Raw genomic sequence first — 57125 nt, 5'->3', positions numbered from 1 at the left:
CCGACGCGGTCGCGACGGCCGATCGAGCGGCGAAGACCCGCGCATGATCGGCACGGTCGAACCGATGCGCGTCGAGGACGCGGACCGGTGCGCGGAGCTCGAGGCCGTGCTGTTCCCCACCGACGGGCCCTGGCCCGCATCGGCCTTCGTCGAGGAACTGCGCGGCCCGCACGTGCGGTACTTCGTCGTGCGAGAGGACGACGGTCGGGCCGTCGGGTACGCCGGGATCGCGTTGCTGGGCAAGGGCGAGGACACCGAGTCCGAGGTCCACACCATCGGCGTCGATCCCGCCGCGCAGCGTCGCGGTATCGGCAGGGCACTGCTCGACGCGTTGCTGCACGACGCGGACCTGCACGGCGGTCCGGTGTTCCTCGAGGTGCGCACCGACAACGAGCCGGCCATCGAGTTGTACCGCCGGGCGGGCTTCGACATCGTCGGGACGCGCCGCCGCTACTACCAGCCCAGCGGTGCGGACGCGTACACCATGACCAGGCCCGCCCCGACTACGAGAGGTGGTCACCCGTGATCGTCATGGGGATCGAGAGTTCGTGCGACGAGACCGGTGTCGGCATCGTCCGCTACACCGGAGACGCGTCGGGCACCGGCACGTGCGAGGTGCTCGCCGACGAGGTCGCGTCCAGTGTCGACGAGCACGCCCGCTTCGGTGGTGTCGTCCCCGAGATCGCATCGCGCGCACACCTCGAGGCCATCGTGCCCACGATGCGACGAGCGTTGGCGCAGGCGGGTATTCGTCGCCCGGACGCCGTCGCCGTCACCATCGGACCGGGCCTCGCCGGAGCGCTCCTCGTCGGTGTCGCGGCGGCGAAGGCCTACGCGGCGGCGTGGAACGTGCCGTTCTACGCGGTCAACCATCTCGGTGGTCACGTTGCGGTGGACACCCTCGAGCACGGCCCGATGCCGGAGTGTGTCGCGCTGCTGGTCTCGGGCGGACACACGCATCTGCTCGAGGTGTCCTCCCTGGCCGAACCGATCGTCGAACTGGGCAGCACCGTCGACGATGCGGCGGGAGAGGCCTTCGACAAGGTCGCCCGGCTCCTCGGACTCGGGTATCCCGGCGGTCCCGTGCTCGACGCGCTCGCCGCAGAGGGTGATCCGCGCGCCGTCGCGTTTCCTCGCGGCATGACCGGACCACGCGACTCCCGCTACGACTTCTCGTTCTCCGGCCTCAAGACCGCGGTGGCTCGCCACGTCGAGTCGGCGCAGCGCGCCGGCCGTCCGATCGTGGTGGCCGACGTGGCCGCGTCGTTCCAGGAGGCCGTCGCCGATGTCCTGACGATGAAGGCGCTGCGCGCTGTGACCGACCGGGGGGTCGGCACCCTCGTCCTGGGCGGCGGTGCCACTGCGAACTCGCGTATCCGATCGCTCGCCGAGGAGCGGTGCGCCGCGGCCGGGGTGACGTTGCGCGTGCCCACTCCGCGTCGATGCACCGACAACGGCGTCATGATCGCCACGCTCGGGGCGCACATCGCTGCATCCGGAGCCGAGCCGTCACCACTGACGGCGGCGACCGATCCGGGCCTGCCCGTCTCGGTCAGCCAGGTCGTCTGACGGCCCGTCAGGCGGGCGGTGCAGTCGACGGTGTGACCGCCGGAGCGGACGTGGTCGGTACGGGAACGAGGCCCTCGGGGAGCACGGACTCCGGCACCACGGCACCGGGCGCGGGCGACACCGGTGTCGATCCGGACTCGGGCGTGCTCTCCGGCGTCGTCACCGGCGGGGTCGGCAGCACACTGGTCAGGTCCGTCCACCACGGCGGGATTCCGGGAACGTCCGGCAGGACGATGACCGGAAGATCGGGAGCCGGGCGGAGTGTCGGGGTGGTGGATGTCGGCGGCGCCACGGTCGTCGTCGCCGTGGCCGACGGTGACGACGAGCGAGTCGGGTAGGGACGCACCTCGGGGGTGTAGGTGTAGTCGGTCGTCGGCCACGGTTCCGCGGCCGTGGGCTCCGGCGCGTCGTCCTCCCAGCCACCGGTCAGAGCGGGCGGCGCCGCCTCGGGTGCCGACGCGCTGGTGGCCGTCTCCTCCGTGGTCGAGTTCGGGAGTTCCGAGGTGGCCACCGTGGTGACGGCCGGCTCGCTCGACGGGGTCAGGGCCTGGACGCCGTACGCGAGCACGACGGCCATGGCCGCGCACGCCGCGGCGAGCAGCCCGACCGTTCGCAGGCCCCCGGCGATCGAGGTGGGCGGCCGGGTGGACGCGGGCAGCACCGAGTGGCCGAGGTCGCGGGCCAGCAGGGCTGCGCCCTTGGCCACGGCGGCATCGGGTTCGGGCGTCGGCACCGCGGGCACGTCGGCGGCGTGGGTGATGGTCTCGACCACGGCGGGCACGTGGGCGCCGCCGCCGACCACGGCGGCCGCCTCGGGGCGTGCGGTCGGGCCGGCCTCGTCGAGCACCTCGAGAACCAGCTCGCGCAGCGCAGCCAACGGTGCGGCGATGGCGACGACCATCTCGGCGCGAGTCACGGTGAGCGTCTCGGCTCCGGGCAGATCCACGGTGACGGACTCGTGGAAGGACAGTTGCTCCTTGGCCGTGCGCAGACGTGCCGCGACCACCGGGCGATCCGAGGTGGTGACCGCGGGCAGCCTCTCGGCGGTCAGGGCGAGGAGGTGCGCGTCGAGGACGGCTCCGCTGACCTCGTCGGTGCGCCGGACCGCGCGCACGGTGCCGTCGACCTGATCGATCACCGTCGTGGTGGTGCCCGAGGCGCCGACGTCGACGAGCAGGACGTGGCCGTACCGCGCCACCTCGCCGGTGTGCCGGAGCCAGCACAGCAGAGCGTCGGTGTCGGTCACCAGATGGTCGTCCGTCACGTGATGACGACGGGTCGCCGACAGAATGGACCGCGACCCGAGGCCGCCGCGATGCGCCACGGCGATACGTCCGCCCGACGTGGCGGGGCGGGTGTCGTCGTCGACGAGGTGGTGGGACGCGAGATCGAGCGAGGTGGCGACCAGGTCACCGATGTCGGAGCGGGCGCCCTCGGCGGTCACGGTGCGGTAGTCGAAGGTCTCGGTGCCGTCGGGAGCGGTGGTGAGGACGGCGCAGCACACCACCTCGGATCCTGCCGAGACCCCGATGGTGGGTTCGGGGACCACACTCTCCTGCTGTGTGTCCGACACGTGCATGCACCTCCTCGGGCGGTCGTTCCTACGCTGCCGTTATACGAATGTTACCGAACTCCGCCGGAAATAGTGCACATCCCGCGCTGGTTCCGGCCGCGGAGGGACACCGAACCCCTTCCTGACCAGTGCAATGACGAGACGTCACGAAAGTGAGAAAGGGGCGCGTCACCGTGTCTGCGAGCGTCGAGATCGGCATCACCACCTTCGCCGAGACCTACCCGGAGGAAGGAGTCCAGGAGGTGCGCGGCCACGGTCGACGACTGCGCGAGGTGGTCGAGGAGGCCCAGCTCGCCGACGAGGTGGGACTGGACGTGTACGGCGTCGGTGAGCATCACCACGAGGACTTCGCCGCGTCCGCGCCCGCCGTCGTGCTCGCGGCGATCGCGGCGGGACCGAGCGCATCCGTCTGACGCATCAGCGTCGGCACGCTGCCCCACGAGACGGTGCTGCGCTCCATCGAACTTCTGGGCCGCGAGGTCGCGCCTCTGGTCCGCGAGGCGATGGCGTCCTCGACGCGACACGAGAATGTGCACTCGTGAAGGTTGAGTGCTGGCACTCGCGTGTATAGAGTGCTAGTCGACGACAGGTTCAGTGACCCGGCACCCGCGACGACGGGCCACCGCAATCGTGCGTCGTGAACCAGAGCAGTACCCAGCAGGACGAACACCAGCACAATCCGTGCCGGGGACCAGCCCCGGACCGACAATCGTGAAAGTGGAGGGCTCATCGTGGCAGGCGTGAACATCAAGCCGCTCGAGGACAAGATCCTCGTCCAGGCCGTCGAGGCCGAGACGACGACCGCCTCCGGCCTGGTCATCCCCGACACCGCCAAGGAGAAGCCCCAGGAGGGCACCGTGGTGGCCGTGGGTGAAGGCCGAGTGACCGACAAGGGAAATCGCATCCCTGTCGACGTCAAAGAGGGTGACACCGTCATCTACAGCAAGTACGGCGGCACCGAGATCAAGTACGCCGGCGAGGAGTACCTGATCCTGTCCGCACGCGACGTGCTGGCAGTCATCTCCAAGTAAGCCCCACGCCCTCCGCCCCGGTGTCCTTGTCTCGAGGACCCGGGGCGGAATGCGTCACGCCGTACTGATGAGGAGTTGGTAGGCCACATGTCCAAGCAAATCGAATTCAACGAGGTCGCACGACGCAGCCTCGAGAGGGGCGTCGACAAGCTCGCCGACGCCGTCAAGGTCACCCTCGGGCCCCGCGGCCGGCACGTGGTGCTGGCCAAAGCCTTCGGTGGTCCCACCGTCACCAACGACGGCGTGTCCATCGCCCGTGAGATCGACCTCGAGGATCCCTTCGAGAACCTCGGCGCACAGCTCGTCAAGAGCGTCGCCACCAAGACCAACGACGTCGCCGGTGACGGTACGACGACGGCGACGGTACTGGCACAGGCCCTGGTCAAGCAGGGGCTCAAGAACGTCGCCGCCGGTGCCAACCCCATCGCGCTCGGCGCCGGCATCACCAAGGCCGTCGAGCACGTGTCCGAGGCACTGCTCGCCGCCGCGGTTCCCGTGCAGGGCGAGAAGTCCATCGCGCAGGTCGCCACCGTGTCGTCCCGCGACGAGGTCATCGGCCAGATGGTCGGCGAGGCGCTCACCCGCGTCGGCGCCGACGGTGTCGTGACGGTCGAGGAGTCGAGCTCGCTCGTCTCCGAACTCGTCATCACCGAGGGCGTGCAGTTCGGCAAGGGCTACCTCTCGCCGTACTTCGTCACCGATCCGGACAGTCAGGAAGCGGTGTTCGAGGACGCGCAGATCCTGCTGTACCGCGAGAAGATCTCGTCCCTTCCCGATTTCCTGCCGCTCCTGGAGAAGATCGCGGAGTCGGGCAAACCGGTTCTCATCATCGCCGAGGACATCGAAGGCGAGGCACTGTCCACGCTCGTCGTGAACTCGATCCGCAAGACGGTCAAGGCCGTCGCGGTGAAGGCGCCGTTCTTCGGAGACCGCCGCAAGGCGTTCCTCGAGGACCTCGCCATCGTCACCGGTGCCACCGTCATCAATTCCGACATCGGCCTCAGCCTCAAGGATGCGGGCCTCGACCTGCTCGGCAGCGCACGCCGCGTCGTCGTCACCAAGGACGAGACCACCATCGTCGAGGGTGCGGGCACCGCGGAGGCCATCGCCGACCGCGTCGGACAGCTCCGTCGCGAGATCGAGGCGACCGAGTCCGACTGGGATCGCGAGAAGCTCGAGGAGCGTCTGGCGAAGCTGGCCGGCGGAGTCGCGGTCATCAAGGTCGGTGCCGCCACCGAGACCGACCTCAAGGAGCGCAAGTTCCGCGTGGAGGACGCCGTCAACGCCGCCAAGGCAGCTGTCGAGGAAGGCATCGTCTCCGGTGGAGGCGCCGCGCTCGTGCACGCCAGCCGCGGCCTGAAGGACCACCTCGGTCTGACGGGCGACGAGGCCATCGGCGTCGAGGCAGTGCGCCTCGCGCTGCGGGCCCCGATGTACTGGATCGCGAGCAACGCCGGTATCGACGGTTCCGTCGTCGTCGGCAAGCTCGTCGACGCGGACGACGGCACCGGCTTCAACGCCGCCACGCTGACGTACGGCGACCTGGTCGCCGACGGCGTCATCGACCCGGTCAAGGTCACTCGGTCGGCCGTGGTGAACGCCGCGTCCGTCGCGAAGATGATCCTCACGACCGAGTCGACCGTCGTCGACAAGCCCGAGGTCGTCGAGGACGAGGGCGGCCACGGTCACGGCCACAACCACTGACCACCCTCTCGACGAGCGAGGCCCCATCGGACACTGTCCGGTGGGGCCTCGCTCGTTCGTGGGGTCAGGAGGCCAGACGGCGACGGTTGCGCCGCGCGAAGACCTCTCGCTCGGTCTCGGACATGCCGCCCCAGATGCCGTACGGCTCGCTCACGGCGAGCGCGTGGCTCCGGCACTGGGCGAGGACGGGGCACGCGCGGCACATCTCCTTGGCCTTCATCTCGCGTTGCGCTCGCGCTCGTCCTCGTTCACCATCGGGATGGAAGAACATCGACGAGTCCTCGCCGCGGCACGATCCGTGCATCTGCCAATCCCAGATATCGGCATTGGGTCCGGGAAGGTGATTGGGCTGGGGCATTGTGTACTCCTAGGACTCTCACGCACGGTCGTGAATTCTTCTGGTGCAGTTCACGATCTGTCGCAACCGTAGAGCCGGGCGAGTTTCACCGTCAACAGTCTCGATCGTGGTGATCTGCATACTCCGAGCAGGCATTAATTAACTCGGACGACACTTTTCTCTGGTGTCGAGCCGGTAGGGGAGTCCTCGTAATGTCCCTGTCACATCGTCGACAAGACACCGACACACTGTGCCCGGAAATGTCGTGACATTTCGTGTGTAAATTCCTGGATAACGCCCGAAGACTATTCTGTTTCCCGTGCAGTCCTCGTGTCCTCCCGTGCCCGGTCCGGACTCCCTGACACGGTTGTCGGAGGCCGTCGACGCCGGGGCCCGCGGGTGGTACGCCGCCTCGCTCACCCGGGCCCGGTCGCTGCGGCGCGACGCCGATCCGGCCGTGCGGTCCCTGAGCGCGAGCCTCGAGGGGTCGCTGCTGCGCCAACTCGGCCGCCACACCGACGCCGCGGTGCGTGACGGCGCGGCGCTCGTCGACAGCGGCTTCTCCCGTGGGACAGGTCCGCGCCGGGCGATCGACGTCGACGCCGCCGTGGACGCCCTCGTCGGTCTCGCCGCCGATGCCATCGGTCCCCGCCGCCTCGCGCGGGCCGACGTCCTCCTCGCCCGGGCGGAGTCGGTGCTCGCCACCCGGCCGGGCCACCAGCGAGTGTCACTCCGCGTGAAGTGGGTCCGGGCGGAGGTGGCGATGGCGTCGGGTGACGCGCGGCGCGCCCTCGACGCGGCGGAGGCATCCGTTCGGGCGGCACGGGAGTTCCGGTCGCCGCGGCACCTCGTCAAGTCCCGTGTGGTGCACGCCGCGGCCCTGCTGGTGGGGGGTGATCACGCGGGCGCCGCGACGGCAGCGCGCGCGGTGCGCGACGACGCCGTCGCCGCCGACCTGCTCCCGCTCGCGTGGGCCTCCGCCTGCCTGTCCGAAGCGTGCGGTGACCGCGACGCCGGCGCTGTCCGACGAGGGTTCGAGGTTGCGATCCGGTCACGCGGTGGGCAATTCTCGTGACCGAACCGTACGGTTCGGTCGAGCCGCGTCGGGCGGCGACTATCCTTGAGAGGTTCCGCACCGGGCCGTCGGGGACCGGGAGGAAGCGCGCTCGATTCCGGAGCGGGCCCGATGTGAGGTGGGAAACACTCTGACGATGATTGCCACGGGTGAGGGGCTGGACTCGGCCGTCGCCGCGGCTGCTCGCGGCGACCGAAGGGCTCTCTCCGTCGTCCTCGAAACCATCAGGCCGATCGTGGTCCGGTACTGCCGGGCGCGCGTCGGTGCAGGTGAGAGGGGTCAGCTGTCTGCTGACGACGTCGCCCAGGAGGTGTGCCTCGCGGTCATGACAGCGCTGCCGCGCTACGAGGACCAGGGCCGCCCCTTCATGGCGTTCGTGTACGGGATCGCATCGCACAAGGTCGCGGACGCCCATCGCAGCTCGTCGCGTAACAAATCCGAACCGATGGCCGATGTACCGGATGTCATGTCCATCGAGGACGGCCCCGAGCAACGGGCGCTGGATTCGGAGGCAGGACGCCGCATGAACGAACTGCTGTCGACGCTGTCGGAGAAGCACCGCGAGATCCTGGTGCTCCGGTTGGTGGTCGGGTTGTCGGCAGAGGAGACGGCCGCCGCCGTGGGTAGTACCGCAGGCGCCGTTCGTGTGGCGCAGCACCGGGCAATAGCGAAGCTGAAGAACGAAGTAGTGGGAGCAGGTGACAAGTATGGCTAGGGACTCGTGGCGCGGCAGCGCTGGAGATTCTCGGCTCGGCGCCTCCGGACACGGAGCCACCGGCCGCCCCGACGCCTCCGGCGCAGGTGGCGTCGATCCCCGAGCCGTCGACGACTTCGAGTCGTCCGGCCCCGTCGACATCATGGCCGTGCGCCGTGACGACGCGCTCATCGATGCGATCGCGAGCGACGGTCCCGTCGCGACCGTCGACTCCGACGAGTATCGCCTGGCCAGTCTGCTGGCCGAATGGCGTTCCGACATCCTCGCCGACCCGCTCCCCGAGAGTCCCGATCTCGATCAGGTCGCCGCGGCGATAGATCTCGCGCTGGCCGAGGACGCGCTGCACCGTCAGCGCACGCGGAGCCGGATGCGTTTCCTGCGCCCCGTCGCCGGTGCCGCGGCCGCCGTCGCGTTCCTCGCGGGTGGTGTCACGGCGTTCTCGTACAGCGCGATGCCGGGCGATCCCCTGTGGAAGGTGAAGGAGGTCGTCTTCACCCAGCAGGCCGATTCGACGGTCGCGCAGGTCGACACCACGTCGGCGCTGCAGGAGGTCGAGGATCTGCTCGCTCGTGGTGACGCGGAGACGGCCAAGACTCGTCTGGCCGAGGCCGCACAGCGCACGGAGAGCATCCGCGACGAGGACGAGCGTGCCCAGCTGCAGATGTGGTGGACGCGCCTGTCGGACGAGTTGGCGAAGCTGACAGCGCCGGCCGCCGTTCCGCCGCCGGCGTTGCCGACCACGCCGGTCACCACGGTGCCGACCGTGCCGCAGGACATCATCCCGGAGATACCCGTCGATCCGAGCCTGCAGCTCCCGCAGGTCCCGCTCCCGACGGAGATCCCGCAGCTGCCGACCGACATCCAGCTGCCGTTCCCGCTGCCGACGGACCTGCCGTTCTTCCCGCAGGCGCCCACCACCACGGTCACCGTCCCGCCGGAGATCCTGCGGGCACCGATGCCCGTGCCGTCGACGACGGCGGCGGTCACCCCGGACACGTCCGTGGTGCCCAACTGACCTCGAGTCACCGACCACGTGCACGACGAAGGCCCGCAGACACTGTCTGCGGGCCTTCGTCGTGAAGTGGTGTCGCGCGCCGACGCCCTAGGAGTCGTACCCGTCGCCCTGGAGCGCGTCGTTCATGGACGCGTCCGCGTATCCGCGGCAGTAGTCCCACGTGACGTACGCGTCGGGAATCGGGTCGTACGCGGGCTCGTGGGGACGCACCGTGCCGTCGACGAGAAGCTGCAGCAGGTTCGCGCGCAGCATGTCCCAGTCGTGGTAGTGGTCCTGCTGGCAGTCCTCGCAGCACACGACGAGGCCTCGCACGCCGCGGTGGGCGAGCAGTGCCTCGTAAACGGCGAGATCCGCGAGATCCTCCTCGACCGCCAGGCGTTCCTGGGGATCGAGGGGCTGTCCGGGCTCGATGGCGTCGAGGGCGGCCGAGGGGTCGGCTGGATCGCCGGCGAAGGGATCCGGCGGCAGACCTGGAGGCAGTTGATCGCGCACACGTCCACGGTACGCAGCAAGTGCCGGTCTGCGCCAGCGCTACACGGCTCCGCGGGGGTCCGGCGGCCTCCGGCGCACGGGGTGACCTGCGCCGGGCGGGGGACCGATACGATGTACCGCGAGCGGACGAGGGAAGTCCCCGGCTCGCACATCGATCGACCGCAGCTCAGGAGGGCCCGATCCGTATGAGTACCCCCGACAGGCCCGTGACCGCCGCAGAGGACTCGACCGCCCGCGTCGAGGCGACCCGTGTCCGCACCGGTGGCGACGACCCGAACAAGGTTGCCATGCTGGGCCTCACCTTCGACGACGTTCTCCTCATACCCGCCGCATCGGATCTCATTCCGAGCAAGGTGGACACGTCCAGCCAGCTCACCCGCGAGATCCGGCTGCGCGTCCCCCTGGTGTCCAGCGCCATGGACACCGTCACCGAGGCACGCATGGCCATCGCCATGGCCCGCGCCGGCGGTATGGGCGTCCTGCATCGCAACCTGTCCGCGGCCGATCAGGCGGCGCAGGTCGAGGTGGTCAAGCGGTCCGAGGCCGGCATGGTCACGGATCCGGTGACGTGCTCGCCGTCGGACACGCTCGCCGAGGTCGACGCGCTGTGCGCCAAGTTCCGCATCTCCGGCCTGCCCGTCACCGACGAGCGCGGCGAACTGGTCGGCATCATCACCAACCGCGACATGCGGTTCGAGGTCGACCAGAACCGCACCGTCGCGGAGGTCATGACCAAGGCTCCGCTGGTCACCGCGCGCGAGGGTGTCACGGCCGACGCCGCGCTGGGCCTGCTGCGTCGTCACAAGATCGAGAAGCTGCCCATCGTCGACGGACACGGCCGGCTCACCGGTCTGATCACCGTCAAGGACTTCGTCAAGACCGAGCAGCATCCCTACGCCACCAAGGACCGCGACGGTCGCCTGCTGGTCGGTGCCGCCGTCGGCGTCGGCGACGACTCCTGGTCCCGCGCGATGCTTCTCGCGGAGGCAGGGTGCGACGTGCTCGTCGTCGACACGGCGCACGGTCACAACTCCCAGGTCCTCGAGATGGTCAGCAAGATCAAGGCCGAGGTGGGCGAGCGTGTCCAGGTCGTCGGCGGCAACATTGCCACCCGCTCGGGAGCGCGCGCCCTGGTCGAGGCGGGTGCGGACGCCGTGAAGGTGGGCGTGGGTCCCGGTTCCATCTGCACCACCCGCGTCGTCGCCGGCGTCGGTGCCCCGCAGATCACGGCCATCCTCGAGGCGGTCGCGGTGTGCAAGGCCGCCGGTGTGCCCGTCATCGCCGACGGCGGACTGCAGTTCTCGGGTGACATCGCCAAAGCTCTCGCCGCCGGCGCCTCCACCGCGATGCTCGGATCCTTGCTCGCGGGCACCGCCGAGTCGCCCGGTGAGCTGATCCTGGTGGGCGGCAAGCAGTTCAAGAGCTACCGCGGCATGGGTTCGCTGGGCGCCATGCAGGGACGCGGCGCGACGAAGTCCTTCTCCAAGGACCGCTACTTCCAGGACGACGTGCTGGCCGAGGACAAGCTGGTGCCCGAGGGCATCGAGGGGCGCGTGCCGTTCCGAGGCCCGCTGTCCCAGGTCATCCATCAGCTCACGGGCGGACTGCGGGCCGCGATGGGCTACACGGGGTCGAACTCGGTGGAGGAGCTGCAGGAGGCGCAGTTCGTGCAGATCACCTCTGCCGGACTCAAGGAGAGCCACCCGCACGACATCACGATGACCGTCGAGGCACCGAACTACACTGCCCGCTGACTCGATTCCGGCCGGAGTCGAGCGCCTCCCGACCCACGAGGTCCGGGAGGCTTACGAGAGAGGACGCGCGTGCGCGACCTGGTGGAAATTGGCATGGGCCGCACGGCTCGACGGACGTACGAGCTCGAGGACGTGGACATCGTCCCGTCCCGGCGTACCCGGTCGTCGAAGGAGGTGTCGACGGCATGGCAACTGGACGCCTACCGCTTCGACATCCCGATCGTCGCGCACCCGACCGACGCGTTGGTGTCTCCGTCGTTCGCGATCGAGCTGGGCAAGCGCGGTGGCCTCGGCGTCATCAACGGTGAGGGCCTGTGGAGCCGCCACGCCGACGTGGAGTCGGTGATCGATCAGCTCGTCGAGCTCGCGGAATCGGACGTCGACGCGGACGCGCCGGTGAAGATGCTGCAGAAGCTTCACGCCGCACCCCTGCAGCCGGATCTGCTGGCCGCCGCCGTCGCGCAGGTGCGGGAGGCCGGTGTCACGGTCGCCGTGCGGGTCAGTCCCCAGAACGCACGGTCGCTGACTCCGGCACTGGTGGCCGCGGGCATCGACCTGTTGGTCGTGCAGGGCACGATCATCTCCGCGGAGCACGTGGGGCACCCGAGCGAGGAACCGCTCAACATGAAGACGTTCATCGCCGAGCTCGACGTTCCCGTCGTGGCCGGCGGCGTGAGCGACCACCGCACCGCCCTGCACCTGATGCGGACCGGCGCCGCGGGTGTCATCGTCGGCTACGGATCCACCGAGGGTGCCACGACCACGGGCGAGGTCCTCGGTATCGGTGTCCCGATGGCCACCGCGATCGCCGACGCCGCCGCCGCCCGTCGTGACTACCTGGACGAGACCGGCGGCCGGTACGTGCACGTGCTCGCCGACGGCGGGATCTCGACATCGGGTCATCTCGCGAAGGCCATCGCCTGCGGTGCGGACGCCGCCGTGCTCGGCGCACCGCTCGCCCTGGCCGACGAGGCTCCCGGCCGCGGCTGGTACTGGCCGTCGGCAGCGGCGCACCCGTCGATGCCGCGCGGTGCGTTCCTGCCCGTGTCGTTCGGCGAGGACCGTCCGTCGCTGGACCGCGTCCTGTCCGGTCCGTCGACGGACCCGTTCGGTTCGCTGGACCTGGTCGGCGGCCTGCGACGGTCGATGGCCAAGTCGGGCTACTCCGATCTCAAGGAGTTCCAGAAGGTGGGCCTCAACATCCGCGGATAGTCGCGACCAGTTCCTGTCACCCGGATTCACACGTACGGTATCGTGGTGCCGATCACGTCCGGGTCTATCAGGAGGTCTCGATGAGCGACGCAACCACGACGAGCACCACCCCGCACTACGACGTCCTCGTCGTGGGGTCCGGCTTCGGTGGCAGTGTCACGGCGCTGCGGCTCGTCGAGAAGGGGTACTCGGTCGGCGTTCTCGAGGCCGGGCGTCGGTTCGAGGACGACGACTTCGCGGCGACCAGCTGGGACCTGAAGAAGTTCCTCTGGGCGCCGAAGCTGGGCTGTTTCGGCATCCAGCGCGTCCACCTGCTGCGTGACTGCCTCATCCTGGCCGGCGCCGGTGTCGGCGGCGGGTCGCTGAACTACGCCAACACGCTCTACCAGCCGCCGCGGACGTTCTTCCAGGACCAGCAGTGGTCGCACATCACCGACTGGCACTCCGAGCTGACGCCGTTCTACGAGCAGGCGCAGAAGATGCTCGGTGTCGTGCAGAACCCGCACATGACCCCGGCGGACCACGTCATGAAGTCCGTCGCGGACGACATGGGCGTCGGCCACACCTTCATCCAGACGCCCGTCGGCGTGTTCTTCGGCGACGAGCCCGGCAAGACGGTGCCCGATCCGTACTTCGGCGGCATGGGCCCGGACCGCACCGGCTGCATCGAGTGCGGCGAGTGCATGACGGGCTGCCGCCACAACGCCAAGAACACGCTGCTCAAGAACTACCTCGGCCTCGCGGAGAAGGCCGGCGCGGACATCGTGCCGATGACCACCGTCACCGACCTGACGCCGCGACCGGACGGTTCGTGGGTCGTGTCAACCGAGCGGACCGGCGCGCGCCTGCGCAAGGGCCGTGCCACCTACACCGCGGGGCACGTCGTCCTCGCCGCCGGCACGTGGGGCACCCAGCAGCTCATGCACAAGTTCCGCGACACGGGTTCGCTGCCGAACCTCTCGCCCACGGTCGGGCGCCTGACGCGCACCAACTCGGAGTCCATCGTCGGCGCGGGCAAGCTGACCTACGACCCGTCGATCGACCTCACCCGCGGTGTCGCAATCACGTCGTCGTTCCACCCCAGTGCGGACACGCACATCGAACCGTGCCGCTACGGCAAGGGCTCCAACGCGATGGGCCTGCTGCAGACGCTCATGACGGACGGCGGCGGCCGCACCCCGCGGTGGCTCAAGTTCCTCGCCGAGGTGGTCAAGAACCCCGTCCGGTTCCTGCGCATGATGAACACGCGGCACTGGAGCGAGCGCACCATCATCGCGCTGGTGATGCAGAACCTCGACAACTCCATCACCACCTTCACCAAGCGTGGTCCGTTCGGGCGTCGTCACGTCAGCAGCCGGCAGGGACACGGCGAGCCGAACCCCACGTGGATCCCGATGGGCAACGAGGCCACCCGGCGCATCGCGAAGAAGATCGACGGGATCGCCGGCGGGACGTGGGGAGAAGTCTTCAACATCCCGCTCACCGCCCACTTCCTCGGCGGCTGCGTCATCTCCGAGGACGTCGAGAACGGCGTCATCGACCCGTACCACCGCGTGCACAACTACCCGACGCTGAGCATCGTCGACGGCTCGTCGGTGTCCGCCAACCTGGGCGTCAATCCCTCGTTGACCATCAGCGCGCAGGCCGAGCGGGCCGCGTCGCTGTGGCCGAACAAGGGGGAGAAGGACCTTCGGCCCGCGCAGGGTCTGCCGTACGAGCGCATCGAACCCATCGCACCCCGCAGCCCGGTGGTTCCCGCGCACGCACCGGCGGCGCTCGTGCTGCCCATCGTCGAGATCCGGACGCCGACGAGTACGCCGCCGTCCTCGACGCGGGTCGCCAGCCACGCGGGCAGCACCGGCGCGGCATGAGGGCGGACGCGCTCTCTAGACTGTGCGCGTGACCGATTCCCCGCAGCAGGATCCCGTCCCGCCCCTCGAGAACGCGAATCCGGTGCTCGTCGTCGACTTCGGCGCGCAGTACGCCCAGTTGATCGCGCGGCGCGTCCGTGAGGCACGGGTGTTCTCCGAGGTCGTGTCACACACGATGACGGTCGACGAGATCGCGGCGAAGAAGCCCGCGGCGATCGTGCTGTCCGGTGGTCCGTCGAGCGTCTACGCCGAAGGTGCGCCGCAGCTCGATCCGGCGCTGTTCGACCTGGACGTCCCGGTCTTCGGTATCTGCTACGGGTTCCAGGCAATGGCGGGCGCGCTGGGAGGCACCGTCACCCACACGGGCACCCGCGAGTACGGGCGCACCGACATCGACGTCTCCGGCGGGACGCTGCACGACGGGCTGCCGTCGACGCAGCCCGTGTGGATGAGTCACGGCGACGCCGTCACCGAAGCTCCCGAGGGCTTCGAGGTCGTGGCGACCAGTGCCGGCGCCCCCGTCGCCGGCTTCGAGAACCGGGCACGACGCCTCGCCGGGGTGCAGTATCACCCGGAGGTCCTGCACTCCCCGCACGGTCAGCAGGTGCTGTCCCGGTTCCTGCACGACATCGCCGGCATCGCGCCGACGTGGACGGCGGCGAACATCGCGGACGCGCTGGTCGAGCAGGTGCGCGAGCAGGTGGGCGACGGCCGGGCCATCTGCGGTCTCTCCGGCGGTGTCGACTCCGCGGTCGCCGCGGCGTTGGTGCAGCGCGCGATCGGTGACCGCCTGACGTGTGTGTTCGTCGATCACGGACTGCTGCGAGCGGGAGAGCGCGAGCAGGTCCAGCAGGACTTCGTCGCCGCCACCGGCGCCCGATTGGTGACGGTGGACGCCGTGGACACCTTCCTGCGCGAGCTCGACGGCGTCTCGGATCCGGAGACCAAGCGCAAGATCATCGGCCGCGAGTTCATCCGATCGTTCGAGGGTGCGGTGAGCGCGGAACTGGGTGACAGTGCGGCGCACGGGGAGTCGATCGACTTCCTCGTCCAGGGCACGCTCTACCCGGACGTGGTCGAGTCCGGCGGCGGGAGCGGTACCGCCAACATCAAGAGCCATCACAACGTCGGCGGTCTGCCCGAGGATCTGCAGTTCTCGCTCGTGGAGCCGCTCCGGCTGCTGTTCAAGGACGAGGTCCGCGCCGTCGGCCGGGAGCTCGGCCTGCCCGAGGAGATCGTGGCGCGGCAACCGTTCCCCGGCCCGGGTCTGGCCATCCGCATCATCGGATCCGTGACGCCCGATCGCCTGGCGACGCTGCGCCATGCCGACGCCATCGCCCGCGAGGAGCTGACGATGGCGGGTCTGGACTCCCAGATCTGGCAGTGTCCCGTGGTGCTGCTCGCCGACGTCCGCAGTGTGGGTGTGCAGGGCGACGGCCGGACCTACGGTCATCCCATCGTCCTGCGTCCGGTGTCGAGCGAGGACGCGATGACCGCGGACTGGACCCGGCTGCCGTACGACGTGCTCGAACGGATCTCCACTCGGGTCACCAACGAGGTGCGCGAGGTGAACCGGGTGGTGCTCGACGTGACGAGCAAGCCGCCGGGCACCATCGAATGGGAGTGAGCCCGGCGGCGGACCGCCTGCGGTCGAACGGCGAGAGCTCTACTGCGAGCGGGACTTCCGGCGCCTGACGGGTGCCAGGACGAGGACCACGCCGACGACGATCGCGGCGATCACCAGGGTCCAGCCCGACGCGGCGCCGGCGACGATCGCGGTGGGGTCCGCGCCGACGAGCGTCGGGATCGCCAGCAGCAGTGCCGCCACACCGGCGATCAGCAGGACCGGTGAGGGTCCGCGGCGATCGGTACCGCTCGTGTCGTGTCCGGTCTCATCGGTCACGGTGCACCTCCAGATTTCCCAGCGCAGTGCTGGCCTCGATGGTCAGGGTCGGTCCTGCCGTCCCGTCGGATCCGCCGTCGACCCCGCCGGCGCCGATGCAGTTCGCGTTGCCGACGGCGCTACTGCAGTCGGTGACGACGTTCATGGTCGGTGACAGCAGGATCTCGGTGTTGCCGACGGCCTTCTCCACGGTCACGGTGCGGTCCTCGGTGAGGTCGAGCCCGCGCAGGTCGAGGACGAAGTTCCCCACACCGGACTCGTACGAGGGCGCCAGCGCAGCCATCGACGTGGGCGCGATCGTCACGTTGCCCATGTTCGGTGACTCGACACCGCGCAGGTCCTGCACGTCGACCAGGGACGACACGAGGACGAACCCGGCGAGCGGAGCCGCCAGAACGAGCAACCCGTAGCCGCGCCGTAGGAAGGCGCCGATGATCAGTCCGATGCCGACGACGGTCAGCGCCACCGCGCCGACACGGGGAGCGGTCACGACGGCGGCGCCCGTGGCGGCGCCGATGCCGATGGTCACGGCGGACGCGATGATGGCGAGGCCGATCACCGTGGACGTCAGGTGCGACTTCCGTGTCGGTGCGGGGATCGGGAGAACGGGGCGACCAGGTTCGGGGAGGTCCCAGGCGAACGGAGCGACCCCCAGCGGATCCCAGCTCGGCGGCGGCGGAGCGGACTGTGTGTCCGGGGTGTCGTTCGAGAACGAGACGGGCGCGGGGTGTGCGGCGGCCGGTTCCGGGACGTATTGGTCGGGAAGCGTCGAGTAGGCGTTCCACTGCTGCGCGGCCGGCTCGTGCGCAGACAGGGGAGCGCCGGCGAGCTCGGCCGGTGTCGGCGCGTTCGGAGTCCGACGGAACAGCAGGTACAGGGCCCCCAGCATGGCGATCGTGGACACCAGCCCCGATCCCATTCCGAGTGGTCCGACCGTGAGGACCGAGATGACGAGAGCGACGGACAGCACCACGGCCGTCGTGTGGGACTCCGACGTGCGGCCGCGGCCGAGCAACGACTCCGCCGGCGACACGACGTCGCCGCGGCGCGGAAGCACCAGCCACGCAGCGAGATACAGGACCAGGCCGGATCCGCCGAAGAGGGTGGAGACGACGAACGCGACACGGACGAGAACGGGGTCGACTCGGTAGCGGTGGCCGATTCCGGCCGCGACACCGGCGCCGGGGCCCTGATCGGGCAGGCGCACGGGTCGGGTTCGCCAGATCTCGGACAGCTGGGCGGACGCGGTGGCGTGGGTCATGGATACATCCTGGGCTGCCGGGGCGCCCCGGCACATCGGGGCGAACCCTGATTTCGCCGGTGTCCGCGCGTCGCTCGACTCGACCGAGATGGGGGAGAACCCCGATACCGCGGAGCCGTGAGCCGTGCCAGTATCGAGGCGTGTCCACCCTGCCCGCACAGCCTCCGCACACGCGGGAGCCTCCCGGCCGTCCGCCGTTGCCGACGCCGGCGCTCCGCCGCCGTGCGGCCGGACGTGTCGTCGGCGGTGTCGCCGGCGGTGTCGCCGATCACCTGGACGTCGACGTCTTCCGGGTGCGGGTCGTCTTCGCGGTGCTGTGCGCCGCGGCCGGCGCCGGTGCTGTCGCCTACGGACTGCTGTGGATCTTCACCTCCGCGGGTACCGACGTCCGCAGGCCGGACCGCTCGGAGAAGCGTCGCGCGTATGGGCTGATCGCCCTCGGGATCGGCGGCGCCGTCGCGCTGGGGTCCGGGCTGACGGGCAGCTCGTCCACGATCATCGCCCCTGTCGTCGTCGTCGCGCTCGGCGCCGCGCTGGTGTGGCGGGAGTTCGACGCGGCCGGGACCCGGACGGCGGACACCCGGCCTCGGCACGCACGCACGTCGGTACTCGGGTGGGCGCGCATCGTCGCCGGGGTCACGCTCGTGATCATCGGGCTCTGTGTCGTGCTCGTCGCCCGCGTGGACGTGCGGGCGCTGCAGTCGTCCCTGCTCGCCGTCGTCGTGACGCTGGTCGGGGCGGTACTGCTCACCGTCCCGCTCTGGATGCGGTTGTGGCGCGCGCTCGGTGACGAGCGCGCGGCACGCATCCGGAACGACGAACGCGAGGAGATCGCGTCGCACCTGCACGACTCAGTGCTGCAGACCCTCGCCCTGATCCAGAAGCAGTCCACCGACTCCGCCGAGGTGATGCGCCTCGCGCGCAGCCAGGAACGAGAGCTGCGCAAGTGGCTGTTCGGGGGAGACCGGGACGACCACGCGTCTCTCGTCCGCGCGTTGGCCACCATCGCCGGTGAGGTCGAGGACCACTACGGTGTGACCGTGGATCCCGTGACCGTGGGCGACGTGGCCCTGGACGAGCCGGTCGAGAGTTCGGGGTTGAACCGTGAGGTCGCCACCGCTCTGCTCGGAGCCACGCGCGAGGCACTCGTCAACGCCGCCAAGCACTCCGGGGTGACCTCCGTCGACCTGTACGCCGAGGCGGGCTGCGACACCGTCGAGGTCTTCGTCCGCGACCGCGGGTGCGGATTCGATCCGTACAGCGTGCCGCAGGATCGCCAGGGCCTGGCGCGCAGTGTGCGGGCACGCATCGAACGCCGCGGCGGCTCTGTGCGGGTGCGGTCCGCACCCGGGCAGGGTTCCGAGATCCACATCTGTGTGCCGCGGGTGCGCGGCACGGGTACCGCCGGGCACGCGGACTCCGTGCCCGACACCGCGAGAGAGGAACGGTCCGCGTGACCCTGCGAGTCTTCCTGGTCGACGATCACGGAGTGTTCCGGTCGGGGGTGCGCGCGGAACTGGGGCGCGAGACCGACATCGAGGTGGTCGGTGAGGCCGGGGGCGTCGCGGACGCGGTCCACGGTATCGACGAGATCCGTCCCGACGTCGTCCTGCTCGACGTGCACATGCCCGACGGCGGTGGGGTCGCCGTTCTACAGTCCATCGCGGAAGGCCCGGTGTGCCTGGCGCTCAGCGTGTCCGACGCCGCCGAGGACGTCATCGCCGTGATCCGCGCCGGTGCTCGGGGTTACGTCACCAAGACCATCTCGGGGTCCGATCTCGCCGACGCGGTGCGCCGCGTCGCGGGCGGTGACGCCGTGTTCGGACCGCGGTTGGCGGGGTTCGTCCTCGACTCGTTCACCGGTCGCTCCGCGGCACCGGAACCGCCGCTCGATCCGGAGCTCGACTCCCTGACGCCGCGCGAGATGGAGGTGCTGCGTCTGCTCGCCCGTGGCTACACCTACCGCGAGATCGCCGAGACGCTCTTCATCTCGATCAAGACCGTCGAGACCCATGCCTCGAACGTGTTGCGGAAGACGCAGCAGTCCAACAGGAACGCCCTCACCCGCTGGGCACACCGACGGCGCATCGAATGAGGGCCCGTGCGGTCGCGGCCGTCGTCGTCGGCCTCGGTGGGCTCGCCGCGGGTCTGGTGGCCGTCGTCTCGTCGATGCTCGAGACCCGCAGCATGGTGGTCGTGGGTCCCGCTTCCGCGGCGCCGATCCTGTTGTGCGTGACCGTCGTCGGAGTCCTGGTGTGCCTGCTCGCGCGGCGGTGGTGGATCGCCGCGGCGTCGGCCGTTCTCCTGGGGTCGGCCGCAGTGGTCGTGGTGCCGTTGTACGTACCGGGCGCCGCGGGAGTCGCCGATGCCGCCCCCGGTGAGCCGCTGCGCGTGATGCAGGCGAACGTCAAACTGGGAGAGGCGGATCCACAGGCACTGGTGGCGTCGGTGCGGGAGCGCCGCATCGACGTCCTGACCGTGCAGGAGCTCACCGAGGAGTCGGTGGGGGCGTTCGACTCGGCCGGGCTCTCCGCCGCGTTGCCCTACCGGTTCGTGGCGCCGTATCAGGGCGGCGCGGGCGCCGCGATCTACAGCCGGTTCCCGCTGTCGAACGGCCGGGAACTGCCCGGTTACCTGCTCGCGAGCGTGACGGCAGATCTCGATGTCGGTGCGGCGCAGCCGCTCCGGGTCTACGCGGTGCATCCGGTGCCGCCCTGGCCGACACCCACCCCGGTGTGGGCGTCGGAGCTCGACATGCTCGGTGACGAGTTGGCGCAGGCGTCGCCGGGAGCGGTGATCGTCGGCGGTGACTTCAATTCCACGCACGCGCACAAGCGGTTCCGCGATCTGCTCACCGGTGGATACGTGGACGCCGCGGACGCTGTCGGTGCAGGGCTGATCCCGACCTACCCGATGGACACGTGGTACCCACCGGTGGTCGGGATCGACCACGTCGTGGTGCGGGACGCGCAGGTGCGCTCGCTCGAGCCGGTCGACATCGTGGGATCGGATCACCGGGGGCTCGTCGCGACCGTCGACGTCCCCTGACCCACCTCGATCTCTCGCCGGGGTCGGGAGCGGGTCAGAGCACCAGGAGCAGGACGATGAGCAGGAGCAGCACCGCGCCACCGATCGCGAGGTAGAGCGGTAGACCGGCGGGGGCGGTGAAGGACTTGGGTTCCTTCGTCTCGAACGCGGGCGGCGAGTACGTCGGGCGCGGAGCCGGTCCGGGTGCCGGCGTGGTGGACGCCGCCGTCGGACGCGGAACCCGATCCAGAGGGGTGGCGGTGTCCGCTGCCGGGAGCCCCGTCATGGTGCGGCCGTGGATGCGTTCGCCTCGCCGGGAGGTGCCCGGGACTCGGGAGCCGCGCAGCGCCCAGAACGGGACCTGACCGTCGGCCGCTCGCAGCGGGTGGTTGATCACCGATCCGGCGTTGCCGTTCTTGCCCACGGCGAGGGTGACGAAGCGGGTGCGGACCTCGGCCATGGTGGGGCGGCGCGCGGGGTCGGGTTCGAGCATGTGCAGCAACGTGGCCGTCATCGGTCCGCTCTTGCGCGGTGGGATGATGCGCCCCCCGGCGACGCGGTGCAGCAGGGCGATGGAGTCGGCGTCGATGCCGAAGGGTGGTTGTCCCTCGGTCGCGGTGTACAGCGTGGCGCCGAGCGAGAAGACGTCGCTGGCCTCGGTGGGGTCCGCGCCGCGCGCCACCTCGGGTGCGAAGTACGCGGGGGTGCCGGTGATGACGGCGCTGTTCTCCTCGTGCGTGTCCGTCTTGGCGCGCGAGATGCCGAAGTCGCTGATCTTGACCATGCCCAGCGCGCTGCCGCGATCGGCGACCAGGATGTTGCCCGGCTTGATGTCGCGGTGCACGATGCCGGCGGCGTGGGCGGCGGTGAGGGCGTCGGCGATCTGGGCACCGATCTGGATGACCTCGTCCGGGGGCAGCGACTCGGCGATGTTGAGGGCCATCGCGAGGCTGCGGGCGGGGAGGTACTCCATGATGAGCCAGGGCTCGCCGCTGTCGAGTGCGACGTCGTGCATGGCGATGGCGTGCGGGTTGTTCAGCTGGGCCGCCATCCGCCCCTCGCGCATGGCGCGTTCGCGGATCTCGCGGGCGGCCTCGGGGGTGAGGTCCACGGTCGAGGTGGCCTGTTTGACGGCCACCTTGCGGCTGAGCAACGTGTCGCTCGCGAGCCACACCGCGCCCATTCCGCCGCCGCCGAGCTTGGAGTCGAGTCGGTAGCGACCGGCGAGGAGGTAGTCGGGTCCGATGACCGGTCGCGTGCGCCCCGAGCCGGCCACCGCTCCGCTGGGCTGCTGGTGATCAGTCACGGTGTTCGAGGTTATCGGACGAGCCGATCGAGTGCCGGGCAGGGCTGTCACCAGGACGTTTCCGGGCGTCTTGACGTTCGAACGGGCAGCGGCTTTACTGGTGTGAGCGTTCGAAAGTATGTTCGAATTCTCGGTCTTCCCCCGGGTCTCCAACGCAGTCTCGACCGTCCCGACCGGGGAGTGAGTATGCCTGTTTCCGTTGATCTCGAAGGCCTCGAAGGGCTGTCCCGCACCGAGCGGATCGAGTTCCTGCGGCGTCGTATCCGGTCCTCACCTGCGCGTGTGGCCGATGCCCCCGCTCCTGCCGCACCGGTCACCCTCACGGCCACCGCGCCTGCCCCGGATCCCGCGCCGGCCCGGGTCCGCCCGGTTCTCCCGGTCCCGGAGGCGTTGTCGGCGCTGCTCCCCGAGGGTGGGTTGGCCCGCGGCACGGTGGTCTCGGTGTCCGGCGCCGGATCGTTGCTCCTCGGGATCCTGGCGTCGGTCACCGGATCGGGACGGCACGCCGCCGTCATCGGTCTGCCGCGGCTGGGACTGTTGGCGGCGTCGGAGATGGGGGCGCATCTGCAGCGGGTGGCGCTGGTCCCGGATCCCGGGCCGGACCCGGTGGAGGTCGCCGCCGTGCTGCTCGACGGCATCGATCTGGTGGTGCTAGGGCTGGGTGGCATGTCGGTGCCGCCGTCGCGAGCGCGGGCGGTGGTCGCTCGGGCGCGCAACAAGGGCGCCACGCTGATCGTCACCGACGGACGCTGGGACGGCGCCGAGCTCCGGTTGGACGCCCGCATCCGCGGGTACGGCGGGCTCGGCTCGGGGGCCCGTACGGGTCACGGCCGGGTGCGCGCCGTGCATCTGGGCGTCGAGGTGCAGGGCCGTGCCGTCCGGCCGCGGACCGGCCGGTTGACCCTGACGTCCACGGGCGACGGGGTCGAGTGGGGATCGGCCGACTCCGCCGTGTCGCATCAGGATCCGGTGCTGGAAGCGCTGCCGTCGTGAGCACCGACCGTCGGAGCCGGGTGCTGGCTCTGTGGTGCCCCGACTGGCCGGCCGTGGCCGCTGCCGCCGCGGCGGAGATCCCGGCCTCGTCGCCGGTGGCGGTGGTCTCCGCCAATCGTGTCGTCGCCTGCTCCGCGACGGCACGCGCCGAGGGGGTCCGTCGCGGCGGCCGACGCCGTGAGTCTCAGGCCCGCTGTCCGGAACTGTATGTGGCGCGGGCGGATCCGGATCGTGACGCGCGACTGTTCGAGCCGGTCGCCTCGGCGGTGGACGAGGTGGTGCCCGGTATCGAGGTGCTGCGGCCCGGCCTGTTGCTGCTGTCGGCGCGCGGTGCGGCGCGGTACTTCGGTTCGGAGGAGGCCGCGGCGGAGCGACTGGTGGACACCGTCGCGGCGGTCGGTGTCGAGTGCCAGGTGGGGATCGCCGACGAGGTGTCGACGGCCGTCGTCGCGGCTCGGCACGGCGCGATCGTGCCGCGGGGGAGCGGCGCGCAGTTCCTGGCTCCGCTCCCGGTGGCCGAGCTGTCGGCGGAACCGTCTCTCGCGGCGCCGGAGCGGGTGGACCTGGTGGATCTGCTGGTGCGGCTGGGTCTGCGCACGGTGGGGGACTTCGGGGCACTGTCACCGGTGGACGTGGCCTCCCGCTTCGGCACCGACGCGGTCCTCGCGCACCGCAGCGCGCGAGGTGAGCTGGAGCGGCCGCCCTCGGCGCGCGTGCTTCCTCCCGATCTCGAGGTCGAGTACCGCTGCGACCCTCCGATCGATCGCGTCGACGCGGCGGCGTTCGCGGGTCGCGCCCTGGCCGAGAGACTGCACGTGACGCTGTCGGCCGCGGCCGTGGCCTGCACCCGGTTGCTGGTGCAGGCCACCACGGCCAACGGTGAACACCTCTCCCGCACGTGGCGATGCGCGGAACCGCTCACTCCCGAGGGCACCGCGGATCGCGTGCGATGGCAGCTCGACGGCTGGCTCACCGGCCGCAGTGAGAACAAGCCGACCGCCGGCATCGTCCTGCTGCGTCTCGAGCCCGTGGAGGTGGTGTCGGCGGGTGCGCTGCAGCTGGGACTGTGGGGCGGAGTCGGCGACGAGGACGAGCGGGCCCGCCGCGCCCTGGTGCGGGTGCAGGGTCTGCTGGGCGGCGACGCCGTCCAGGTGGGTGTGCTCAGCGGTGGTCGGGGGCCGGGTGAGCGCGTGACGATGCTGCCGTGGGGCGACGAGCCGGTGCCCGATGCTGATCCCTCCGCTCCGTGGCCCGGCCGGTTGCCGTCCCCGTCGCCCTCGGCGCTGATGCCGACGCGTCCGGAGATCGCCGTGACCGACGAGTCGGGAGTGGCGGTGCAGGTCACCGAGCGCGGCATGTTCGATCGCGTGCCCGGCCGGGTCGACTGGGGATCGCGGAGCTGGGTGCTGCACGGCTGGGCGGGACCGTGGGCGGCGGACGAGCGGTGGTGGGATCTCGGCGCCACCTCCACGGCCCGCCAGGTGGCACGGGCGCAGGTGCTGCTGGAGGACACCCGTGCCCTGCTGGTCCTGCACGACGGTGGACGATGGTTCGTGGAAGGGATCTACGAATGACGGCGGAACGCGCACGGGAACGCACGGGCGAGGCCACGATCCTGCATGCGGACCTCGACTCCTTCTACTCCTCGGTGGAGCAGCGGGACGACCCGTCGCTGCGCGGGCGACCCGTCATCGTCGGCGGTGGTGTGGTTCTGGCGGCGAGCTACGAGGCCAAGGCCTTCGGCGTGAAGACGGCCATGGGTGGCCGGCAGGCGCGCGCTCTGTGCCCGCAGGCGGTGGTGGTGCCGCCCCGGATGGCCGCCTACTCGCAGGCGAGCAAGGACGTCTTCGAGGTGTTCGAGAACGTCACCCCGCTGGTCGAGGGCATCTCCATCGACGAGGCCTTTCTCGACGTCACCGGGTTGGCGCGGCTGTCCGGATCGCCGTCGGACATCGCTCGGGACCTGCGTCGCACGGTGGCGGAGGATGTCGGTCTCCCCATCACCGTCGGGGTGGCGCGCACCAAGTTCCTCGCCAAGATCGCCAGTGCCGTCGCCAAGCCCGACGGCCTGCTGGAGGTTCCGCCGGACCATGAGCTCGAGTTCCTGCATCCGCTTCCGGTGGAGCGCATGTGGGGCGTCGGCAGGATCACCGCCGACAAGCTGCACGCGCAGGGCATCCGCACCATCGGTGACCTCGCCGCGCACCGCGAGGGCGCGCTGGCCGCCGTCCTCGGATCGGCCGCGGATCGGCACCTGCACGCCCTGTCGAACGGTGTCGACGCGCGCCGGGTGAGCACCGGCACGAGCCGGCGGTCGGTGGGTGCCCAACATGCTCTGGGGCGTCGTCACAAGACCCCGGCGGACATCGACGCAGCCCTCGTCGGACTGGTCGACCGTGTCACTCACCGCATGCGGAAGGGTCACCGGGCAGGTCGCACGATCACGCTGCGCCTGCGTTTCGACGACTTCACGCGAGCGACGCGATCCACGACGCTGAGCCGTGCGACGGCCGACACCCACGTCGTGCTCACCGCGGCCCGATCGCTGCTGGGCGCATCGATGTCGACCATCACGATGCAGGGCCTCACCCTTGTCGGCGTGGCGGTGTCGAATCTCGAGGACGGCGCCGCGATGCAGCTCGAGCTGCCGTTCGAGACGCCGGAGGACGAGCATCCGACCATCGACCGGACGGCCCTGGACGAGGCGCTCGACGGAGTGCAGCGCCGGTTCGGCACCTCCGCGCTCACGCGCGGTGTGCTGCTCGGGCGAGAGGAGCAGACATCGGTGCCCATGCTCCACGAGTGAGGGTCGGCGGCTCTGGGAGGATGGCTCGATGATCATGACGGACGGTGTGGTGGACGCCGAGGGCGTGCGGCTGCACTATCGAGATTCCGGTGGTGACGACGTGCTGGGGTCGCCCGTCGTGCTGGTGCACGGCATGGGCGGCGACGGCCACACCTGGGACGCGTTCGCGCGCACGCTGGTTCGGCGGGGCCGCCGTGTCGTCGTCCCCGACCTCCGCGGGCACGGCCGCAGCGGACGCGCACGGAGTTACCTGTTCGGTGAGTTCGGCGACGACCTCGAGGCGCTCCTGGATCATCTCTCGCTGACTCGCGTCGACCTCGTCGGCCACTCCCTGGGAGGCCACGCCGCGACGCTCGTCGCCCAACGCCGTCCGACGACGGTGCGCAAGCTCGTGGTCGAGGAGGCTCCACTCCCCATCCGTCCTGGTGACGAGACCCCGTCGATCACGACGAAGTTCCCGTCCGCGCGCGAACTGTTGCACGCCACGACCAGCGTGATCCGACACCCCCGCGCCGTGCTGGCCTTCGATCGGTCGATGACCTCGTCCGCGCTCACCCAGTTCCGCGCCCCCGATCCGCTGTGGTGGGAGGCGCTGGCGCACATGGAGAGTGATGTGCTGTTGGTCGTGGGTGGTCCCACCGGCATGGTCGACCGCGCGCGCCTCGAGGCGATGACGGCGCTGGTGCCGCGCAGCCGGGTCGTCGCCGTGGACAGCGGCCACAGTGTGCATCGGGATCGGTTCGCCGAGTTCGACGCCGCGGTCGGCCCGTTCCTCGCCGAGCACCAGGAAACTCCCCGCGCCCTGTGAGGCGTCCAGAACCGACGACGTCCTCGCCGTCCCTGGCGACCACAGTCGTTACCGTCGGCGCATGACGGCACCCACCCAGCAGTTCACCGTGACCCGGACCGACGGCGAACTCGCTGCTCGGGCCCTGATGTACGCCGTGTCCGAGCTCAGCCTCATCAGGGTCACCGGTCAGGGCGGGGCCGCCTACGCGCAACTGCAGGTGTGTCCGTCGGGTGCGCGCTACCGGTCGGTCGTCGACGGGATGAGTCCACGCGCCGCGCGGGAGCTGACCAACGGATACCACGCCAACTTCCACCACCCGGTGCTCTACGCGGCGGCGCTGCGGCTGGGCGCCGTGCGGCTCGCCGAGCTGGTTCCCATGTCGCGGTCGTTGCGCGCGGTGCTCGTCGCCGCCCCGGCCGTCGCGGCCACCGCGGACATCACCGAGAACGTCGTCAACCTCTACCTCCACCGCGACACCCGCCGCATCACCGACACGACCGCGACAGTGTCGAGTGCGCTCAGCATCGTCAAGTGGGGCGGGACGGTGGGACCGTTGGCCTACATGACGGTCGGCTTCCTCCCGATCTGGGGCCGAGCCGTGCGGGGCCGGTTCGCACGCGGTCGATAGGACCGCACAGCCGCCGAACGATCCGCCGGTTACCGTCGTGTCATGACCGTCACCCGGCCCCGCGCGGCGACGCTGTCGCTGCGGAGTCGCATCCGACTTCTCACGGTGAGCGTGGCGGCGCTGGCCGTCGCGATCTGCTCCTTCGTGATCTACATGGTCACCGAGGACGCTCTGCGTGCGCAGCTCGCCGATCGGGTGGGCCGGGACGCCGACAAGTTGATCGCCAGTGACTCCTCCGGACTCTCGCCCGCGGCCTTCGGTTTCGCTGCCGGACCTCGCGCGGGACGCTATCTGCAGGTGGGCATCGTCAGCGAGGACGGTGACGTGTACTCCGCGTCCGGAAGTTTCACTCCGTTCGCCTCTCCCGACGGCGTGCTGGAACCGGTGGTCGCGTCGGTGGTCGCGGGGGAGTCGGACCGCGTCGTCACCGACCTGAACGGCTACGCGGTGGCCATCGAGAAGGCGCCGAGCGGGTCGACGGTGCTGGTCGGAGAGTCCTACCGGTCGCTCGACGGGGTGATGAGTGGACTGCTCCTCATCTTCGTCACGGTGGGCGGCGCACTGGTGGTGCTGGCAGGGCTGTCGGGGTATCTGGTGGCGCGGACGGGCCTGCGCCCGGTCGGCCGACTCACCCGCGCCACGCGGCGGATCACCGAGACCGGCGACCTCAGTCCGGTGGCCGTGGTGGGTGACGACGAGCTGGCGCATCTCGCCGATCGGTTCAACGACATGCTGGCGGCCCTGCAACGCTCGCGGCTCGCACAAAACCACCTCATCGTCGACGCGGGTACCGAGCTGCTGGCGCCGCTCACCGCCTTGCGCACCAACATCGAGTTGCTCATCGAGATCGGTGACCCCGATCGTGCGCCCGCGGTGCCGCTGGATCAGGATGCGGTGGACCAACTTCGGCGCGACATCGTCGATCAGCTGGACGAGGTCGCACGCCGTATCCACCGCCTCGTCGACGAGGCGCGGGAGGCGCACACACGGGACGAGTGAGTCAGGTGTCCGCCCGGTAGCGCGCGGGGGGACTACCCACCAGGGCGGTGAACGCCCGGACCAGATGGCTCTGATCCGCGTATCCGAGGTCGGCGGCGAGCGCCGCCCAGTCCACCGTGCCGTCGGTGTGCGCGGCACCCGCCACGTCCAGGAGTCGGCACCGCTGCACCACCCACTTGGGCCCGACGCCGACGTGGTCGGCGAACTGTCTCTGCAGCGTCCGCAGGCTCACTCCGGCACGATCCGCGAGCTGCTGCGCCCGGATGACGGTCGTGTCCGTCTCGGCCAGCTCCACGAGGTCCGCGATGTCGGCGGCCACGGGGTCGGCCGTCGCGGTCCGCTCGATCAGCCACGAGGACAGTCGGTCCACACACGTGGTGACGTCCGCGTCCGGGTCGAGGAGGAGACCGGCGAGTCGGCGATCGTCGGTGCCCAGCACGTCCGCGACGGTGCCGATCCGATCGGTCATCGAGCTCACGGGCCGGCCGAGAACGGGGCGGAAACCTGCGGGACGGAACGCTGCGGCGACCGTGCGCCCGTCGCCGACGAGGGTGCGCTGGAAGCGACGTCGCATCACGCCGTGCACCAGCAGCCGCGGAGCGCCGTCCCGAGATTCCGCCGTCAGATGGACCACCGGGCGCGGGACGACCTCCTGCACGTGCGGTTCGGGGCAGTGCCACTCCACCCACCAGAAGTAGTCGACGAGGGTCGCGAGGCCGTCGGGAGGGCGGGAGCGGCCGACGGTGATCTGACCCTCCGCGCGCGCGGGGTGCAGGATCGCCGACTGCGCGCGTCGGCCTGCTCGGGTCAACGGATCCTCCGTCACGGAGCGAACCGTACCGCTCGGGGTGGCGCGTTTGTTCAAGTCACGGTGTCGATCGTGAGGGAGGCTGAGGTCATGACGACGACGCGACTGGCGATGACGACCCTGGACTGTGCCGAGGTTCCTCCGGTGGCCGAGTTCTGGGCGGCGTTCCTCGGTCTGACCCAGACGATGGGTGACGGCGAGAACTACGCCATGCTCGCTCCCGCGAACGGGGGCCCGGCGCTGGGCTTCGGCCGCGTGGACGGCTATCGGCCACCCGCATGGCCGGACCCCGACGGGAGCAAGCAGTTCCACTTCGACATCGCGGTCGAGGACATCTCGGTGGCCGAGGCCCGTGCGATCGAGCTGGGGGCGACGCTCGCCGAGCCGCAGCCGGGCGAGACGTGGCGCGTTCTCCTCGATCCGGCCGGCCATCCGTTCTGCCTGACGGATGCCGCCAACTGGGGCTGACCACACGCGTGGTGAACTGGCATCGACAGCGATCCCCGACCGAACGGACGTCCCGTGGCCATCACCGCTCTGCTCGAACTGCGTCTCGATCCCGCCCGCCTCGAGGAGTCGCACCGCATCATCGACGAGACCCTCGTCGCCACCCGCGCGTTCGAGGGATGCCTCGGTGTCGAGGTGACGGCGGACGTGAAGGATCCGGCGCACGTCGTCATCGTCGAGAGCTGGGCCAGCGTCGAGGCCGACGCCGCCTACCGCGCGTTCCGGGCGACGCCCGAGGGTCGCAGTGAACTCGGTTCGATCGTCACCGCGGCGCCGGTGCTGACCGTGCTGGCGCCCGTTCGATGACGACGGACGCGACTCCCTCGGTGGCCTTCGTCCAGGCCACCTGGCATCGCGAACTGGTGGACCGGGTGCGCCAGGGTTTCGTGCGGGAGTTCGGGCGTGACGTGGACACCTTCGAGGTGCCCGGTGCGTTCGAGATCCCCCTGCACGCCAAGCGACTCGCGCTCACGGGCCGGTACTCGGCCGTCGTCGCGGCGGCGCTGGTGGTGGACGGCGGTATCTACCGGCACGACTTCGTCGAGACGGCCGTCATCGACGGACTCATGCGGGTGCAGCTCGACACCGATGTGCCCGTGTTCTCGGTGGTGCTGACCCCGCACCACTTCCACGAGCATGCCGACCACACGAGCTTCTTCGCGGAGCACCTCGAGAAGAAGGGTGTCGAGGCGGCGAGCGCGGTGGTGCGCACGCTCGCGTCCCTCGACTCGATCGGCCGCTAGCTGTCGGGTCGGTCCTGCCAGACCGAGGGGTCGACGAGCGCGAGCTTGGCTGGTGACCGGATCATGTCGATCCGCGACACCAGGCCCGTCGACGACACCTCGAACGAGACGACGCCGACCAACCCGTCGCCCGCCACGAGGGCGAGTCCCGTTCTGCCGTTCACACGGCACGGACGCACCCGCAGACCGTCTCCCGCCTTCGCCGCGATGCCGAGGAGGAATCTCGCGACGTGGTCGGCGCCGATCACGGGACGCCGTGCCGCCGAGACGACTCCGCCCCCGTCGCTGACGAGAACGACGTCGGGGTCCAACGTCGTCAGCAGATCGGCGAGCACTCCCGTACCGGCGGCACGGGTGAAGTCACGCACGGCGCCGGCATGCAGCTCGGGCGACACCGCGAAACGTGGAGCCCCCTCCGTCACGTGCCGTCGTGCACGAGACGCGAGCTGCCGCACGGCATTCGGAGTGCGGCCCACGATCCGCGCGATCTCGTCGAACGGGACGTCGAACACGTCGTGCAGGACCCAGGTCGTGCGTTCGGCCGGGGACAGCGTCTCGAGCACCACCATGAGCGCGAAGCGCACGCTCTCGTCGAGCGTCACCCGGTCGGGCGGCGAGTCGGCCGGTCCGACCAAGGGCTCGGGCAACCACGGTCCCACGTACGTCTCTCGTCGCACGCGGGCCGACCGCAGCACGTCCAGTGCTGCGCGCGAGACAGCGACCACGGCCCACGCCTCGACGTCGAGAACGGGTGACGTCGCATCGGCCGCGACCAGTTTCGGCCAGCAGTCGGACACGACGTCCTCGGCGTCGGCGTGCGAACCGAGGACGGCGTAGGCGATGCGGACCAGCCGTGGGCGGACGCGGACGAAGTCGTCGGTGACACTCACCGGGTCGAGGCACCCACGCGCGCGAGCCACTGATCGAACGTCTCGTCACCGTGCGCAGCGTCCGGACCGGGAAGGAGCCCACCGTTCGCCATGCCGCGACCCCCGGCGCCCGGCAGCCGCAGGGGGAGGACGAGACGCTTCGATCCACGCGCGCGCAGCAGCCTCCGGGCAAGATCGGGTTGGTACTCCGGGCGCGGACCGGCGTACTCCACGACCGAGGTGAGCGGTGTCCCCACCGCCAGGTCGACGATGTGGGCGGCGACCTCGGCGGTGCTGACCGGCTGACTCCGCATCGTCGGGACCATCGCGACCGGACCCGAAGTCATCGCGAGAGCCTGATCGGTGAACTCGTGGAACTGCGTCGCACGGAGGATCGTCCACGGCAGCGTCGACTCGCGTACGAGCTTCTCCTGCAGACGTTTACCGGCGTAGTAGCCGTAGTCGACACGATCGCACCCCACGATGGACAACGCCACGTGGTGACGGATTCCCGCGCGCTCACCGGCGGCCAGCAACGTCGACGTGACGGCGCCGAAGAACTTCTCGGACGCGCGCGCCGACATCGTCGTGACGTTCGCGGCGTCGATCACCGCGTCGACGTCCGTCAGTGCCCGGTCGAGCTCCGGCGTCGGCCGCACGAGATCGATTCCGGCCGATCTCGCGAGTACCACGGGAGTGTGTCCTCGCGCCCGCACCTGCTCCACCACGTGCCGCCCCGCTGCGCCCGTTCCGCCTGCCACTGCGATCCGCATGGCGTCATCCTTCCCTCGTGCGAGTCCTCGGTGGAACCCGTTCGAGAGTAGGACGAGAGAGAGCCGGCATCTGTGACATCACCAGTGGGCGCCGGGAACCCATCGTCCGGCCCGCCGCACGACCCGGGGCATCCGGAACTCGCGTCGGTTCTTCTTCGGTGCACGGGGACCGGACGACCACGAGCTGGTGTCGGTGATTCCCTTGGCGGCGGCACTGTCCGGATACGCCTTGTAGTACGACGCCAGCACGCGGTCCTTCGAGCGAGGCATCAGCAGGTTGCCCCACTCCGCGGCGGTTCCGGTGGGAACGTCGATGCGCTTGGGCTTCTCGATCAGTGCCCGCATCACCATCGCGGCGGCCTTCTCCGGCGTCTCGACCTTGTTGACGTTCTTGTTGCCGGTGGGGGCGATCATCGGGGTGTCCACGAGGGGCATGTGCACGGTGGTGAACGAGACACCGTCCGCCAGGGTCTCCGACGCGGCGACCGAGGTGAAGGCGTCGAGCGCCGATTTGCTCGCCACGTACGCGGCGAAGCGCGGCGGGTGGCTCTGCACCGAGGCGCTGCTGATGTTGACGATGTGGCCGTACTTCCGCTCGCGCATGTGGGGGAGCAGCGCGAGAATCAGGCGGAGTGCCCCGAAGTAGTTGACGGCCATGGTCCGCTCGAAATCGTGCAGACGGTCGGTCGACAGGGTGAGTGAGCGCCGGATCGATCTACCCGCGTTGTTGACGAGCATGTCGACGTGGTCGTGGTCGCGCAGGATCGCGGCCACGGTCTCGGCGACGGACGCGTCGTCGGTGATGTCGCAGACGTAGCCGTGCGCGTCGCCGCCGGTCGCCCGGATCTCCTCCACGACGGCCGCCAGCTTGGCCTCGTCGCGGGCGACGATGATGACGCGCGCGCCCTTGCGGGCCGCAGCGAAGGCAGAGGCCTTGCCGATACCCGAGGAACCGCCGGTGATGACGACGTGTCGGTCGACCAGTGGCCCGGCCGGATCGTCGCGTCGCGCCCGGTACGGGTCGAGATGCGCACGCCAGTACGACCACAGTGCGGGTGCGTACGTGCGGAACTCCGGTACGCGGGCCGCGTTCTCGCCCATCGCCTCGTTCAGTGCGGCACGGGTGAGGGTCGAGTCGAACCGGGTGGGCAGCGTGAGGTGCTCGGCCATGACGGGCGGGATGTCGTAGTTCTCGAACACCGCGTCGCGGGCGGCAACGACATGACGATTGGTCGAGCGGAGCAGCGGCGTGACGACGGAGCCGGGGATGCTCCCCACGGCGCGGGGTGCGCCGGCCGCGTCGGCGAGAGCGGAGTAGATCTCCCGCATCGGTTGCGGACGCGGGTTGACGAGGTGGAACACGCGGCCGTCGAGATCCGGGGCGTGCAGGAGGGCGACAAGCGCGTCGGCGACGTGGTCGACCGGGACGATGTTGGTCGCGCCGAGTGCGGGCACCGTCATCGGCAGGGCCGAGGGCAACTCGGCGAGGAGGGAGATGAGCCGGAAGAGGTAGTACGGGCCGTCGATCTTGTCGATCTCGCCGGTGGTCGAGTCACCGACCACTGCTGCCGGTCGGTAGACCCGCCAGGTGAGGCCCGGAGTCTCGCGGACCACCTTCTCCGCCTCGAACTTCGTGCGGTGGTACGCCGTCGGAAAGTTCTGACCGAGGTCGAAGTCGTTCTCGGTGAACACCCCTCGATGGTCTCCGGCCACCGCGATGGACGACACGTGATGCAGGGTGGCGCCGAGTGACCGGGCGAGTTCGGCGACTGCGGCCGTTCCCTGCACGTTGGTCGATTCCTGGTCCTCGCCGGCGGTCAGGTCGTAGATCGCGCCGAGATGGATCACGTGGTCGACCGCTGTCAGAGCGGACAGTGCTGAGTCGTCGATGCCGAGACCGGGTCGCTCGAGATCGCCGATCAGCGGGCGAACGCGGTGACCGGACGACTCCGCGACGCCGCTCAGGCGGTGTTCCGAGGTCGGTCGCACGAGAACGTGGACCACAGCGTTGGCGTCGCGTTCGACCAGCCGGCGCACCACGGCCCGGCCGAGGAATCCTGTGCCACCGGTGACCACGTAAGTACTCATGCGCGGACCTTACCGCGGAGTAAGTACCGGCGGTATCAGTGACCGATGCCGACTTTTTCGTGCACCTTCTTCATCCACGCGGGTGCCCACCAGTTGGCCTCGCCCATGAGCTTGACCAGCGACGGGACCAGCAGCATACGGATGATCGTGGCGTCGATGATCAACGCCAGAATCATGCCGACACCCAGGAATCGCATGATGGACAGTCCGGACATCGAGAACGCCCCCGTCACGATGATCAGGATCAACGCCGCCGCGGTCACGATGCGTCCGGTCCGCTGGGCGCCGATCAGCACCGCCTCCTCGGTGGTGGCACCGGCCGTGCGCGCCTCCACCATGCGGGACATCAGGAACACCTCGTAATCGGTGGACAGCCCGAACACGACCGCGAGGATGAGAACCACGAACGTCGCCTCGAGCGGTGCCGGTGTGACGCCGAGCAGGCCCGCCCCGTGACCCTCCTGGAAGATGAACGTCAGAGCCCCGAACGTCGCGGCCATGCTCAGTCCCGCCATGGCATCAGCCTTGATCGGCAGCACCACCGAGCCGAACGCCAGGAACAGCAGGATCAGCGTCGACACCACCATGATGGTGAGCATCACCGGCAGCCAGTTCACGATGGCGTTGTTGCCGTCGAGGACCAGGGCCGCCGCTCCGCCCACCGTCAGGTCGGTTCCGTCGGGTGCCGGGATCGCGCGGAGTTGTTGCACCACATCCTGTTGCGCTTCCTGAGACACGTCCGAGGAAAAGGTCGCGTTGATGACCACGAAGTCGCCGCTGGCCGTGCCGAACTGAACGTTGGCGATCCCGCTCACCGCGCGCGCAGCCGTCGTGACCGCATTGATGGCGGGGCCGTCCGGCCGCGCCGACTCTCCGTCCAACACGATGGTGGCGCTGTCGCCGGTGCTGCTGAAGTCCGAGGCGAGGGTTTCGAACGCGATACGCGCGGGATCGTCGGCGGGCAGCGCGGTGTAGGACACCTCGCCCAACTGGGCCTTGACCAGCGGTGCGGCAACGACCAGCAGGCCGACGATGATCAGGGTGGCGACAGCGATGGGGCGCTTCATCACCTTCGTGACGACCCCGCCCCAGAACCTGTGTGCGCGTGCATCTCCGCGATCCGAGGCGGTCCTGGACCAGGTGATGGCATTGATGCGGTCACCCAGCATGGCCAGGACGGCCGGTACAGCCGTCAACGACAGCAGAGCCGCACATCCGACGGCCGCCATCGCGCCGAAGCCGAGGGATCGGATGATGGCCTGCGGGAAGACGAGCATCCCCGCGAAGGCGCAGATGAGCAGCAGACCGGAGAAGACGATGGTGCGCCCGGCGGTGAGCATCGTGCGTCGTGCGGCCTCGTGGGACGTGGCTCCGCCCCTGAGTTCCTCGCGGAACCTGCTGACGATGAAGAGGCCGTAATCGATGGCGAGTCCGAGACCCAGCAGGCTGGCGACGTTGACGGCGAAGGAACTGATCTCGGTGAACGTGGTGAAGATGCGCAGGACGGTCAGCGCGCCGGCCACCGAGAGCGCTCCCACGATCACGGGCACTGCGGCGGCCACGACGCCGCCGAAGATGACGACCAGAAGAATCAGCGTGATCGGGATGGCGATGATCTCGGCACGGACCAAGTCTTCCTGGAGCTGGGTGTTGAAGGAGACGCCGGCGACGGAGGCGCCCGCGAACTGCGTGTCGATGCCGGCGACCTCGAGCTTGGGGAGCAACTCCGAGAACGACGCGACCGTGATGCCGCTGGCGTCGCCGAGGGTGACGGTCGCGAGTCCCTTCGTGCCGTCCTTGCTCTCCAGGAACGGCTTCTGCACCGGTCCGGCCGTCCAGTAGGAGGTGATGTCGTTCGGACCCACCTCCGCCCGGAACGCGTCGAGCACCGGCGTGACGTCCGAGCCGATGTCGTCGAGTGTGCGGCCGTCGGGCGCGGAGTAGATGACGATGATGTCCGGGGCGGCGGTTCCCAGGCCCTGGATCTGTCGGGCGACCTGCACGGCCTCGCTGCCGGGATCCTCGTATCCGCCCTGGCTGAGGCTGCCGAAGACCCCGAGTCCCCACGTGGCGCCTGCCAGAACGATGACGATCGCGGCGGTCAGGACCCACCGTGCCCGCGACACCACGAACGAAGCCCAGCGAGTCACAGAAAATCCCCATCTCGGTCAGGTCGAGCATCGACGGTCGTCTGTGACTGTAGTGAACAGTTCTGGGGAAGCTCTGAGAGCGGGGACAGAGTCCGGGCGGTAGAGTTCCGAGCCATGCGATCAGGGAGCGTGCATCTCAGCCGCCTGACGGTCGCACTCATGATGCTGTCCCTGGGACTCGTCCTGATCGTCGCGATGCCGCAACCCATCGAGGTCGCCGTAGCCGTGGCGGTCACCGTGTCGGCAGCTCTGATCGCTGTGGTGTTCTTGCGACCCGGACCGCTGATCGATGTCGCGTCGGCAGGTGGTCCTCCCGCCGACGAACGCCGCCTGCGCGGATCGTTCCGCCGTCAGTCCCATCCCGCCACGCCGGGCCGTCCCATGCCCCGAGCACCCGGAGCTCTCGCGGAGGCGCAGCCGAACTGATCGGCGCCGTGCGTCTCCGCACCGACGACACCGTTCACTTCTCGGATCGTGGGAGAGAGACCACATGTTGCACCTGTCCGGCATCACCCGTGTCCACGGAGAGTTCACCGTCTTCCGGCACGTCGACCTCACCGCTCGTCCCGGCTCGGCCTGCGCCGTGGTCGGTGCCAACGGCTCCGGAAAATCGACGCTTCTCCGCTGCGCCGTCGGCGCAGACGACGTCGACGAGGGGCGCGTGCTCCTCGACGGCACCGACCTCGACGAGACCGATCCCGCCACCCGCGCGGCGATCGCGGCCGTCCTCGACGACGGGGGCATGTTTCCTCACCTGTCGGTGCGCGAACATCTGACACTGATCGCCACGGCCCACGAGGTCGACGACGCGGAGGCCGTCGTGACGGCAATCCTCGACGGACTCGCCCTGTCTGCCGCGGCCGATCAGCTCCCGGTCACCCTGTCCAGCGGTCAGCGCAGGCGGTTGATCTTGGCCTCCGCCTTCGTGCGACCTCGTCGCGTCCTCGTGCTCGACGAACCGGAGCAGCATCTCGACTCGAGCGGGCGCGCGTGGCTCGCCCGTACGCTGACGGCGGAGAAGGAGTCCGGAGTGGCCGTGCTGTTCGTCTCGCACGACAGGGCGATGGTCGACTCGGTCGCCGACGTCGTCGTCGATGCGGATGCATGGCGATGACCTCCGCCGCCGATCTGCACCGAGAGTTCCGCCGACGCCGCCGCGGCACCGAGAGTGCGGTCGAGCGGTTGTCGATCTGGGGTGGCGGCGCCTTGTCGACGGTGGCCGTAGCGCTGTGGGTGCTGTCCGGCCGTGGGACGGGATTCACGCTGGAGCCGGTGCTGTCGGCGTCGGCATCGTCGGGTGTCGGAATCCTCATCGCGGCGGCCGCGCTCCATGTCCTGCGCGCCGTCGGACCGATCGGTACCGATGCGGCCACGACGCATTGGCTCGTGTCGGCGCCGCTCGATCGGCGCACTCTGTTACGCGGCAGAGTGCTCGCCTGGACCGTTGCGCTCGTCGCACTCGGAGTGCTGGCAGCTCGCCTGCTGGCACTGGTCGCGGGTGCGACGTCCTGGTGGCCGTTGGCCGTCGTCGGGGCGGCGGCCGGTGCGCTTGTGGTCGGCCTGGCGGTGCTGGGGCAGCAGTCCCGCGGATGGTCGTCCGCGCTGCCGATGATCGAGGTCGGAATCATCGCATCGGCGGGCGTCGCAACGCTCCTACCGCCGGCCCCGGCCACGGTGTCCGCTGTCGTGCTCTGCGTCGTGACCGTCGCAGCAGGGTGGGCGGCCGTCTCCCGCCTGGGGCGGATTCGCCGGACGTCCCTGACGTCGGGAGCCGATCTGCTGGCGGCCGGGTCGGCGGGACTGTCCTTCCTCGACGTCGGGTTCCTCGTGTCCGCGCTGGAGATCAGAGCCCACCGACGCCGAGGGGCGGTGCGTCCGCGGGGTCGTGCCGGGAGATCGGTCGGCCCGGTCCGCGCCCTGGTGCGTTCCGACGTCGTACGACACCGCCGGAACACGATGCTGTCGGCGGTTCTGGTGACCGGACTCGGTCTCGTGCTCGCCGCGTCGGCGGTGTCGATGCCGTACTGGGCGGGCGTCGTGGGCCTTCTCGCCGGATACGTGGCGACGTCGGCGGCCAGTATCGGATTCCGAGACATCATGATGGACAGAGCATTACGGTTCGCGCTCGCCCTGCCAGACCGCACTGTGACTGGTGCGTTCCTCGTGGTGCCGTCGATCGTGGCACTCACCGTCGCCGTCACGGTGGCGGCAGCGGTGTCGTGGTGGGCGGGCATCGTGGTCGGGTCGACGACGCTGGTCGCCGTGGTTCGGTCCCGAACAGCGCCGCCCCGTGTCTACGACGGCCTCGCCGTGGTGACCATGTTCGGCACAGTGCCGGTCGACGTGATTCGTCAGGTCCTGCGGGGCCCGGGCCTGCTCCTCGTCGGTGCCGTGCTGCTCCTGCTGTGACGGGACGCGATCACTCCAACCCGGCCAGGTCGACGTCCACCCTCGACGGGGGTCGCAGTGCAGTGGTCGTCGCCCATCCGCGGGCGACGAGGCCGGCGTCGCTGTCGTCGTCGTCCCGCGCGTGGATGGCGTCGAAGCGGACGGTGACGAACTCGTCGTCGGTGTCGCCGATCTCCGCCTGGACGGCGCCGAAGGCTGCAAGGTCGGCCGGGCGGATGCCGCGGAGCTCCGATGGCGCGACCGGGGGGATGTTGACGTTGAGAACCCAGTCCGCTGCACCGTGGTCGACGAACCAGTCGAGTGCGCGCCGGGCCACGAGGTGGGCGGTGTCCCAGCTCGGAGCGCCCGAGGCGACCTCACGGTCGATCTGGTCGTGGATGTCGCCAGGCGCGGCGAGAGACGCCGTGTCGAGGCCGGCGAGGGACAGGGCCATCGCCGGAACCCCGTGGGTGGACGCGGTGAGGGCCGCCCCCACGGTGCCGGAGTGCAGAACGGCGGAGCCGGTGTTCGGACCGTGATTGATGCCGGACAGCAGGATGTCCGGCCGCGGACCGAATGCTCCGCGCGTCGCGACGAACGCGATCATGGCGGGCGAGGCCTGTACGGCGAACGCGTCGACGTCCAGGTCGGCGACCGACGCGCGGGAGACCACGAGCTGGTCGCGGTTCTGGAGCGCCGACAGCGACGCACTCGCACCGCTGCGCTCCTCGTGCGGCGCCGCCACCACGACGTCGTGACCGGCCTCGACGGCGACCCGAGCGAGCACGGCGATCCCGTGACTGTCGATTCCGTCGTCGTTCGTGATGAGCACGCGCACGTGTGCCTCCTGCGAGTGGGTGCAGCCGGTCAGGACGAGAAGGGGCGTACCTCGACCGTCGACATGATGGTCTCGACGAGCCCCACCTGTCCTGTACCCAGTCCGCGGCGGGTTACGTTGGCGGTGCCGGCGGCGCCGCCGAGGGCGAGTGCCTCCTCGATGGACATGCCGCGGGCGAGTCCGGTGGCGATGCCGGCGCTCATGGAGTCGCCCGCACCATGGTGGTCCGTCTGTTCCAGGTCGGGAGTGACCACCTCGAGCACCGTGCCGTCGACGAGGGCGAGCGCCGGGTCCGCCGCGCGGGACAGAACCACGATGTCGGCACCCTCGTCGTGCAGGGCGCGCATCGCCTCGATGAGGACGTCGGGGTCCTCCGACTCCGCGCGCCCGTCCTCGATGAGGTCTTCATGGCTCATCTTGAGCACGGTGAGCCCGCCCTGCAGAGCCGCCGTCGCGGTCGGTCCGGACAGGTCCGCGACGACGGGCTTCGACAGCGATCGCAGATCGGTCGTGAGCCGTCGGTAGAAGTCTGCGGGCACCACCGACCCGGTGTGCGGGCCCCCCAGCAGCACGATGTCGGACGAGGCTCCGGACTCGAGGGTGATCCCGTAGAGGTCGTCGAGCGCGTGCCGGGCGAGGTGCGGGGGATCGATCGTCGCCACCTCGGTGCGGTCGCCGTCCCGCCGGTCGTGAATGTAGGACCCGGACTCGTGACCGATGTCCACGGCACGCACGGTGATTCCCTCGCGGTGGATCAGATCCCGCAGTACGCCGCCGCTCTCGCCGCCGAACGCGCCGGTCAGCGTCACGTCCATGCCGAGGTTGGTGGCCATGCGGGCGATCCAGTGGCCTTGGCCGCCGGCGTGCACGTGGAGTTCGGTGTCGCCGTTCGGCGCTGCGTCCAGGGTGATGGTGAGCAGCGGGGACGGCGCGAAGACGGTGGCGGTGGGCGCGTGTTCGGCAGTCGACATCGCCGTGATGTGCCCGATTCGTCCGTTCCCCAAACCCGACGTCGAACGGTCGACAGGTCAGCTGCCGAAGGCGTCCGCGAGGTCGTCGAGCGACGGGAAAGCCGGTTCCGGTGTTGCCTCGGGCACCGTGATCACCGTCGACGCCTGCTGGACCGTGTCACGGTCCAGGGCGACACGGTGGCCATGTACTCCGCAGAGCCGGGGTAGTCGGACACCCACATCGCCTGGCGCCGCGATGGTGGGCGAACGGGTCGAGTACTACGGCGGCCTGGTGATCCGGCTCGGCCACGGCGAGGGCTACCTCAACCCGCTCGCCGTCGGCGCACTCGGCTCGATCCTCCCGCTGCTCGACGATGTCCCTGACGTGCAGCGCAAGGTCGCCGCCCAAGTGCTCCAACGCCGCCGTCGCTTGGTGTCGGGACTGTGCGAGCTCGAACGCGGTGGCCCGCTCACCCAGTCCGAGTCGAACGTCCTCGCCGTGGCGCTGCGCGTCCTCGACGCCGACCCCCGGTTCACTCCGGAGCATCCGCCGCTGCTGTCGGATCTGTTCACCCTCATCGAGAAAGGGTCGCCGGAACTGGCCCGTAAGACGATCAGCGTCGACGACCCCGACAAGTACGCCGCCAAGGTCGAGGGGTTGCTCGAGACGTTGATCGGTCTCCTCGACGGCGAGCTCGGCGAAGTGTTCTCCCGTCAGACCACCACGGCTCTCGATCTCGCGGGGGAGCGGCCGCCGGTGGCGGTGTGCGTGGATGTGTCCTCCATCGGCACCGAGGACCCGACCCTGGAGGCGGCGATCATGCTCGCCTGCTGGTCGGACGCGTTCGGCGCCGTCGAAGCCGCCCACGTCCTCGCCGACGTCGGCTTGCGAGAGAAGCGCACGTTCCTGGTGGTGCTCGACGAGCTGTGGCGGGTTCTGGCCGGAGGCTCGCAGATGGTGCTGCGCGTCGATCAGCTCACCCGCCTGACCCGCACGATGGGAACGGCGCTGCTGACGATCACCCACACCGTCGCGGACCTGGAAACCCTCGCCACCGCCGTCGACATCAGCCGCGCCAAGGGCTTCATCGAGCGCGCCGGGGCCGTCATCGTCGGGGGACTGCCGACGCAGGAGATGGACAAGCTCGACGGCATCATCCCGTTCACGCAACAGGACCGGGATCTGGTGTCGTCGTGGTCCACCCCGGCCGGCATCGACGACACCGGACGCGAACTGCCTCCACCCGGGCGCGGGAAGTTCCTGCTGCGCATCGGCACCGCCCGCCGACCCGGGGTGGTGCTGCAGACCGTCATCACCGCCACCGAAGCCGCCGCCGGGTACCACGACACGAACGCCCGCTTCGCCCACGTCGGCGGCGGCGGGCGATGAGAGGCAAGCCGTATCCGGCGGAGATCCGGACCCGGGCGGTGCAGATGGTGACAGACCGACTTCCCACGGCCCGCTCGACGTGGGCGGCCATCGAAGCGGTCGCCGCGCACCTGTCCCTGCACCCCAACACCGTCCGGTGGTGGTACCGGCAAGCCCAAGGCGTCACCGACGAGCGGCCCCTGATGCCGAGTGAGCAGAACGGTGAGATCGCTCGGCTCCGGGCGGAACTGGTCGAAGCGCAACGTCTCATCGCCGACCTCGTCGGCTCGGCGCAGTCACACCCGAGAGAAGGAGTCATCGCATGAGCACAGGGAGAGGCGCGAGGAACCCGAACGCCGGTGTCGACCCGACGCTGGCCCTGACCGGCGGCGCGATCGTCATCGCCGCCCTCGCGTACGGGGGCGCCGAAGCAGCGCTGCGGCTCGGTGGCCCGTTGTCCGGTGTCGATCAGGACGTGCCGGGGTCGCCGTTCGCTCTGGTGGCAGCGCTGGCGAAGGGGTCGCTGGTGTGGCCGGTGGGGGCGACGATCATCGCTGTAGCCTTCGGCATCGTCGGCATCGTCGGCCTGGTCGTGATCGTCGTCGGAACGGTATGGGCGATAACGCGGCGCCGGCGGATCACCCGCGTCGACGACGCCGGCCGGTTCCTCGGCCGCCCCCGGGAGGTGGCGCGGCTGGGGGAGAAGGCACTGCGGGCGGAGATCGCCCGGTTGGGAGACCCCGTCGCCGCCGACCAGCCCGTCGCGGCGCCGCTGGGCCGATTGGTGCTGGGGCCGAACAGGTTCGGTATCACCCTGTACGCGGGGCCGGAGGACGTCGCCACCCACATCTGGGGACCGCGGATGGGCAAGACGAGCTGCGTGATCATTCCGCAGCTCCTCGCCGCCCGCGGCGCCGTGCTGACCACCTCCAACAAACGGGACGTCGTCGACACCACTCGCGCGTACCGGGCCGAGAAGGGCACCGTGTGGGTCTTCGACCCACAAGGAGTCGCGCAGGAGCTGCCACGGTGGTTCTACGACCCGCTGACCTGGGTGCGCTCCGCCCGGCCGTCCACCACGCAGGGCATCACCGACAGAGGCGAATCCGACAGCCGACGCACGGAGCTGGCGGAGCTGCTCGGCGAGGATGTTGTGGCGACGATGGGCCAGTCGGCGCAGGAGACGAAAGCCGCGACCCTCGCCGGCATCTTCGCGTCGTCGTTGACGGGGGAGAACACGAAGCGGGAGCCGTTCTTCGACCCCATGGGGCAACGGTTGGTCACCGGGTTCCTCCTCGCCGCCGCGCTGGAGCATCTGCCGTTGCCGATCGTCTACACGTGGGCGACGACCCCGGAGAACCAGGAACCGGTGCGGCTGCTGCGAGCGCACGGGTTCGGGCGGTGGGCGGAGTCGATGATCGCCCAGTACAACGCCCCCGACAAGCAACGCGGGGGAGTGTTCGCCACCGCGGCGAACATGCTCGGCGCCCTCGCCTACGCCGAGATCCACCCGTGGATCTCCCGGATGGGGGAGCGCGACACACGCCCGGAGTTCGACCCGGCCGGATTCGCCGCCGAGGACGCCCCCACCTTGTTCTGCTTGTCGATGGAGGACGCCGCCGACGAGTGCGGCGCCCTGGTCACCGCGCTGACCGTCGCCGTCACCGACGCCCTGGTGGACCGTGCCACCGCCACACCCGCGGAGGAATCGCTGCCGGCGGGTCGGCTGCGGGTGCCGGCGACCTATGCGCTGGACGAGGCGGCGAATGTGGTGCGGTGGCGGCAGTTGCCGAACCTGTACAGCCACTTCGGCTCCCGCGGCATCACCGTCACCACCATCCTGCAGTCCTGGCCCCAAGGGGAGGAGTGCTTCGGTCAGGGTGGGATGAAGAAACTGTGGGGCGCGTCGACGATCCGCGTGTACGGCGGCGGCGGGTCGACCGACGACGGCCGGTTCCTCGAGAACACCTCCGCAGCCCTCGGTGATCACTGGGAGATGAGCCAGACCGTCTCCACCAACTCATCCGGTCGGTCGAGTTCGCAGCAGCGGCAGAAGATCCGCACCCTTCCCGCGGATGCTCTCGAAGCGATGCCCGCGGGGCGGGCGATCCTGCGCGCCGCGAAATGCCCACCTGCGCTGATCGAGACGATGCCCTGGTACACCGGACCGTTCGCCGCCGCCGTCGCCGACGCCCAGATCCGCGCCGGCCAGGACCCCGCCGTACATCCCAGCGCCGACGACCCGGATCCGACGGACGCGACATCGCTGCTCCCGTCCCCGACCAAGCATCCGGTCGCAGCGCCCCGGTCGGGAGCGGTGACCGTCTCGTGAGCGACGAGTTCGACCTCGACGCCGACATGGACAGCGCCTGTCCGGGTGATGCATCACCCACCGATGATCGGGACGAGCTGCGGGACAGTCACACCGACGACGACAAGGCGGGCGGGGCGGGGGAGCGGGCCGATTCCGCGGCTCGGGGCCCGTACTACCCGAACGCGTACCGGTTCTTCGCCGACTTCCTCGCCCCCGCGTACCGGCGCAAGACCGTCGACCACCCGGCGATGCGGTGGTGCCCGAGCTGGTTCCTGCACCCCGAAGCCCGCGCCCGCGTCGACGCACTGTGGCGGGCATGGGAGTACCTACGGCTCGACCCGGCCACCGGGATGAGTGTGTGGTGGAAGGACCACGCTGATCACCACATGTCGAGACTGCTGTCCCCGGACGGCACCTTCAAGGACTGCACCCCCGACCACCGGCAGGTGCACCCACTTCCGAGCATCACCATCCCCGCCGAACTGTTGGCGCTTGACACTGCCGATTCACCCGTCCCACCCGCCTGATGTCATCCGATTCGCGGATTTCGCTCAACCACCCTTGACCTGAGGAGCCCTCGTGGCAGACGACGAACACGAACAGCTCTCCCGCCAGACCGGCATGGTCCTGCGCACATCGATCCAGGTCGCGATGCAGGTCGCCGAGGCTCTCGCCCGACGCCGCGAGCAGTCCCTGCGCACCGCGGCCGCCGCGTCGGAGTCACGCTCACAAGCCCTGGCCGGGCGGCTGAACGCCGAACAACGTTCGGCAGAAGCGTTCCTGCGCCGCACGGGTGACCGGCAGTGGTGGGCCACTGCCCAGGATGCGCAGATCGTTGACGCCGTCCGGATCGCGCACACCTGGAAGGACGCTTCCCCTGTCGCCGACCGGGCAGCGATCACCATCGAGAACCGGCTACGTACCGACAAGGGCATCGACCTCACGTCGTTGCGCGACACCGTGAACACCGCGTTCGTCGCAACTGCCGTGGAACGTGAGCTGGCGGACCGTGCCGAACACGAACGCCAGGTCGATCAAAACGCCGACCGGTCAGTTCTCGGTGACCCGGGATCGCGAACCAACCCGCCAACACAACATCTCCCGTTGAGCACTGTTGCTTGGGACACCGCGCAACGCCGGGAACAACACAGAGTCCAACTCACCATCGCGGGCCTCGACACCGAGGCAATCGATGCCCATCTGCTCACCGACACCGCCAACGCCGCTGCACTCGACATCAACTCCATGCGCATGCCGACAGCTACGCCTGCGGCCACACCAGGGGACCGAGGGCGGGAGCTCGATTCCAGCATGGACCGCGGCGGCAGATAGGCCCGATGAGAGCCCTGCGCACGGGCCACGACGCGAAGGCCGGAGCCAGTATTGGCCGATCCGCGACATAAACCAGCTTGCGTTGAACGACCAGCGGCCACAAACAATCCAATTTCGGCGAAATTACGGTATGAGCAGCATCATATACCGTTTCGGACGGCGTAGACTGATCAACAACTTAATATCGTGCCGTAACGACATTTGGAACACTGCGCCTACTGGAGAATAGTTGCAACACACGGTCCAGAACCAGACATAGCGCCCGATCGTCGCTACTGTGGCTATCGCCAGAGTTCGCACTGGCACCATCAAGGGCTGTACTCGTGGTTTCCTAACGGCGTCGACCAGATCTATTACAACGATGCATATATGTCCAAACTTGGGGCCCAAAAGAACCAAGCGATCGTGACACATGAACTCGGGCACGCTTTCGGTCGTTCTCACACTTGTTCCTCAGCTCATGGGCATTGGCTCCGGACCGACTGGCGACCTTGGGCAGATTGATATCGAATCACTCAGAAGACTTTGGGGATGAAATGAACAACACCCTTACTAAGATTTTAGTTGTCACCGCAGGCGTAGCTTTCACTGCGGTTGCAACCGCCTGCACGTCATCTCCCGCACCAGCAACCAATCCCAACGAGGAGCTACGTTCTACAACTGCGCCCCAGACTGTATACCTGGAGCCCTCGTGGGCCTTCGACATATACGATCAGCGACGGGTAGTTGGCGCGGCTGATTCTGTATTCGTGGGGACAGTTAATCAGGTGATCGGAACCGTCAACCGGACAGTAATGCCGGAGACTCAGTTCTCCGTAACGGTGTTGAGTGTAATAAAAGGTGATCTAGCGGGTGACGTAGTCGTCAATCAGCAAGGGGGCTACGACCCTGTATCTGATCAGGCAATTTATACCGAAGGCGATACCCCACTCAACATCGGCCAGAGTTACATCTTCTCGACCGTGTTAGATACGGCAATATCCGCCGAGAACTTCATCCCCATTGTCGGTGCAGTGCCAGTTGACACCGCAGATGTTGTAAACCTCGATCCAGAACTCGCGCAACGCGGCGGTGTCGCTGCAGGATTGCCCGAAGAGGTGCAGGAAGCTGTGTCCGCAGTTGAGAACGAAATTCCGTTCGATCCGAACAACACAGGGCTAGGTGACGGATCCGAGGCAGAACTGCCGGAGGGGCCTGACCTACCTCCGCAGGTGGACGGCGAGCCCGTGAGATAGAGACAGAACTAGTGTGAGACGCTGCTCCGGAACGGGATCCTGTTCCGGAGCAGCGCTATATATGTGGTGTCTACTCGGTCGCCGTCCTTAGCTTGCGGTTACAGAGGTGGCTCACGGTCCCAACTTTCCCGCGAATGTCACTAATTGTGCTGGCTGGCGAGACCGACCGTTCTACATTCTCGACTGCACGTTCGACCCCGCACCACTGTCCGTTTGGACGCGATGGTCAGCCGGGGCAGGTCGATCCCTGAGCCCCTACTCAGGGTGGTGGTCGACGATGCATCGATTGACGGCCAGGCACCGGATGGTGATGACGACGGACTCCTGCTGGACGGTGTACGTCGTCCATGGCGCGAGGTTTTCCACATGTTCCTTGATGCCGGGGGTGGTCCGACAGTTATCAGCGCCCACGACCCCCTGTCGCGACAACGACTCCACTACCAAAGTCGTGACACAAGCTGAAATAAGTTGCACAGTATCGCATTCCGGCGCATCGTCGATGAATGACCCGGTCGGGAGGTGAGGGCATCAACGATCTGCGGCTGCAGCAGATTCAGCTTCGACGCGCTGCGTCCCGCGCGATCCCTGCCCCCGGCCCCGACTGCCAGCAGTACTGGCCATTGGAAAACTGGGTCTGCGGGGCAATCCGGGACAAGTACAACTCGATGGGAGCCCAGTTCAGCTTTCTGTTCGTGCCCACTTCTGAGGAGCTCGTCAACCCGGACGGATTCGGACGCAGACAAACATTCATCAACGGACCCATCTATTGGTCCCCTCAGGGTGGCGCACACCCCGTCGTCAACCACTTTTTCGCAGCTTGGCAGCGTCTGGGCTGGGAGGGCGGAGTCCTGGGTTATCCAACGACGGACGAGATCGTCAACCCTGACGGCGTCGGACGGCGGCAAGAATTTCAGGGCGCCGCTGTCTACTGGCGCCTGAACGAGGCATACGCCATTGGCGGGGCGATTCGCGACAAATGGAACACTACCGGCGCCGAATCAGGACCACTCGGGTACCCGTCAACCGATGAAATCGGAGTCACGAAGTACAGCGGTAGATACAACAACTTCGGCAACGGCACCATCACCTGGTCAGGACCCACGGGTCCGCGATTACTGTTCAAGCCGCTACGCGACAAGTGGGCAGAGTCGGGGCGGGAAGATGGCCCCCACGTTTATCCCACTTCTGACGAGCAAGTCCTTGACAACGATATCGCCCGTATCGCGCCTTTCGAGAGCGGGTCGAGCATAATTTGGAGTCAGGTAACGGGCGCGTGGTTCATTTCTGCAGAACTGCTCGACGCGTGGAATCAGGAGCGATCAGCAGGATTCGACCCGGGGTTCCCTACTGGCGACGTCGATACGGCGCCGACGTCCGTAATCGACTCGATCGCTGTCAGAGCCCAACAAGCGTTTCAACGGGGGCGTATATCCATCGACATTGAAGGCACCAGATTCGTTGTCGGATTCGATCCGGACGGAGTGTTCCCCGATGGGGACAATGCGTTCGCCACCGATAGCGAACTCGAATCGCAGTTGCGTCGACAAGACGATGAGGACGACGACGATTACGACAGCTCATCAGTTCTCGCAACGGCATCGCGCGAAGAAGGTATCACTTACGGTCCCGAACTGCCCCTGCGGGTTGGATACTACAATGAGGATTCAGACGTGGGTTGGGGTTACGACAAGGCCTACAACAAACACGGCGTGAAGCGCGAAAACGGTGAACACGCATACGAGCCCATCGTCGACACGTTTGAGAATGGCGTGGTCCTGGACAGGCGTGATGCTGATGTACCGGGAAACCTTTTCGGTGCGACTGTGACCCGAATTCGACTACTAGACGGTCGGACTAAGAACAACTTCTACGTCGTGTACGACCCACGGAACGCGCCAACTCATAAAGGATTACCCGCCGGCGACCCCATCGGCGTGGAAGTAGCATTCTGTGGCGGAATGACAGTATGCGATCAGTGGATCATCGACGCTTTCTACTGAGTCGCCACGGGCCCTGCTGGGTAATCCCGCCAACAGATTCCATCAACAACTCGGGCCGCATCCCACTTTGGACTCGATAGATCGGAATACCACTCCTCTGCAGCTACAGAAGCAGAGGAGTGGTATTTCGATTGTACGTATTCGATATCCGCATTCTTTCCGTATGTGCGATACCGACCTTGTTCGAAAGTCGTTAATACGGTAGTGACTATACAATTGCGCAGAGTAATTTGGTCGACCCGAAATTGCGACTTGGCTTCACCTCGACGCAACGCTGCCACCAAGGCGCTGAAAAACTCCATTCGCCAGCCAGTGCCAACTTCCGCAAATGGTTGTTTTTCGAGGTCGGAAGCAAACGCCGCCGGGTCGTACGAAACTTCGTATTTAACTGACGGGTCATCCACGAAACTCAACCTCCTCGGCTCGAGCTACGACACGAGTCTTTCGCTTACCCATTCGCCTTTCAAAGGCTTAAGCTATTTACGTTCGCTGATCCGTTGCGATCGTGATCCGTTGAATACGGCAGCTATGCTACCAGCAGCAGACGCCGGGAGGCCGCCGGCACGCATTTTGCCGCCCACGGCGACGATCGTGTATCTCAACCGGACGGCACCATCATCGATGTCCTTGAACGTGGCGTCTCACGACGTAACCGTCCACACTTCCGACGGGTTCGTTGTCGATGTGAACGCCGACGTCGACGTGCTGGCTCCTTGAAACAAGTGGCCATCGTCGCCTCGACGCCGGCACTTCGCATGGGCGCCTATGGCGAACCACCACCACCACACCCGGCACATCATCAATAACGTCAACCATCGCCGATATTTGGGTTCTGTCAGCTAAAGGCCGAGTCCTTGTCGGGGCTACCTGTGACACGGACGGAAGTCAGCGTCGGCGACCACGCCGAACGGTACGGTCGGTACATCCAGTTCGACGGTTTCCCGTGCAGAGGAGCGCAGGTGGCTGATTACGACGTGCAGTACGACCACGATTCCGGTGATTGGACCGCGAAGCGAGCGGGGGCGTCCCGAGCAGCTGGCCGATTCGATACGCAGGCCGACGCGCACGACGCGGCCGCCGGGTACGCCGAGCGCAGCGGCGGCGGCGAAGTACGGGACCACCGCAAGGACAACAACCAGATCAGGAACACCGACACGATCGGCAAGAAGGATCCGCACCCCCCGAAGGGCTGAGCTACCCATCGAAGGAACCGATATGGGCCGAAAGTGGCGTCGGCAGCGTTCCCCAAAAGCTCGTCGAGGGGCGGCGGGCAGAACCCTCGGTGAGCGGTGGGCTCGGATCAAGACCAGTCGGCTGGCCGCGGCCACCGTTCTGGTAGTCGGCTACGTGCTTTCGGTTGTCGTGGCTACCGCTGCATACGGGGCACTCACGCTCGAAGTCCTCGGCCCACTCGCAGCCTGGGTCGGCGCCATTCTGACAGCCGGCGCCGTCGTGGTCGCGCTCACGACGAACAGACGAGACCGCGCGTTCACTGCGAATCAGCAGACGGCCCGGGCGGTTGCGGATCTGTGGTCCACGATCGTGGCGGTGCGCAGACCTTTGGCGGCGTTCGACGCCGTTGCGCGCGAACCGAACTCGTTCGTAAACGGCGTCCCTTCCCGCGAGCTGGACCGGTTGTCCGGTGACGTACAAGATGCACTCACGGCAGCGGAAGCATCGTCGTTCTACGCGCGGCTGGTGATCGATTCCGGCCGGCTTCTCGATCACATCGACGACATCGCCACCGAACTGTCAGAGATGAGGGCGTTCTTCGAAGAGGGCGGAGAGCATCAGCGAGACGGATCGCGCCCCCCTGGATACGAGCAGCCCGTTTTCTCGGTCGTCGACTGGTTGGACGGTCTGGGGCTCCGTTTGCGGCGCATCCTGACTGTGGAGCAGACGCTGATGGACGCAGTGCGGTTCCACTTCCCGGTGACCGATTCGCAACGCGCTGTCGCGGATTCGACCGATTCGCAACAACTGTGGCAGGACGCCTACATCCGGGCGAAGGCATTCCCGCACACGGAAATCTATCGGCGCCATGCCGACCCACCGGGATCGTGGCGAACCCGGTGGCGTTGACACCGGGCCGTCCGGAGTGAGGCGAACGGCCCGGCCTCGATCTAGCTGCCGAACGCGTCCGCGAGGTCGCCGATCGCGGGAAGTACCGGCTCCGGCGCCGCCTTATCGATGGTGATGACGACGGATGCCTGTTGAACGGTGTACGTCGTCCACGGCACGAGGTTTTCCACGTGTTCCTTGATGCCGGGATAGTCCGACAACCACCAGGCTTCGGTGGAGTCGAACTCGCCGAGCGTGCAGGTGGCCAGCACGACGTACGAGCCGGGTGGGATGTTGGTCACCGTCTGAGTCGCGGTGGTGCCGGGTTCGATCGAACCAGTGTCGTAGTACTCGTGCGTTTGCGAGAGCACTGTCTCGACCGGCGGTAGGACACCTTCGGGTGCCGCTGCCAGGCCTGTGGTGCACAGGACGGTGCCGTCGGCCGTGTTGGTGATGGTGTTGGTGACGGTATCGCCGACGACGTCGTAGGAGTATGTGATGTCGGAGGGCTCGGCTGCGGAGACGCTGCCGGGTGCCGCCAGCGCCAGGGGTACCGCGATGGCTGCAATCATCGCTACGCGTCTAGGTATTCGCACGGTGTGCTCCTTGCTGTCCGGTTGCGTTCGGTTGGTCTGGCTATTCGATGTAGGCGCCGGTGGTGGGGGAGTAGTAGACGGTGCCACCGAAGAATGCCTGGCGGGTGCCGACGCCGTCGCCGGCGGGAGCTTCCGGGCCCTGCGGGTACGACAGAGTGCTGGTGGGTCCGCCGAGGGAGTTGTAGAGGTCGAGGATCTCACCGCAGACCTGGTGTCGGCTGGGCCAGAAGGACTCGCACGTCGCTGCCGCAGGGGCCTGCGGCGCGGTGGGTGCGGGCTGGGCCATGACCTGGCCGGCGCCGGTAAGAGTGAGAGCGGTGCCGAGAACGCCAGCGGCGGCGAGACGGACACGAAGGCCGGCGTTGCGGCGGGTGGCGGTGTGGGTGGTGGTCACGAGGAGGGCTCCTTTGCAGGGGTGTGCGATGAGCTCACAGGTTCGTCGACTCCGGCCATCACGAAAAGGGAGACCGTGGGGTCTGATGTCGGACTTGTCGGACGCTATCAGCGCCGGCGACCCTCTGTCGCCACAACGACTCGACCACCGAACGCCTTGACGCGCCCCGAAACGGGTTGCAGAACAACCGCTCTCGGCGCGTCATAGTCGATCGTTCGGTTATTACGCCCCTCCATAATTGCGACACCCGTTCTTCGCCACGGTAAGTAACCTCCTGGTCTGTTTGCGCGGTTTGCGTCTGCTGGTGAAGTTGTGAATCCCGTGGTTTGCCTTCAGGATGCTCAGGCGACCACCATTCGGACCGGTCGTATTCCTCTCCGAGAGAGCAGCATCCATGACGACCCTTGTTCGGCCGCCACGGCGGAAACCGATGTTCTCCTCGACGCCGCGGGCGGTTCTGACCGCCGGCATGATCGCAGTCCTCGTCGCCACCGGCGGGGGAGCGGTGGCCACCGCGCAACCGTCCGCCATCCCGGCCACGCCGACCAGCTCCGCGCCGACAGCGTTGCAGCAGCAGGCACCAGCACCGGTCGACCCGTGCGCTATCACCCACGGCACCGACCACCACGACCACGACCACGGCACCGTCCACCATCACACCGGCGACGCCGACTTCCTGCGCCGAAGTGCCGGCACCGGCCCCGGCCACCTCGCAGGCACCCACGACAGCGTCCGAGGCACCGAGTGTCGCGGACGCACCGACACCCGCCCCGGCGAGCACGACCGCACCGACCACCTCGAGCCTGACTCCGAGCGCGGAGGCCACCGCGCCTACCCCGACCGGTGAGCGGATCCCGTACACCGGGCTGCCGACGGAGAACCCGAACAGCACCCTCATTCCGGGCAAGATGCGCTCGGACCGCGAGGAGTGGCCCGAGCCGTTCACCAAGGAAGAAGCCGACCAGGCTGAGATCGGGGAAGCTCGACTGCTCGCCAAGCAGCGCACCTCCCGTGCCGCGGTGACCTGCCAGAGGTACTGGCCGTCGAACTTCGACGTGTGCGGCGCCATCCGCGACAAGTACAACTCCCTCGGCGGATCGTTCAGCTTCCTGCTGCTCCCCACCAGCGGAAACATCGTCAACCCCGGCAACACCGGCGAGCGCGTCACGTTCATGAACGGACCGATCTACTGGTCCGCCGCCGGCGGAGCACACCCCGTCGTCAACAGCTTCCTCAACCGCTGGGGCATCCTCGGCTACGAAGGCAGCTACCTCAAGTACCCCACCTCTGATGAGATCGTTCTCCCCGACGGCGGCCGCCGACAGGAATTCCAGGACGGCGCCATCTACGTCGCCTTCCAGAACGCCATCGGCTCCGCCATCCAGAACGGACCACTCCGCGACAAATACAACAGCGTCGGCGGACTCACCCCCGGCAGCAGCTTCCTCGGCTACCTCACCGGAGACCACATCCGAACACTGCCCGACGGCCAAGGCCAGATGGCACGCTTCCAAAACGGCGTCATCTACTGGTCACCCGCGACTGGCGCGTGGCCGGTCACGGGCAGGATCTTGGACCAGTGGGCTGGTGTCGGTTACGAGACTGGACCACTGCGCTACCCGACCGCAGAACAGGTAGACAACGGCGTCACTATTGAGCAGAGCTTTCAGGGTGGAAAGTTGGAGACCCCTGGAGCTAACGCTGTCGAGCTCGCAACCCAGAATCCTGGAACCACTGCCCAGGAGATGATCGATGAGGCGATTTTCAACGCGCAACAGCGAGCTCTCGACGTCGCTGACGTGATTCTCGAGGCCGTCGAAGGTGGCCGGATCGAGACCCTTGCTTCCGATCCGGTCACTGGCTCCCCGACAACCCTGCCTTTCGCCCGTGGCGCAGGCGACATCTTTTACGCAGATGCTGATACCGCCAACGTCAACCACGGGCACAACGGCATCTTCATTTCGACAACTGAAACCGTTGAGGCGCTCAATCCGACAAAGGGCGTCCAGCTGACGGACAACACGACCGGAAATCCTGATGGGACACGCCGTACGGTCTACGGCCCCAAGATGATGTTCGTGAACACGTCAAGCGGTGTCCGCGCGAATGCTGTGTTTTTTGCGCTTAATCAGGTCGGGAAGGACTACAACAGTAACTTCGCTTTCAACAAGCGGTTCATCAACGGCGATGCTTACAATTGCTCATCCCTGGTCTGGGCGGCGTTCCAGTCAGCGTCCGGTGGTGGTGTAGATCTAGACCAAGAGCCAGGCGGCGGCGAAGATGCCACCCCTTCAGGCATCTTCCCTAACGAGATAGTAAAGTCCGACTGGACAACCCTGTACCCGTAACTGCGGGCACAAGTCACCCGCGGGCGCCTGCTCATAACGCCGGGAAAGGCGCCCGCGTCGTGGCACGCACTCTAGGAGTTACGAGTTGATTAGCAGACGCGGACCCCATCTTGTTCTCCTCACTGCGGTGGCCGCGCTAGCAGTGACGTCCTGCGGGCAAGACAATGCAGCAATTGAACCCAAAGAACTCACGTCACTCCAAGACACTCTCGCTGCCGTGGCCCTGGGTCCGTCGACTATGGAGGGCATAAAGTCCGACGACGTGTCGAGTGTTTACACCTTTGATGCATCGGGATCGCTCGTTGGAGCAATAACCGGGCCCGCCATCTACGCGAACAGCGTCTCCTCGCTAGGCGACAAACTGGCATCCACGTCGTCGAAACAGCTGACGCTAACAACACCAAGCGGACAATCCGAATTCGCAATTGGGTTTGAGAATATCGTCCAAGCATCTACCTCAGACAAGCGCGCCGGCACAGCGACATATTGGTACAACAGTGGCATGGTGTCCGGCATCTACACAAACTCCTACGCCTCTATAAGCTCACAGGGTGAGCTATTCGGTGGCACCGTGAATGGCTTAACTCGCACCGTTGCGCAGTGTGGGGATCTCGCGTATTCAATCATTCAGGATATAGCTACCGGAGTTGGCGAGGAATCAACACGAAGCGGCTTGTATCGAGCCGACAGCAATGGCATACGGCTGACCGCAGCTTGGGACTATCCCGCAGATTTCAAGCCCATCTCCCGAACGGCAGCGTGCGGGCCGAACGGAGAAGCGATTTATGCGCTTTACGCAGACAATGCAACCTTGAACTCACAAAACGGTATGCCCGGTCTGACGCTCGCACGAGTCGACACCAGTACAGGCTCCAGAACAGATACACCATTGGGCATGGCCGGCCTCGATTGGAGCGTCGTATCTGGGACAATGAGCGTTCTCGACGGCAGAGCGTACTGGATCAACGCCGCCAAAGAGGTGTTAAGCGTTGACCTGTCCGACGCTGCGGGAATAGTCAGGCGCGAGTGGTCGCTGCCGGGAGTTGAAGGCAATGCTGTCGCTTCGGTAGACAATGGCAAAGTAGACGTGGTAGTGCCCGGACGAAATGCCAGATATTCGCAGCACGACCTCCGGACTGGCGCCACAATCGGTACACCGATTGCCTTGCCTTGGCTCGATGCGTTGACCGACGCCTCGCCCGTCAGCGGACAGACCTTGGTGGATGTTGCATCCCTAGAATAGAGCGCGATTCCGGCAGCCTCGGACCTCCGGTGTAAGAGATCACTGCATCGTCCCACTTGATCCAGCTCACCACTAGATCTGCCGAAAGCGAGCGGCCCTGCCCCGGCTCCTAGCTGCCGAACGCGTCCCTGAGATCGCCGTTTTCGGAAACCACCGGCTCCGCCAACGCCTCCTCGTCGATGGTGATGACGGAGCACTCCTGCTGGACGGTGTACGTCGTCCACGGCACGAGGTTTTCCACGTGTTCCTTGATGCCGTGGTAGTCGGACTACCACCAGGCACGCGTCATTCAAATGCCATCTCTTCAGCACACCGAAAGAATCCCATCGCTGAGCGCACGGTCGGCTGAGTGACTCGATTTCAATCTTGTCATCCTCGTCGACCGATCGGGTGTGGATCGCACCGTCGACCGCTAAGTTGCCATGAAACGCGCCACCCAGCAGCTCGTGGTGCGATGAACGCTATCTGTATTCATTGCCGATAATAGTTATTATGGCAGGTAACGTTCGAATGGTTGTCTAGCAGCGTTTCTCATGCACCACTGATCACTCCGCTTTCATACGAGGTTCATGTCCTGTGGCTTCTCGGAACCCCTCCGCAGTCTTGCACTTCTTGATGAGCCACTTCACACAGGAATCGGTGTACAGGTAATCGTTATGAGCGTCGTCGTAGACGCAAAATTCAGACTTCGTCGCTTCGGGTTCTGCTGCGCCGGCGGCTGGTCGCCATCCGTGCTTCCTCCACGCGGCGGCCATCTGAGATGACGCACCGAAGTGATAGGGGATCGCGGCGGAAACCATCTTCGCAACTGCCCCTGGTCGATGCTTCCCGATATTAGCTACCGGGACCTTCTTCTGCTTGGTGATGACGTATCCCTTGTTCGCAGCAACTTCTTCCATCACCGCGCGCTCCTCGTCAGACAGATCCTTGTCGTTCACGAACTGAAGCGAAAGATCGCCCTTACGGTTGCCGCTCTCCAAGACGATGGTGAGTCGCATGCAGTAGCGGGGGTCGCGGGAGACCGCGTCATCGAGTCCGGCGTCGTACTCCGCGAGGAAGGTACGCAGGTCCTTCGGCAGGGTCTTGGTGAGCTTAAGCAGATCCTCCTTTCCTTGGTCAGTGAACCCGCCGATGAACACCGGGAAGTGCAGCCGGTGAGCCAGTGAGTAGCCGGTACCCGCAAACCCAGTCACGAACTCCTCGTAGTTGAGCAGCATCGAGTGACACTCCCCGTTCACGATCGTCAGGAGTGCTACATCCGTACCGGTGTGGCGATGCTCGATCTTGTTCCGCAGCTTGATGAAGAACTCAAGGTTGGCGCGCACAGTGGCTTTCTCGCTGGGCCACTCCTCCTTCACGAACCACTCCAGCGGCTGCGACATGCGTTCACCGTTGATGTACTTGTACCGGCGAGGCTGCTCGGAACGCAGCACGTGGTAGTTGTTGCCCTCCTGCATCCACTTCGACTGGAACGCGTAGAGCCAGGCGATGTGCATGTGAATGATGAAGCCTTCGAGTGCTCGCTCTCGACCTGGATCGTTGAACAAGCTGACAGCAAGCATGGCCTCTTGCTGCGACGCGCGTAGCAGGAGTTCCCAACGCTGAGGACGCGCCATCTGTAGACCCGACTCCTATCGACGCCAGGTCGCTCCAGTTGAACGTCTCAATAGCGTGCGTCGAGTCTGCCAGACGACTACGACTCGGCTCACGGTGTCGCTACGGGGAGATCACGAGTCCTGCTCCGACTGAGCGCCACAACCGCGCGGTCCCCGCGAAAGGTCACTGGTGACGATATGGCTCAGCCGGTAACATAAGAGGGTGAATGGGGCTGCCCCGAGTTCAGTTCCGGCCCGCCGCCCCGGAACGCCCCAGGACGAGGTCCATCGCCTCTGCCCTGACGCAGTCAGTAGCGACCTTCGCACACCGTGAACCGCCGTCACACGGTCGGTACTGGGCACCTTCCGAGTTCGATATTCAATAATGATAGTCATTGCCGATAATTTAGGTTCTGTCAGGTAAAGCCAGGAGCCTTGCTCTTTGACGTCACCGGGCGTACAC

At 67.9% G+C, this 57125-nt stretch carries 57 protein-coding genes (1 of these 57 only partly in view); 40 read left to right on the top strand and 17 right to left on the bottom strand.

Going from position 1 to position 57125, the window contains the following annotated elements:
- The 3 genes in view from tsaB to tsaD are tightly spaced (each overlapping or abutting the next) and all read left to right on the top strand, a layout consistent with a single transcriptional unit that may run on beyond the window.
- Positions 1-47, top strand: the 3' portion of a protein-coding gene (gene tsaB / locus HQ306_RS01795; RefSeq protein WP_222627322.1) for a tRNA (adenosine(37)-N6)-threonylcarbamoyltransferase complex dimerization subunit type 1 TsaB. It extends 610 nt beyond the left edge of the window; the window shows 47 of its 657 coding nt (coding positions 611-657); its start codon lies off the left edge, out of view; it ends in the stop codon at positions 45-47.
- On the top strand, positions 44-526 hold the full coding sequence (rimI, locus tag HQ306_RS01790) for a ribosomal protein S18-alanine N-acetyltransferase (protein ID WP_222627320.1): 483 nt from the start codon (positions 44-46) through the stop codon (positions 524-526). The genes tsaB and rimI overlap by 4 nt, the downstream gene beginning before the upstream one ends.
- Entirely contained in the window at positions 523-1569 is a 1047-nt protein-coding gene (gene tsaD, locus HQ306_RS01785; protein WP_222627318.1) for a tRNA (adenosine(37)-N6)-threonylcarbamoyltransferase complex transferase subunit TsaD, read from the top strand. Before rimI ends, tsaD begins: the two co-directional genes overlap by 4 nt.
- Before the next feature lie 7 nt (positions 1570-1576).
- On the opposite strand, the gene HQ306_RS01780 is transcribed toward tsaD, so the two are convergent.
- Positions 1577-3142: an Hsp70 family protein gene (locus tag HQ306_RS01780; RefSeq protein WP_222627316.1), complete on the bottom strand. Its 1566-nt coding sequence runs from the start codon at positions 3140-3142 to the stop codon at positions 1577-1579.
- A gap of 173 nt (positions 3143-3315) precedes the next feature.
- Between HQ306_RS01780 and HQ306_RS22725 the strand changes: the two genes are divergently transcribed.
- The 3 genes from HQ306_RS22725 to groL all read left to right on the top strand — a co-directional run bounded on the left by HQ306_RS22725 (position 3316) and on the right by groL (position 5877).
- Positions 3316-3555 (top strand): LLM class flavin-dependent oxidoreductase, encoded by a 240-nt coding sequence (locus tag HQ306_RS22725; protein ID WP_374197739.1) that lies wholly within the window; start codon positions 3316-3318, stop codon positions 3553-3555.
- A 318-nt stretch (positions 3556-3873) separates the two neighbouring features.
- Positions 3874-4173 (top strand): co-chaperone GroES, encoded by a 300-nt coding sequence (gene groES / locus HQ306_RS01770; protein ID WP_027503792.1) that lies wholly within the window; start codon positions 3874-3876, stop codon positions 4171-4173.
- Between the two features lie 87 nt (positions 4174-4260).
- Complete coding sequence (groL, locus tag HQ306_RS01765; RefSeq protein WP_027503791.1) at positions 4261-5877, top strand: chaperonin GroEL; 1617 nt, start codon at positions 4261-4263, stop codon at positions 5875-5877.
- 64 nt (positions 5878-5941) lie between these two features.
- On the opposite strand, the gene HQ306_RS01760 is transcribed toward groL, so the two are convergent.
- Positions 5942-6235, bottom strand: coding sequence for a WhiB family transcriptional regulator (locus HQ306_RS01760; protein ID WP_037183820.1), 294 nt, complete (start codon positions 6233-6235; stop codon positions 5942-5944).
- A gap of 298 nt (positions 6236-6533) precedes the next feature.
- Here HQ306_RS01760 and HQ306_RS01755 point away from each other — a divergent pair, with 298 nt between their 5' ends.
- The 3 genes from HQ306_RS01755 (at position 6534) to HQ306_RS01745 (ending at position 9019) form a co-directional block, all read left to right on the top strand.
- Entirely contained in the window at positions 6534-7289 is a 756-nt protein-coding gene (locus HQ306_RS01755; protein WP_222627314.1) for a hypothetical protein, read from the top strand.
- A 136-nt stretch (positions 7290-7425) separates the two neighbouring features.
- Complete coding sequence (locus HQ306_RS01750) at positions 7426-8004, top strand: sigma-70 family RNA polymerase sigma factor (protein WP_027503789.1); 579 nt, start codon at positions 7426-7428, stop codon at positions 8002-8004.
- A complete protein-coding gene (locus tag HQ306_RS01745; protein ID WP_222627312.1) occupies positions 7997-9019 on the top strand; it encodes an anti-sigma-D factor RsdA in 1023 nt (340 codons plus the stop codon). Before HQ306_RS01750 ends, HQ306_RS01745 begins: the two co-directional genes overlap by 8 nt.
- An 87-nt stretch (positions 9020-9106) precedes the next feature.
- On the opposite strand, the gene HQ306_RS01740 is transcribed toward HQ306_RS01745, so the two are convergent.
- On the bottom strand, positions 9107-9511 hold the full coding sequence (locus HQ306_RS01740) for a DUF5319 domain-containing protein (RefSeq protein WP_027503788.1): 405 nt from the start codon (positions 9509-9511) through the stop codon (positions 9107-9109).
- A gap of 287 nt (positions 9512-9798) precedes the next feature.
- Here HQ306_RS01740 and guaB point away from each other — a divergent pair, with 287 nt between their 5' ends.
- The 4 genes from guaB to guaA all read left to right on the top strand — a co-directional run bounded on the left by guaB (position 9799) and on the right by guaA (position 15975).
- Positions 9799-11265: an IMP dehydrogenase gene (gene guaB / locus HQ306_RS01735; protein ID WP_027503787.1), complete on the top strand. Its 1467-nt coding sequence runs from the start codon at positions 9799-9801 to the stop codon at positions 11263-11265.
- Between the two features lie 69 nt (positions 11266-11334).
- The gene (locus tag HQ306_RS01730; protein WP_027503786.1) at positions 11335-12477 is read left to right on the top strand and encodes a GuaB3 family IMP dehydrogenase-related protein; all 1143 of its coding nucleotides are present in this window, start codon (positions 11335-11337) and stop codon (positions 12475-12477) included.
- Positions 12478-12557: 80 nt separating this feature from the next.
- On the top strand, positions 12558-14348 hold the full coding sequence (locus HQ306_RS01725; RefSeq protein WP_222627311.1) for an FAD-dependent oxidoreductase: 1791 nt from the start codon (positions 12558-12560) through the stop codon (positions 14346-14348).
- Positions 14349-14376: 28 nt separating this feature from the next.
- Positions 14377-15975: a glutamine-hydrolyzing GMP synthase gene (gene guaA, locus HQ306_RS01720; protein WP_056442621.1), complete on the top strand. Its 1599-nt coding sequence runs from the start codon at positions 14377-14379 to the stop codon at positions 15973-15975.
- 39 nt (positions 15976-16014) lie between these two features.
- On the opposite strand, the gene HQ306_RS01715 is transcribed toward guaA, so the two are convergent.
- Both HQ306_RS01715 and HQ306_RS01710 read right to left on the bottom strand, forming a co-directional pair.
- On the bottom strand, positions 16015-16251 hold the full coding sequence (locus HQ306_RS01715; RefSeq protein ID WP_056442488.1) for a hypothetical protein: 237 nt from the start codon (positions 16249-16251) through the stop codon (positions 16015-16017).
- Positions 16241-17512, bottom strand: coding sequence for a PspC domain-containing protein (locus HQ306_RS01710; RefSeq protein ID WP_222627309.1), 1272 nt, complete (start codon positions 17510-17512; stop codon positions 16241-16243). Before HQ306_RS01710 ends, HQ306_RS01715 begins: the two co-directional genes overlap by 11 nt.
- Positions 17513-17661: 149 nt before the next feature.
- On the opposite strand from HQ306_RS01710, the gene HQ306_RS01705 reads away from it, so the two are divergent.
- From HQ306_RS01705 to HQ306_RS01695, 3 genes are read left to right on the top strand one after another with little or no spacing between them, the layout of a single operon-like run.
- Positions 17662-18969: a sensor histidine kinase gene (locus HQ306_RS01705; protein WP_374197716.1), complete on the top strand. Its 1308-nt coding sequence runs from the start codon at positions 17662-17664 to the stop codon at positions 18967-18969.
- A 2-nt stretch (positions 18970-18971) separates the two neighbouring features.
- On the top strand, positions 18972-19607 hold the full coding sequence (locus tag HQ306_RS01700; protein WP_222628611.1) for a response regulator transcription factor: 636 nt from the start codon (positions 18972-18974) through the stop codon (positions 19605-19607).
- Entirely contained in the window at positions 19604-20560 is a 957-nt protein-coding gene (locus HQ306_RS01695; RefSeq protein ID WP_222627307.1) for an endonuclease/exonuclease/phosphatase family protein, read from the top strand. Before HQ306_RS01700 ends, HQ306_RS01695 begins: the two co-directional genes overlap by 4 nt.
- A gap of 34 nt (positions 20561-20594) precedes the next feature.
- Here the strand turns inward: HQ306_RS01695 and HQ306_RS01690 are convergent, their stop codons facing one another.
- A complete protein-coding gene (locus tag HQ306_RS01690) occupies positions 20595-21845 on the bottom strand; it encodes a serine/threonine-protein kinase (protein ID WP_308115391.1) in 1251 nt (416 codons plus the stop codon).
- A 186-nt stretch (positions 21846-22031) separates the two neighbouring features.
- On the opposite strand from HQ306_RS01690, the gene HQ306_RS01685 reads away from it, so the two are divergent.
- The 6 genes from HQ306_RS01685 to HQ306_RS01660 all read left to right on the top strand — a co-directional run bounded on the left by HQ306_RS01685 (position 22032) and on the right by HQ306_RS01660 (position 28061).
- Positions 22032-22838 (top strand): hypothetical protein, encoded by an 807-nt coding sequence (locus HQ306_RS01685; protein WP_056442476.1) that lies wholly within the window; start codon positions 22032-22034, stop codon positions 22836-22838.
- On the top strand, positions 22835-24412 hold the full coding sequence (locus HQ306_RS01680) for a DNA polymerase Y family protein (protein WP_222627305.1): 1578 nt from the start codon (positions 22835-22837) through the stop codon (positions 24410-24412). The genes HQ306_RS01685 and HQ306_RS01680 overlap by 4 nt, the downstream gene beginning before the upstream one ends.
- Positions 24409-25644: a DNA polymerase IV gene (dinB, locus tag HQ306_RS01675; protein ID WP_222627303.1), complete on the top strand. Its 1236-nt coding sequence runs from the start codon at positions 24409-24411 to the stop codon at positions 25642-25644. Before HQ306_RS01680 ends, dinB begins: the two co-directional genes overlap by 4 nt.
- A gap of 28 nt (positions 25645-25672) precedes the next feature.
- The gene (locus tag HQ306_RS01670) at positions 25673-26452 is read left to right on the top strand and encodes an alpha/beta fold hydrolase (protein ID WP_027503776.1); all 780 of its coding nucleotides are present in this window, start codon (positions 25673-25675) and stop codon (positions 26450-26452) included.
- A gap of 61 nt (positions 26453-26513) precedes the next feature.
- The gene (locus HQ306_RS01665; protein ID WP_222627301.1) at positions 26514-27062 is read left to right on the top strand and encodes a hypothetical protein; all 549 of its coding nucleotides are present in this window, start codon (positions 26514-26516) and stop codon (positions 27060-27062) included.
- Between the two features lie 42 nt (positions 27063-27104).
- A complete protein-coding gene (locus HQ306_RS01660; RefSeq protein WP_222627299.1) occupies positions 27105-28061 on the top strand; it encodes a sensor histidine kinase in 957 nt (318 codons plus the stop codon).
- 1 nt (position 28062) lies between these two features.
- Here the strand turns inward: HQ306_RS01660 and HQ306_RS22495 are convergent, their stop codons facing one another.
- A complete protein-coding gene (locus tag HQ306_RS22495; RefSeq protein ID WP_222627297.1) occupies positions 28063-28887 on the bottom strand; it encodes a helix-turn-helix domain-containing protein in 825 nt (274 codons plus the stop codon).
- 72 nt (positions 28888-28959) lie between these two features.
- Between HQ306_RS22495 and HQ306_RS01650 the strand changes: the two genes are divergently transcribed.
- From HQ306_RS01650 to HQ306_RS01640, 3 genes are read left to right on the top strand one after another with little or no spacing between them, the layout of a single operon-like run.
- Positions 28960-29337, top strand: coding sequence for a VOC family protein (locus HQ306_RS01650; protein ID WP_222627295.1), 378 nt, complete (start codon positions 28960-28962; stop codon positions 29335-29337).
- A 54-nt stretch (positions 29338-29391) separates the two neighbouring features.
- Positions 29392-29682: a putative quinol monooxygenase gene (locus tag HQ306_RS01645; RefSeq protein WP_027503772.1), complete on the top strand. Its 291-nt coding sequence runs from the start codon at positions 29392-29394 to the stop codon at positions 29680-29682.
- Entirely contained in the window at positions 29679-30119 is a 441-nt protein-coding gene (locus HQ306_RS01640; RefSeq protein ID WP_027503771.1) for a 6,7-dimethyl-8-ribityllumazine synthase, read from the top strand. Before HQ306_RS01645 ends, HQ306_RS01640 begins: the two co-directional genes overlap by 4 nt.
- On the opposite strand, the gene sigJ is transcribed toward HQ306_RS01640, so the two are convergent.
- The 4 genes from sigJ to HQ306_RS01620 all read right to left on the bottom strand — a co-directional run bounded on the left by sigJ (position 30116) and on the right by HQ306_RS01620 (position 35999).
- Positions 30116-31009, bottom strand: coding sequence for an RNA polymerase sigma factor SigJ (sigJ, locus tag HQ306_RS01635; RefSeq protein WP_222627294.1), 894 nt, complete (start codon positions 31007-31009; stop codon positions 30116-30118). The two genes, HQ306_RS01640 and sigJ, sit on opposite strands and share 4 nt — an antisense overlap.
- Positions 31006-31761, bottom strand: coding sequence for an SDR family oxidoreductase (locus tag HQ306_RS01630; RefSeq protein ID WP_222627292.1), 756 nt, complete (start codon positions 31759-31761; stop codon positions 31006-31008). The genes sigJ and HQ306_RS01630 overlap by 4 nt, the downstream gene beginning before the upstream one ends.
- A 78-nt stretch (positions 31762-31839) precedes the next feature.
- A complete protein-coding gene (locus HQ306_RS01625) occupies positions 31840-33849 on the bottom strand; it encodes an SDR family oxidoreductase (protein ID WP_222627290.1) in 2010 nt (669 codons plus the stop codon).
- 35 nt (positions 33850-33884) lie between these two features.
- Positions 33885-35999: an MMPL family transporter gene (locus HQ306_RS01620; RefSeq protein WP_222627288.1), complete on the bottom strand. Its 2115-nt coding sequence runs from the start codon at positions 35997-35999 to the stop codon at positions 33885-33887.
- A gap of 114 nt (positions 36000-36113) precedes the next feature.
- Between HQ306_RS01620 and HQ306_RS01615 the strand changes: the two genes are divergently transcribed.
- From HQ306_RS01615 to HQ306_RS01605, 3 genes are all read left to right on the top strand, one after another.
- On the top strand, positions 36114-36425 hold the full coding sequence (locus HQ306_RS01615) for a DUF6412 domain-containing protein (RefSeq protein WP_261769657.1): 312 nt from the start codon (positions 36114-36116) through the stop codon (positions 36423-36425).
- Positions 36426-36489: 64 nt separating this feature from the next.
- Positions 36490-37113: an ABC transporter ATP-binding protein gene (locus HQ306_RS01610; RefSeq protein WP_222627286.1), complete on the top strand. Its 624-nt coding sequence runs from the start codon at positions 36490-36492 to the stop codon at positions 37111-37113.
- Positions 37104-38408: a DUF6297 family protein gene (locus HQ306_RS01605; protein WP_222627284.1), complete on the top strand. Its 1305-nt coding sequence runs from the start codon at positions 37104-37106 to the stop codon at positions 38406-38408. The genes HQ306_RS01610 and HQ306_RS01605 overlap by 10 nt, the downstream gene beginning before the upstream one ends.
- A 10-nt stretch (positions 38409-38418) precedes the next feature.
- Here HQ306_RS01605 and surE read toward each other — a convergent pair whose 3' ends face one another.
- The gene (surE, locus tag HQ306_RS01600) at positions 38419-39225 is read right to left on the bottom strand and encodes a 5'/3'-nucleotidase SurE (RefSeq protein ID WP_222627282.1); all 807 of its coding nucleotides are present in this window, start codon (positions 39223-39225) and stop codon (positions 38419-38421) included.
- 29 nt (positions 39226-39254) lie between these two features.
- Positions 39255-40196 carry a 1-phosphofructokinase family hexose kinase gene (locus HQ306_RS01595; RefSeq protein ID WP_222627280.1) on the bottom strand — a complete coding sequence of 314 codons (942 nt, stop codon included), beginning with the start codon at positions 40194-40196 and terminating at the stop codon, positions 39255-39257.
- A 235-nt stretch (positions 40197-40431) separates the two neighbouring features.
- Here HQ306_RS01595 and HQ306_RS01590 point away from each other — a divergent pair, with 235 nt between their 5' ends.
- The 9 genes from HQ306_RS01590 to HQ306_RS01550 all read left to right on the top strand — a co-directional run bounded on the left by HQ306_RS01590 (position 40432) and on the right by HQ306_RS01550 (position 50507).
- Entirely contained in the window at positions 40432-41565 is a 1134-nt protein-coding gene (locus HQ306_RS01590; protein ID WP_222627278.1) for an ATP/GTP-binding protein, read from the top strand.
- 44 nt (positions 41566-41609) lie between these two features.
- A complete protein-coding gene (locus HQ306_RS01585; protein ID WP_222627276.1) occupies positions 41610-41870 on the top strand; it encodes a hypothetical protein in 261 nt (86 codons plus the stop codon).
- Positions 41867-43876 (top strand): type IV secretory system conjugative DNA transfer family protein, encoded by a 2010-nt coding sequence (locus tag HQ306_RS01580; protein WP_222627274.1) that lies wholly within the window; start codon positions 41867-41869, stop codon positions 43874-43876. The genes HQ306_RS01585 and HQ306_RS01580 overlap by 4 nt, the downstream gene beginning before the upstream one ends.
- Complete coding sequence (locus HQ306_RS01575; RefSeq protein ID WP_308115394.1) at positions 43873-44385, top strand: DUF4913 domain-containing protein; 513 nt, start codon at positions 43873-43875, stop codon at positions 44383-44385. Before HQ306_RS01580 ends, HQ306_RS01575 begins: the two co-directional genes overlap by 4 nt.
- Before the next feature lie 52 nt (positions 44386-44437).
- Positions 44438-45190, top strand: coding sequence for a hypothetical protein (locus HQ306_RS01570; RefSeq protein ID WP_222627272.1), 753 nt, complete (start codon positions 44438-44440; stop codon positions 45188-45190).
- Between the two features lie 536 nt (positions 45191-45726).
- Positions 45727-46425, top strand: a complete 699-nt coding sequence (locus HQ306_RS01565; RefSeq protein ID WP_222627270.1) for a hypothetical protein — start codon at positions 45727-45729, stop codon at positions 46423-46425.
- A 503-nt stretch (positions 46426-46928) separates the two neighbouring features.
- Entirely contained in the window at positions 46929-48425 is a 1497-nt protein-coding gene (locus HQ306_RS01560; RefSeq protein ID WP_222627268.1) for an LGFP repeat-containing protein, read from the top strand.
- Positions 48426-49384: 959 nt separating this feature from the next.
- Entirely contained in the window at positions 49385-49618 is a 234-nt protein-coding gene (locus HQ306_RS01555; protein ID WP_222627267.1) for a DUF2188 domain-containing protein, read from the top strand.
- A gap of 259 nt (positions 49619-49877) precedes the next feature.
- Complete coding sequence (locus tag HQ306_RS01550) at positions 49878-50507, top strand: hypothetical protein (protein ID WP_222627265.1); 630 nt, start codon at positions 49878-49880, stop codon at positions 50505-50507.
- 41 nt (positions 50508-50548) lie between these two features.
- Here HQ306_RS01550 and HQ306_RS01545 read toward each other — a convergent pair whose 3' ends face one another.
- The gene (locus HQ306_RS01545) at positions 50549-51058 is read right to left on the bottom strand and encodes a hypothetical protein (protein ID WP_222627263.1); all 510 of its coding nucleotides are present in this window, start codon (positions 51056-51058) and stop codon (positions 50549-50551) included.
- 64 nt (positions 51059-51122) lie between these two features.
- Complete coding sequence (locus tag HQ306_RS01540) at positions 51123-51476, bottom strand: hypothetical protein (protein ID WP_308115395.1); 354 nt, start codon at positions 51474-51476, stop codon at positions 51123-51125.
- A 430-nt stretch (positions 51477-51906) separates the two neighbouring features.
- Here HQ306_RS01540 and HQ306_RS01535 point away from each other — a divergent pair, with 430 nt between their 5' ends.
- The 3 genes from HQ306_RS01535 (at position 51907) to HQ306_RS01525 (ending at position 55067) form a co-directional block, all read left to right on the top strand.
- Positions 51907-52323, top strand: coding sequence for a hypothetical protein (locus tag HQ306_RS01535; protein ID WP_222627261.1), 417 nt, complete (start codon positions 51907-51909; stop codon positions 52321-52323).
- Positions 52324-52384: 61 nt separating this feature from the next.
- The gene (locus tag HQ306_RS01530; RefSeq protein WP_222627259.1) at positions 52385-53824 is read left to right on the top strand and encodes a hypothetical protein; all 1440 of its coding nucleotides are present in this window, start codon (positions 52385-52387) and stop codon (positions 53822-53824) included.
- A gap of 217 nt (positions 53825-54041) precedes the next feature.
- The gene (locus HQ306_RS01525) at positions 54042-55067 is read left to right on the top strand and encodes a hypothetical protein (protein WP_222627257.1); all 1026 of its coding nucleotides are present in this window, start codon (positions 54042-54044) and stop codon (positions 55065-55067) included.
- A 109-nt stretch (positions 55068-55176) separates the two neighbouring features.
- Here HQ306_RS01525 and HQ306_RS21980 read toward each other — a convergent pair whose 3' ends face one another.
- Positions 55177-55308 carry a hypothetical protein gene (locus HQ306_RS21980; protein ID WP_261769654.1) on the bottom strand — a complete coding sequence of 44 codons (132 nt, stop codon included), beginning with the start codon at positions 55306-55308 and terminating at the stop codon, positions 55177-55179.
- Positions 55309-55612: 304 nt separating this feature from the next.
- The gene (locus tag HQ306_RS01520) at positions 55613-56683 is read right to left on the bottom strand and encodes a DUF3644 domain-containing protein (protein ID WP_222627255.1); all 1071 of its coding nucleotides are present in this window, start codon (positions 56681-56683) and stop codon (positions 55613-55615) included.
- Between the last annotated feature and the right edge of the window lie 442 nt (positions 56684-57125).

It is taken from the genome of Rhodococcus sp. BP-160 (assembly GCF_019836205.1).
Taxonomy (GTDB): domain Bacteria; phylum Actinomycetota; class Actinomycetes; order Mycobacteriales; family Mycobacteriaceae; genus Rhodococcoides.
Note: the sequence above shows the minus strand (reverse complement) of the source record. Positions and strands in the feature narration are given on the sequence as shown.

Coding starts and splice junctions, on each gene's coding strand:
- HQ306_RS01640 (WP_027503771.1), top strand. CDS start 29,679: ATGACGACGGACGCGACTCCCTCGGTGGCCTTCGTCCAGGCCACCTGG.
- HQ306_RS01610 (WP_222627286.1), top strand. CDS start 36,490: ATGTTGCACCTGTCCGGCATCACCCGTGTCCACGGAGAGTTCACCGTC.
- HQ306_RS01695 (WP_222627307.1), top strand. CDS start 19,604: ATGAGGGCCCGTGCGGTCGCGGCCGTCGTCGTCGGCCTCGGTGGGCTC.
- HQ306_RS01520 (WP_222627255.1), bottom strand. CDS start 56,683: ATGGCGCGTCCTCAGCGTTGGGAACTCCTGCTACGCGCGTCGCAGCAA.
- HQ306_RS01650 (WP_222627295.1), top strand. CDS start 28,960: ATGACGACGACGCGACTGGCGATGACGACCCTGGACTGTGCCGAGGTT.
- HQ306_RS01625 (WP_222627290.1), bottom strand. CDS start 33,849: ATGAGTACTTACGTGGTCACCGGTGGCACAGGATTCCTCGGCCGGGCC.
- HQ306_RS01585 (WP_222627276.1), top strand. CDS start 41,610: ATGGTGACAGACCGACTTCCCACGGCCCGCTCGACGTGGGCGGCCATC.
- dinB (WP_222627303.1), top strand. CDS start 24,409: ATGACGGCGGAACGCGCACGGGAACGCACGGGCGAGGCCACGATCCTG.
- HQ306_RS01565 (WP_222627270.1), top strand. CDS start 45,727: ATGAACAACACCCTTACTAAGATTTTAGTTGTCACCGCAGGCGTAGCT.
- HQ306_RS01760 (WP_037183820.1), bottom strand. CDS start 6,235: ATGCCCCAGCCCAATCACCTTCCCGGACCCAATGCCGATATCTGGGAT.
- HQ306_RS01535 (WP_222627261.1), top strand. CDS start 51,907: ATGTTCTCCTCGACGCCGCGGGCGGTTCTGACCGCCGGCATGATCGCA.
- HQ306_RS01665 (WP_222627301.1), top strand. CDS start 26,514: ATGACGGCACCCACCCAGCAGTTCACCGTGACCCGGACCGACGGCGAA.
- guaB (WP_027503787.1), top strand. CDS start 9,799: ATGCTGGGCCTCACCTTCGACGACGTTCTCCTCATACCCGCCGCATCG.
- HQ306_RS01725 (WP_222627311.1), top strand. CDS start 12,558: ATGAGCGACGCAACCACGACGAGCACCACCCCGCACTACGACGTCCTC.
- HQ306_RS01745 (WP_222627312.1), top strand. CDS start 7,997: ATGGCTAGGGACTCGTGGCGCGGCAGCGCTGGAGATTCTCGGCTCGGC.
- rimI (WP_222627320.1), top strand. CDS start 44: ATGATCGGCACGGTCGAACCGATGCGCGTCGAGGACGCGGACCGGTGC.
- HQ306_RS01545 (WP_222627263.1), bottom strand. CDS start 51,058: ATGATTGCAGCCATCGCGGTACCCCTGGCGCTGGCGGCACCCGGCAGC.
- HQ306_RS01710 (WP_222627309.1), bottom strand. CDS start 17,512: ATGACCCACGCCACCGCGTCCGCCCAGCTGTCCGAGATCTGGCGAACC.
- HQ306_RS01750 (WP_027503789.1), top strand. CDS start 7,426: ATGATTGCCACGGGTGAGGGGCTGGACTCGGCCGTCGCCGCGGCTGCT.
- HQ306_RS01670 (WP_027503776.1), top strand. CDS start 25,673: ATGATCATGACGGACGGTGTGGTGGACGCCGAGGGCGTGCGGCTGCAC.
- HQ306_RS01580 (WP_222627274.1), top strand. CDS start 41,867: ATGAGCACAGGGAGAGGCGCGAGGAACCCGAACGCCGGTGTCGACCCG.
- HQ306_RS01615 (WP_261769657.1), top strand. CDS start 36,114: ATGCGATCAGGGAGCGTGCATCTCAGCCGCCTGACGGTCGCACTCATG.
- HQ306_RS01660 (WP_222627299.1), top strand. CDS start 27,105: ATGACCGTCACCCGGCCCCGCGCGGCGACGCTGTCGCTGCGGAGTCGC.
- HQ306_RS01605 (WP_222627284.1), top strand. CDS start 37,104: ATGGCGATGACCTCCGCCGCCGATCTGCACCGAGAGTTCCGCCGACGC.
- HQ306_RS01590 (WP_222627278.1), top strand. CDS start 40,432: ATGGTGGGCGAACGGGTCGAGTACTACGGCGGCCTGGTGATCCGGCTC.
- HQ306_RS01595 (WP_222627280.1), bottom strand. CDS start 40,196: ATGTCGACTGCCGAACACGCGCCCACCGCCACCGTCTTCGCGCCGTCC.
- HQ306_RS01630 (WP_222627292.1), bottom strand. CDS start 31,761: ATGCGGATCGCAGTGGCAGGCGGAACGGGCGCAGCGGGGCGGCACGTG.
- HQ306_RS01685 (WP_056442476.1), top strand. CDS start 22,032: ATGCCTGTTTCCGTTGATCTCGAAGGCCTCGAAGGGCTGTCCCGCACC.
- HQ306_RS01560 (WP_222627268.1), top strand. CDS start 46,929: ATGACCCGGTCGGGAGGTGAGGGCATCAACGATCTGCGGCTGCAGCAG.
- groL (WP_027503791.1), top strand. CDS start 4,261: ATGTCCAAGCAAATCGAATTCAACGAGGTCGCACGACGCAGCCTCGAG.
- HQ306_RS01530 (WP_222627259.1), top strand. CDS start 52,385: ATGCGCTCGGACCGCGAGGAGTGGCCCGAGCCGTTCACCAAGGAAGAA.